The following is a 56,543-nucleotide window of genomic DNA, read 5'->3' as shown; positions in this document are numbered from 1 at the left end:
TTCGAGGCCCAGACCACTACGCTGATCAGCCAGTTCGCTGCAGCAGTCCTGGGGCTCACCTTGAACCAGGCTGCCTACTCCGCGGAGATCATCCGCGGCGGCATCCTCTCCGTGGACCAGGGCCAGCTGGAAGCGGCCTCCGCGCTGGGCATTCCCGCGTGGCAGCGGAACACCAGGATCGTGCTGCCGCAAGCCATGCGTGCCATCCTGCCCAACGCCTTCAACGAGATCATCGGCCTGGTCAAGGGCACGTCGATCGTTTACGTCCTGGCTTACTCCGAGCTGTTCTACACAGTCCAGGTCATCTACAACCGGACCCAGCAGGTGCTGCCGCTGCTTCTCGTGGCGACGCTCTGGTACGTCGTGATCACCTCGGTACTGAGCGTTTTCCAGTACTACATCGAACGCCACTTCTCCAAGGGTGCCGTCCGGAACCTGCCGCTTACCCCGCTGCAGAAAGCGCGGAAATTCTTCGCTACCCATGTTGCTGCCTCTCCCACGAAGGACGCCCGATGAGCACCGTCGCCGCACGCAAAGAATCCAAGACGACAGCACAGGCCGCGGACGAGGCTCCGGCTGAAACTTCGGCTGCCGCGTCAGCCGGCACGACGGCGGCCCGGCCCGCCTCTGCTGACCGGCAAGCGACCCGAGGACAGGTGGATATCACCAACGTCCGTAAGTCCTTTGGCGCCACCGAGGTCCTCAAAGGCGTGTCACTGTCGGTTCCGCCGGGCGGCGTCGCGGTGATCGTGGGCCCCTCCGGTTCGGGCAAGTCCACCCTGCTCCGGACCATCAACCACCTGGAAAAGGTGGACGGCGGCTACATCACCATCGATGGCGAACTGGTGGGTTATGAGGTCCGCGGCAACAAGCTCCATGAGCTCCGTGAGAAGGACATCCTCAAGCAGCGCACCAACATCGGCATGGTGTTCCAGAGCTTCAACCTCTTCCCGCACCTCACGGCACTGGAGAACGTCATCGAAGCGCCGATCGTGGCCCAGAAGCGTTCCAAGGCCGAGGCCCGGAAGCGTGGTTTGGAGCTCCTGGACCGGGTGGGCTTGAAAGACCGCGCCGACGCCTACCCCCGCCAGCTCTCCGGCGGCCAGCAGCAGCGCGTTGCCATCGCCCGGGCGTTGGCACTCGATCCCAAGATCCTGCTCTTCGACGAGCCGACGTCCGCGTTGGACCCGGAGCTGGTCAACGAGGTCCTCGACGTTATCCGGGAACTCGCCACGTCCGGAACCACGCTCATCATCGTGACTCACGAGATGGGCTTTGCCCGGGACGTCGCGGACACCGTGGTGTTCATGGACGACGGCCTGATCGTCGAGTCCGGCACACCCCAGGACATCTTCGCCAACCCCCGCGAGGAACGCACCCGGAGCTTCTTCTCCAAAGTCATCGAACCAGCTTTCAACATCTAGGACACCCTCCATGCTTCGCACCGCCCACGGCTTCGCCGCTCATGAAACAAAACCGCGCTCAACTAAAAGCCGGCTCCTGGCACTTGCTGTACTTCCCGCCGTCGTGCTTCCTGCGCTGGCGGGGTGCTCCGATCCTGGAGCGTCGGCAGCAAAGCCCGAATCCGAAGCCGCCAGGAACGGAATCGTCTACAACACCTCCGTGGACCAGAACCGGATCCGGGGTGAGAAGGACACGACGGCGGCCGCAGCGGTTCCCGCAGCCATCGCGAAGGACGGCAAGCTGACCGTTGCCACCACAGCCGGCTCCATACCGCTGTCCTTCCACGCCACCGACGACAAAACGCCGATCGGCGTGGAAGTGGATATCGCCCAGCTTGTCGCCGACAAGCTCGGCCTGGACCTGGACCTGCAGGTGACGTCGTGGGAGAACTGGCCGCTCAAGACCCAGTCCGGTGACTTCGAGGCCGTCTTCTCCAACGTGGGCATCAACGCCGCCCGCGTGAAGCTGTTCGACTTCTCCACGTACCGTGCCGCGTTCATGGGCTTCGAAGCGAAGAAGAGCTCCAGCTACGACATTAAGGGCTCGGATGACATCTCCGGCCTGAAGATCTCCGTGGGCTCCGGCACCAACCAGGAGAAGATCCTGCTGGCTTGGAACAAGGAGCTCGAAGCGAAGGGCAAGGCTCCCGCCACCCTTCAGTACTACTCCTCCGACGCCGACACCATCCTGGCGTTGTCATCCGGCCGCACCGACCTGAACCTCGCTCCGTACCCCTCGGTGACCTATCGCGAGAACACCCGCGACGACCTCAAGGTAGTTGGCAAGGTCAACGCCGGATGGCCCTCCGAAACGTTGGTGGCAGCCACCACCCTCAAGGGCAACGGCCTGGCTCCGGCCATCACCGAAGCCCTGAACTCCACCATCAAGGACGGCTCGTACGGCAAGGTCCTGGAACGCTGGGGACTTTCCGAAGAAGCCGTGCCGGAGTCCAAGACCGTCACGGAAGCCACTTTTGGGACGGGAAAGTGAAGTTCCAAGTCCTCGACATCATCCCGCACCTGAAGAATCCGGTGACGGGGGAGATCGTCTCCACTGCTGATCGGCTCAACCAGGTGGTGGAGACGGCTCGCCGCGCGGAGGAACTCGGTTTCGACAGCTTCTCCGTGGGAGAGCGCCACGCCGGCGAGTTCGTCTCGTCATCCCCGACGACGGTCCTCGCCGCGATTGCCGCCGTCACCACCCGGATCCGCCTCCAGACCGGCGTCACCGTACTCTCCGTGCTGGATCCCGTGCGGGTGGCGGAAGACTACGCCACCATCGACCAACTGAGCCGCGGCCGCCTGGAGCTCGTGATCGGCAAGGGCAACGAGGTCCTGCAGTACCCGCTGTTCGGGCTGTCCCTCGATGACCAGTGGGACCTGCTCGCGGAAAAGTACGCGCTGCTGCGTACGCTGTGGCGCAAGGAAAGCGTCACGTGGTCGGGCCGCTTCCGGCCCGCCCTGACCGAGCCAACCACGACGACGCCCCGCCCCTTCGCGGGGTCGCCCCGGATTTGGCACGGCTCGGCTACAACCCTGACGTCCGCTGCGCTCGCCGCCAAATGGGGCGATCCCCTGTTCACGGCCAACGCCATCCAGCCGCGCGGGAACTACAAAGTCCTGATCGACCATTACCGCGAAGAGTACGAGCGCCACGGGCACGATCCCCGGCATCAGTACCTCGGCTCGGGCAGCGGTGCCGGCGGTGTGTTCATCGCGGACACCACCCAGGAAGCCATCCGGCAATACGGCCCGGTTTACGAAGGACTCACTGCCGGGCGCAACGTTCCGGGCAACAACACACCGTTCCGGGATATCCACCACGCCGTGGCGGAGGGACCGGCCCTGGTAGGCAGCCCGGAGCAGGTAATCGACAAGATCCTCAGCTACCACTCGCTGTACAACCACGATCTCCAGTCGATCTCCCTGCCCACCACACTGCCGTTCGAACAGCAGCTGGAGATACTGGAACGCTTCGCCCTGGACGTCATTCCCGCAGTCCGGGCGTCCGCACCGACAACCCTGTGGGAATCCGACGATCCCTTCGGCGGCCGCCCGGAATTCGCCGGCGCCACCGAACCGGACGCCGCAGCAACCGTAACCGCAGACCACGCCTTCAACAGGACGGACAACGCCCATGTCTACGCAAACTGACAGCGCCACGAACACCGCCTCCGGCCTCGAAGCCTTTGACGAGGAATGGCAGGAATGGCACGACGCCCATGAGCGTCACCGTGCCCACCCGCACGGCTTCCTCGCCGTGACCCACCTGCACTGGCTGACCGGCGACGCGACCCGGCTGGAAGGTGCCCCCGGCACCTGGAGTGTGGACGCCGACGTCGTGCGTGTCGTCCTGGAACCGGGCGAAAGCCTGCAGCAGGACGGTGTCGAGCTGAACAACGGGACCGTCCTCGAGCTGGGACCCATTGAGGAACGCGGCGGCATCAACCTGGTATCAGGAGACACAGTGATCGAGGTTGCCAAGCGCGGCGGCGAGTACATCGTGCGTCCCCGAAACCCGGAAAACGCGCTCCTGCGTCAGTACCAGGGCACTCCGGCGTACACGCCCAATGCTGCCTTCGCCGTGGCCGGTACCTTTGTCCCGTTCGAGGTCCCGCGGCCCACCACGGTGGGTGCCGCCGTCGAAGGCATCCAGCACGTGTACGAAGCCCCGGGCGAGATCCGCTTCAAGCTGGCCGGCGAGGAACTCGCGCTGACAGCCTTCAACGGGCATGCCCCGGGTTCCCTGTCCGTGCTGTTCACCGACCAGACCTCCGGCAAGACCACCTACGCGGCCAACCGCTCGCTGTCCGTGGTTCCCGCCGCAGATGGCTCGGTGCGGCTCGATTTCAACCGGGCAGTGAACCTGCCGTGCGCCTACACCGACCTTGCTACCTGCCCGCTGCCTCCCGCCGAAAACCGGCTCCCGGTGGCCATTGAAGCCGGCGAGAAGATTCCCTACGAACGTCAGGACCAGAAGTGAGCATTGCCAAGAAGGCCGGGTTCCTGGCCATTGAACTCGATGGTGCCGGGTACGCAAACCTTGCCCGCGCCGTCCTCGACGCCGAGTCCGCGGGCTTCCACGCGGCAACCTTCAAGGACACCCCGGAAGCCGGTCGCGCGAACGCCCTGCAACGGGCGGCCTTTGCCGGACCAATCACACGGACCATCGCCGTGGTCCCCGAGGTAGACACTGTATATACGGAGCCGTTCCACATTTCCACACAGCTTGCCAGCCTGGACTACGTTTCCGGCGGCAGGGCCGGGTGGATTGCCACGGCGGCGGAGTCGCCCGAGGCCGCTGCCGCCGTCGGACGGTCCTTTGTCACGGGTAACGCTCTTGCACAGGAAGCTGCCGCCTCGATCGAAGCAGGCCGCCGGCTCTGGGATTCCTGGGAAGACGACGCCGTGATCCGCGATGTCGCCACGGGGCGCTACCTGGACGTCGACAAGCTTCACTACGTGGACTTTGAAACCCCGGCTGACTTCAGTGGCACGCCGTATTCCGTGAAGGGACCGTCCATCATCCCCAGGCCCCTGCAAGGCCAGTTGCCCGTGCTGGCAGCTGCGAAGCTGGTGGGCGAAGGCCAGGTTCCGGTTGAGGCCGTGGACGCTGTCCTGGTGTCCGCACCGACGCCCGAGCTGCTGACTGCCGAAATCCGGGATGTCCGCGCACGGTTGGGCGGCTCGGTGGCGATTGTGGCGGAGCTCGACGTCATCCTGGACGCACGCGGGCAAAGCGCGGCCTCACGCCCGGTGGCCTCACCCGAGGCGGCCCTGTCCGACAGCGAACGGGCGCGTTACACCGGCCCCGCCGATGGACTCATCGAGCTCCTTGAGGTGCTGCTCGCCGAGGCCGACGGAGTCCGCCTCCACCCCGCGGCCCTGGAAGTGGAGCTGGAGGAACTGTCACGGCTGGTCCTCCCGGAGCTCCGGCGCCGCGGTTCAGTGCGGCCGCCCGTCCTGGATGGAACGTTCCGCGATGTACTCGGCCTGGAGCGCCCCCAAAGCCGCTATTCGACATCTGCCGCGGCCGTCGCCGCAGGAAAGCAGGGACCAGCATGACACGCGATATCTTCCAGCCGAGCGGCCGGATCCAGTTCGGTATCTTCTTCCAGGGCGTCAACTCCGGCACCATCTGGAAAGCGGCCGAATCCGGTTCGCAGACCGACTTCGAATCGTTCCGCCACATCGTGCAAACGGCTGAGCGTGGCAAGTTCGCCGCGTTCTTCCTGGGGGAAGGGCTGCGGCTCCGCGAACACCTCGGGCGCCCGCATGCCCTGGATGTCGCCGGACGGCCCGATGCCCAGACCATGCTCGCTGCTTTGGCGTCCGTGACGAAGAACATCGGCCTGGTGGCTACTCAGAACACCACCTACAACGACCCCGCAGACCTTGCACACCGTTTGTCCTCGCTGGACCTCATCTCCGGCGGGCGGGCCGCCTGGAACGTGGTGACGACGGACAACGCCTGGACCGGGGCAAACTTCCGCCGCGGCGGCTACCTTGACCACGCCGATCGCTACAAGCACGCCGAGGCTTTCGTCGAAACTGCCAAGCGGATCTGGGACTCCTGGGAAACGCCCACCGGCCCCGCACGCCGGGTGGTGCACCAAGGGCAGCACTACACCGTGGATGTCACCCCGCGCTTGCCCCGCAGTGCCCAGTACCGGCCCGTGCTGTTCCAGGCCGGCGACTCACCCGAGGGCCGCGACTTCGCTGCCCGGCAAGCGGACGTCATCTTCTCCGCGCACCCCAAGTTCGATGACGCCGTCGAGTTCCGGCGCGACATCGTTTCCCGCTCCGTAGCTGCCGGACGGGGTGCGAACGCGGTGCAGATCATGCCTGCCAGCGAATTCATCCTTGCCGCAACGGACCAGGAAGCCCAGGAGAAAAAGGCCTGGGTCCGGAGTCTGCAGATCGGACCCCAGCAGGCGATTGCCTACCTGGAACAGTTCTGGGGCCGCGAGCTTTCCTCCTACGATCCCGATGGTCCCCTCCCGGAGATCGATCCCGTGGTGGAGGAAACGTCCGAAACCCGCGGCAGCGGATTCCACGGTGCCAAGGCACGGCAACTTGCCGATCAGTGGAGGGCAGAGGCCAAGGACAAGGGCTTGAGCATCCGGCAGTTCGTCACCTCAAAGACGGCACGCATCGATGCCACCTTTACCGGTTCCTACACCGCCGTCGCCGACCACCTCGCCGAATACGCCAGGGTTGGTGCCGTGGACGGCTTCAACATTTCGCCATGGCTCATCCCCACCGGCCTGGACGAGATCGTGAACCACCTTGTGCCCGAGCTCCAGGACCGTGGCGTGTACCCCACGGAGTACCGGGGCGCCACGCTCCGCGAAAACCTGGGCCTGGAAACGCCCGTGCGTTCCTGATGAAGCGTGCAGATTCTGCTGGATCATTCCGTTGGCGCCGGCGAAAAACCCCGGAAACGCGGGGCGTGTTCCGCCTGCTCCTGGCAATGATTCAGCAGAATTCCGCATCGGAGGGCGGGGATGATGCCCGCGCGACGGTGAAGCTCCAGCTGACGGTGTGGGGGCAGTCCCTCTAATGGACCGCTAGAGCAGTTCCCGGAACACGTCCCAGCCGTTGCCGACCGGGCCGTACGGACCATAAAGCCCTGTGGTGGCAGCGCCTGTGGAGTACAGGACAAGATCGCCGTTCTGGTTGATGGCAACCAGGTTGTTGTACTTCTGATGAGCGAAGCTGCCCAGGCCCGACACATCCCGGAACGTGTTCCAGCCGCTGCCCATGAACGCGGGAACACCCCAGCCGCCCTGGCCGTCGGTGGGGTACAGCTGGAGGCCGCCGCTGTGGTCGCGGCCGAAGATCTCCACTGTGCCGTCGCCGTTCATGTCGCCGCTGGTGATGATCTTGTTCATGACCTGCCAGCCCCAGCCCACCTTGCCGGGCGCCAGCCACCCGCCCTCGCCATCTCCGGGGTACAGGAACAGATCGCCCGCGGGATTCCGGGCAAGGACATCGTTGTGGCCGTCGCCGTTGAAGTCCCCGGGACCCACGATCGAGTCGAAAATGTTCCAACCGGCGCCCACCTGGCGGGCAGGAAGCCAGCCGCCGTCGCCGTCACCCGGGTAGAGGAACAACTGGCCCGCTGAGTTCCTGGCAAGGAGGTCATTGAATCCGTCGCCGTCAAAGTCGCCGGGCGAGAAGACAATGTTGAACATGTTCCAGCCCGCCCCTACCTGCCGGGGTTCGTCCCATGTTCCCCAGTACGCGGGGCAGGGTCCCTCGCAGGCGCCCTTGTAATACGTGTAGGTCCGCGGGTACAGGATCAGCCGGCCGTCGGCGGTCCGGGCCAGGGGTTCGAAGTTGCCCCTGCCTGTCCAGCCCATTGCCCGGTTGGAAGCTTTGATCGGCGCGGTTTCCGCACTCAACTGCGTGCCTGTGGGGCAGCCGGGCTCACCGGGAGTCAACGGATGGACACGCAACGAGATCCTGGAGCCCTGGTCTTCGGGCAGGACCTTCAGGGTTTCTCCCTGGCGTTCCTGGGGTAGGGTCTCACCGTCGCGCAGCCACTCCAGGGTGATGCCGTCGCTGGAACCGTCGGGGTACCTGCAACCCCAGTAGTCGTAGTTGTACTGGCGGCGCATCTCGGACCCAACGTACGGAACGCCGTCGATGTACGGAGTTGGCTGGTAGTCGGCAAGGGCTGGTCCGGCGCCCACCAGCCCGGATGCCAGAAGGCCCGTTGCCGTTGCAGTAGTGGTTGCACGTCTTAACAGACGCGATCGAATCAACAAGCGCGCTCGAAAGTTCCCCATTTTTCCCCCCGGAAAGTATCGCGTCATGGCCGCGTGGTGTGTGCTGAGGTTACCGCATTCCGGGGAGGCGTGGTCAGCTGTTGCCCGGGGCCACCATGAACACGTCGACGGGGTCCTCGGATTCCAGGACGAAGCCGTGCCGTTCGTAAAGACGCCGGGCCGGGCTTCCCTGGAGCACGTCCAGGCGGAAGGGGCGTTCGTCCACCGATGCGCCCATCACATGCCGGAGAACGGCCCCGCCAAGTCCCTTGCCCTGATGTGCCGGGGCGATGAAGAAATGTTCTATCCACCGGGCGTCCGCTTCGGGCCTGACCGCGATCACTCCGGCGTCGACGCCGTCGCTATGGATGACGTAGGTTTGCTCCGGCTCGAAGGCGGCAAGGAAGCGCTCGCGGACGCGCACGGGGTCGAAGCGTCCGAGGCGTTCCAGGTCCGGCCGCATCACCACGGCGCGAAGCTCGGCAATCCAGGCGGCATCGGTGGCTACGGCGGGGCGGAGGACAAAGTCAGGCATGGATCAAGCCTATGCGGGACGGCCGAACCATAGGATGAAAGCTGACGAAAGGTGCAGCCACAATGGTCACACGCGAAGAAGTAGAAGCAGCATACGCCCGGACATCGGGCTGGGTGCGGCACACGCCCCTTGCTGAAAGCGGGAACCAGGAGCCGTACCACTTGTGGTTCAAGTGCGAGTACATGCAGCACACGGGCTCGTTCAAGGCCCGCGGTGCCTTCAACCGGCTGCTCACCGCCAGGGAGAACGGTGAATTGGATCCCGGCGTCGGCATCGTGGTGGCTTCCGGTGGGAACGCCGGCCTGGCGAACGCATTTGCCGCAGCGAAGCTCGGCGTTCCCGCCACCGTGTTCGTCCCCGAATCGGCTCCGGCGAACAAGGTCCACAAGCTGTACGCCGTTGGGGCCACAGTAGTCCAAGGCGGTGCCGAGTACGCCGAGGCCTACGCCGCCGCCGTGAAGTTCGCGGAGGAAAAAGGCGCTGTCTATTGCCACGCTTACGACCAGCCGGAGATCGTGGCGGGTGCCGGTGGCGTCGGCCTTGAGCTGCTGGATGAACTGCCCGACGTCGATACCATACTGGTTGCCGTAGGTGGAGGCGGGTTGATGGGCGGCATTGCCGCAGCCGTTGAGGGGAGGGCCCATGTGGTGGGCGTCGAACCGGAGACGGTTCCCACGCTGCACACCGCGCTGGCCCAGGGCGAGCCGGTAGATGTGGCTGTCTCCGGCATTGCCGCCGATTCCCTGGGTGCCCGGCGGATCGGCGAGATCGGTTTCGGGGTCGCCCGCCGGACCGGGGTAGAGAGCGTCCTGGTCACGGACCAGGACATCGTCGACGCCCGGCGCGCCTTGTGGGAGAAGCACAGGATCGTGGTGGAACACGGCGCTGCCGCGGCGTACTCGGCCCTGCTTTCAGGGGCGTACACACCGAACGACGGCGAGACCGTGGCGGTCGTTCTCTGCGGCGCCAACACGGATCCCGCCCACTTCTAGGCGCACCAAAGCAGGGGACAGCAAACGCTCCATCGAGCGGTCATCGCGACATATGCTGTCCCCTGCTTGGGTGGGGTACTACTTCTTGGGCAGGCCTGCCGGGTTCAGCTCGGACGCCGGGATGGCCTCGGAGGACAGTCCCCAGCGGTCCAGGATCTTGCCGTAGTTGCCGTCCTTGATGAGGGTATTGAGGGCTGCCTGCGCGGCGACGGCCAAGCCGTTGCCCTTCTGGGTGGTGAAAGCAATTTCGGCCTTCAGGGGCCAGCCTCCCTCAAGGGTGCCCACCTCCTTGGTTTTGCCGTCCTTGGCAGCCTTGTATGCGGCGGAGGCGTTGGGTCCGAACGTCAGGTCCGCACGTCCGGACTGGAGGGCGAGCTGGGAGGCGGAGTCGTCGTCGTAATACTGGAACTCAACCGGCTTCAGCCCGTTCTTCTTGTTCTCCTCGTCCCAGCGCACCAGGATTGCTTCCTGGTTGGTGCCCGAGCCGACGATGATGCGCTTGCCTGCGACGTCCTTGGGTTCCTTCACTGTTGAGATGTCGGAGTCGGCCTTGGCGTAGAAGCCCAGGAGGTCGTTGCGGTAGGTGGCGAAGTCGAACTTTTCCTTACGGGCCTCGGTGACCGTGACGTTGGAGAGGACGGCCTCGTACTTTCCGGATTCGACACCCAGCGGCCAGTCGGCCCACGCAACCGGCAGCACCTCGACCTGCAATCCCAGGGTCTCGCCCACTGCGTAGGCGATATCCACTTCGCTGCCGATCAGCGTCTTGTTGTCAGTGGCGAACGTGCTCAATGGGGGAGTGCCGCCTGTGGTCACCACGGTCAGTTTGCCGTCGGCTTTGATGGCGTCGGGGACCAAGGCTGCCGCAGCGGAATCCACGGCCACTTTGATGCGGTCCTGCTGCGGGGTCAGGTTGAATTGTTTGGTTGCGCTGGATGAAGCGTTCGACGCCGGCGCTGACGCGGCTGCCGTGGCTCCTGGATCCGAGCATGCCGTCAACCCCAGCAGTGCGGTGGCGGCCAGCGCCGCGGTGATGCCGGATGCGGCGGTAAAACGTGCCATGGGTTCTCCTCGAAGGGCTCTGATGCGTAGTCGTGGCTGCAACTATCCGGCAGGCCCGCGAGGGTGGTCAAAGCGCTCCGAAACCCTGGGATACAGGGGTTCACGGCAGTTAATCAGGCGTCGAACAGGGTCACAAAGGCCGGGCCCGAACAGCACGCGACGCAACTCACAGAAATAAGCCGGGTGCCGCCGTCGTTGTCGCTAGAGTGCCCGGAAAGCAGAAGCGGGCGCCGCGAAACGTACCGAAAGGCTTCACCGTGACTGTTCCTCTTTCCATCCTCGACCTGGCAACCATCGGGAAGGGCCAGACGGTGGCGGAGAGCCTTGCGGGCAGTGTCGCCATGGCGCAGAAGGCCGAAGAGCTTGGCTACCGTCGGGTCTGGTACGCCGAGCACCACAACATGTCCGCCATCGCGTCGTCGGCCACGAGCGTGCTGATCGCCCACGTCGCCGCGCACACCAACACCATCCGCCTGGGCGCCGGCGGTGTGATGCTGCCCAACCACTCGCCGTTGACCATCGCCGAACAATTCGGCACCTTGGAGACGCTCCACCCGGGACGCATCGACCTCGGTTTGGGACGTGCCCCCGGCAGCGACCAGAACACCATGCGTGCGCTGCGCCGTGACCACACATCCTCCGACAGGTTCCCGCAGGACGTCCTGGAACTGCAGGGCTACCTCACAGGCCCCACCCGCATCCAGGGTGTCGAAGCGACGCCAGGCAAGGGCACCAACGTGCCGCTGTACATTCTGGGTTCCTCGCTCTTCGGCGCGCAGCTGGCCGCCCAGCTGGGTTTGCCGTACGCCTTCGCTTCACACTTCGCCCCGGCCGCGCTGCAGGACGCCGTGGCTGTTTACCGGCGTGAGTTCAAGCCCTCGGAACAGTTGTCCGAGCCGTACGTGATCGCGGGAGTGAACGTCACCGCGGCGGACACCAATGCCGAGGCGCAGGCCATCAACCTGGCAGTGAAGCGTGCACGGGTCTCCCTGTTCTTCGGTGGCGGACGCGAGTTCACGGATGACGAAGCGGATATGGTCCTCGACTCCCCGCAGGGCCAGCACATCGCCCAGATGATGAAGTTCTCGGCCGTCGGCACCAAGGACGTTGTCCGCGAGTACCTGGATGAGTTCGCCCGGTTCGCAGACGCAGACGAATTGATCGTGGCCCACCAGAGCATCGGCACTGCGGAGCGTTTGCGGTCCGTGGAGCTGCTTGCCGAGGTAGCTGGCCTGGTACCGGCGTAAACACCCGCATAAATCCAAGGAAAAGCTTTACTCGTTTGCAATCTACTAGGTAGTCAAGCGAAACCGTCCGGGCGGAGACTGTAGTTATCCGCTTCGGAAGGATCCGCCATGCCCACGCACTTGAATCAATCAGTCGCCGACTCCGCGCTGCTGATGAAATCGCTCCCGCTTGGCCTCCTCCGGACGGTCCTTCAATCCGACGCGCACAACGGCATCACTCCTGAGCTGTTCGCGGAGCTTAAGGTCCTGGCCAGGGTTCCCGGCCTCCTGGTGGCCTGCAACTACGGCGGGACGCTCTGCTCGGCGGAGGGAGTATCCACCGAGACGCTGCCCTTGGACAGCGCGGCGGTGGCGCTCCGGGCTCTCGCAGCCCTCCCGAACACCCACGCAGCCATCATTTCCGGCAGGTCTTTGCGGGACCTGGCAGCAGTGTCCCGGCTTCCGGCCGAGGTCCATTTGGTGGGTTCCCACGGGGTGGAGTTCGACATGGGCTACGCCTACACGCTTTCCCTCGCCACGGAGCAGTTGCTCCAACAGGTAGCTACGGCGTTGACCGAAGCCGTGGGATTCGAGAAGGGCATCAGCGTTGTCCGAAAGCCCGTAGGCGTTGCTGTCCACACCCGGCCGGCCACGCCCGAGGTTGTGGACCGGGCGGTGTACGCCTCGCAGAGGATCGCGATCGAATTCGGCCTCTACTTCATCATCGACGGAACGGTGCTGGACCTCACGGTGGAGGAGCCGGCGAAGGGCCAAGCCCTGGAGCAGCTCCGCGCCCGGTTGGGCGTCAGCGCGGCACTGTATGCGGGCGATGCCGAGAGCGACGAAAAAGCGCTGGCCACTTTGCGGGGGCCGGACCTCGGTTTGCATGTGGGGCCCGGAAGCACGACGGCGGCACACACCCTTCCGGATCCGGAAGCCTTTGCGCACGTGCTGGCCTTGCTGTTCGAGCTGCGGCGGGCATGGCTCTTCGGCGAAGACGCAGTGGGCCTGGAACGACACTCGATGATCGGCAACGGAAGCTCCACGGCCTTGCTTACGCCGGATGCCAAGGTCTGCTGGATGAGCCACCCGTTGCCCGATTCGGGCTCTCTGTTCGCCCATATCCTCGGCGGCGACCCTGCCGGCCACTTTAGTATCGAACCGGCGAAACCGTCACAGGTGCTGGCCCAGCGCTACGTGGACAACACCATGATCGTGGAAACCCGTTGGGCAGACGTTACCGTGACGGACTACCTGGAACCCGCCCCGGAGGGGATCACCAGCCTGGTCCGGGTGTTGTCCGGAACGGGGTCGGCCCGCGTGGTCTTCGCTCCGCGGCCCGACTACGCCAACGCACCGTTCAGCATGGAAATCCGCGGCGACGAGGTCCATATCCTGGGCACCTCGGATCCGATCATCCTGTCCGCTCCCGGGGTCGCCTTCTCCATCACCAGCGACGGCCGCTACGCCACTGCTACAGCTGAAGTCGCCCTCAGCGACGGGCCTGTGGTCCTCAATATGCGCTGTGGGGATACCGAGCCGCCGCCCCCGGACCCGGCCGGCGAGCCCCACCGTCGTGCCGCCGTCGGGCAGGTTGCGCGTGAGTGGGTCAAAGCACTGCAGCTGCCCACCATCAAAACTTCGCTGGTGCGGCGCTCCGCGCTGGTCCTCAAGTCGCTGGTCCACGAGCCCACCGGTGCCGTCCTGGCTGCGCCCACCACGTCCCTGCCGGAAGGAATCGGCGGAACCCGGAACTGGGATTACCGGTACTGCTGGCTGCGCGACGGGTCCATGACCGTGAACTCGCTGGTGTCCTTGGGATCCACGGAGGAAGCGGACGGGTTCCTGCGGTGGCTGGGCCGCATCCTGGACAACGCCCCCGGCCCGGAATGGCTGCACCCCCTTTACTCGGTGACTGGCTCACCGTTGTCTACGGAGGCCATCGTGGAGAGCCTGCCGGGGTACGCGGGGTCCAGGCCTGTACGGATCGGGAACGCAGCGGACCACCAGGTGCAACTGGACGTGTTCGGCCCCATCGCCGAGCTGATCCATGATCTGTCGGAGCGGCGCGGATTCCTGCCGGACGGGCACTGGTTCCTGATGGAGCAAATGGCGCATGCGGTGCTGGCCCGCTGGCATGAGCCCGACCACGGGATCTGGGAAGCGCGCCGCCCGCCTCGCCACCACGTCTATACCAAGGTCATGTGCTGGGTCACGCTGGACCGGGCGCTGCGTGCTGCTGCCCTGCACGGCCGGACGCCGCACGCGGACTGGGCGCCCACGGCCGCGACGATCCGTGAAGAAGTCCTTCGCGAGGGCTGGGATTCGTCGGCGCGGTCCTACACCGTGGCCTACGACAGCCCGGACCTCGACGCCGCAGTTCTCCACGTCGGACTGTCCGGCCTCCTGGACGTCCAGGACCAGCGGTTCCTGGATACCGTGACTGCGGTGGAGCGGGAGCTGCGCGTCGGTCCTACGGTCTTCCGGTACAGGTACGACGACGGCCTGCCGGGTCTGGAGGGCGGCTTCCACATTTGCACCACCTGGCTGATTGAGGCGTACCTCGCGGTGGGGCGACTGGACGATGCGCTGGAACTGTTCAACCAGTTGGTGGCCCTGTTCGGTCCCACCGGGCTGCTGCCCGAGGAGTATGATCCGGGCACGGAAACGCACCTCGGCAACCATCCCCAGGCCTACTCACACCTCGGCTTCATCCGCTGCGCGCAGCTCCTGGACCACTACCTGGCCAGCGCCGACGTGGAGTAACGCTGGTTGGGTCAGGTAAGCAGCAGTGCGACGGCGATCATCGCCGGCACTGCCACGATCGTGGTGATGAGCACGGTGTCCTTGGCGACGGTAATTCCCGCCTGGTAACGGTTGGCGGCCACGAACACGTTCTGGGCTGTGGGCAGCGCCGCGGTCACCACCACCGCGAACAGCGCATGGCCGTCCATCCCGAGGGCGAAGCGGGCGAAAAGATATGCCACCAACGGGTGCACGACGAGTTTGAAGCCGCTGGCCAACAGGGTGTCGAGCCGGCGTCCTGCGGACTTCTGCAGGGGCCTGGAACCGTTCAGGCTCATCCCGAACGCCATCAGCATCGCAGGAATCGCGGCCCCGCCAATGAGGTGGATCGGCTCGAGAATAAGCGTTGGCACCTGGAAACCGGTGCCCGCCACCAGAAGGCCCAACGCTGAGCCCACGATCATGGGGTTCCGCACGATCATCAGGACGAAGCGCAGGGGAGTGGTCCGATGTGAACTGGTACTGGCATCGAGGGCCATCAGGTACATGGGGGTGAAAAACGCCAACTGGAAGATCAACAGCGGTGCCACATAGCTCGCATCGCCCAGGACGAACACGGCGATGGGGATCCCCAGGTTGGCTGAATTGGCCAGCGACGCACTCATGGAAGACATGAGCGCTTCGGGCATGCTGCGCTTCAACCAGAGCTTCACGATCAGGAAGAACAGCAGGCCGGTGATGACGGCGCCGACGGCCGTGACCAACAACGGAGCGGCGAAAACATCATGCAGTTTCGCCTTGCTCAAGGTCTCGAAGAGGAGCGCGGGGCTAGCCACGAAGAACGTCAGGGAACTTAACACGGAGCGGGCGTTGTCACCGAGGATGCCGCGACGGCCAACGAACATGCCCACCAGGATGATGGCCCAGACAACGAAAAACCCGGACAGGACGCCGATCATGACGGCGTGCCGGCGGGGATTTGTTGGATCACGAACTACAGCCTAGCCAGAACAGCCGCGTGAGTAAGCGTTTTCAGGCGACCGTCCCGATATTTGGACCCTGAACGCGCCCGACGCCGGCACCCTGGTGAGTGCCGGCGTCGGGCGTTGCTGTGGGAACCTAGCTGAGGTGGGCTGCGTTGCTGAGCGCGTGCGGCGGGCGCATGAGCCCGGGGGTGTGGCCCTCGGCGGGGTCGTTGCCAAGCTGCAGGATTTTGTTGTCCTTGCCGACATGAACCACCCTGGGTTCGTAGGCCCGGGCCTCTTCCGTGGTCATTTCCGCATAGGTGATGAGGATGACGGTATCGCCGACGTGGACCATGTGCGCGGCCGCGCCGTTGATGCCGATCACGCCGGACCCGCGCTCGCCGGCGATGGTGTAAGTCTCCAGCCGGGCGCCGTTGGTGACGTCAACAATGGACACGAGTTCGCCGGGAAGGATGTCGGCCGCATCCAGCAGGTCCAAGTCGACAGTGACCGAACCGACGTAGTGGAGGTCGGCATGGGTCACCGTTGCACGGTGGATCTTGGACTTGAACATTGTGCGGATCATAGTGGGACCAGTTTAGCGCGGGACCCTCACCCGGCGCTGTGACGTACCAGACTCGGAGCCTGCCGTGGAGCGGGAGATTCACAACCACGAGACTGGGGCCTGTTGCTTCCTGACCTTGTTCAAATGCACGATGGCCGCGGATCAACCTCACTTGGTTGATCCGCGGCCGCATCCGATTCAAAGAGGGTCAGGACCGGCTGGACTGCAAGGCGCCGGCCGGCTCGTATCGCAGCAGTTCCGTCCCTGCGGCCACGAGTACGCGCAGCTCAGCCAACCCACCCTTGACCAAGCCTGAGGCCCTCGCCTGCACCAGCACATTGCCCAGCGCTGTAGCTTCGACCGGCCCCGCGACCACCTGTTTGCCCGTTTCGTCGGCAGTGAGCCGGCACAGGAGCCGGTTCTGCGAGCCGCCGCCCACAATATGCACCACGCTGGTGCTTCGCCCCGTGAGCCGCTCTGCGTCGGCCAGCGTGCGGGCGTAACCGGCAGCGAGGCTGTCCATGATGCAACGCACGACGGCGGCAGGCCGGTCCGGGAGTACCGCACCGGTGTTGCGCACGGCTGCGCGGATCCGGTCCGGCATGTTGTCCGGTGCTGTGAAGCGGGGGTCGTCGGCGTTGATCCGGGGCCCACCGGCAGGCAGTGCCGCCGCGGAATCCAGCAAGGCGGTGAGCGCTTGCGTGTGGCCCTCGGCGGCCCACGCCCTTTGGCATTCGCTGAGCAGCCACAGGCCACCGACGTTGCGGAGATACCGGATGGTGCCGTCCACGCCGCGTTCGTTGGTGAAGTTGGCTTTCCGGCTGGTTTCGCTGAGGACCGGCCGGGGAAGCTCGACGCCTACCAAGGACCACGTGCCCGAGGAGATGTAGGCGAAATCCTGGTCCGCAGCGGGAACTGCGGCGACGGCGGATGCGGTGTCGTGCGAACCGACGGCCACCACTTTCGTGTCCGCCGGAAGGCCCGTCCGGTCAAGGATCTCCGGCAAGAGCGTTCCCACCGTTTCGCCGGGTTGGATCAGCGGAGGGAAGACGTTACGGGGCAGGCGGAGGGCGTCCAGGAATTCCGTGGCCCACTCTCCGGCGACGGCGTCGAAGAGCCCGGTGGTGGAGGCATTGGTGGCTTCCGTCCGGCGCTCACCCGTCAGCAGGAAAGCAATCAGATCGGGGATCAGGAGAGCTTGCAGCCCTTCAAGGTTCGGCTCCGCGGCCAGTTGATACAGGGTGTTGAACTGCAAGTACTGCAATCCCGTGGCGGCATAGAGCTTTTCCGGGGAAACGGCCGCATGGACGCGCTCCACAGCGGCCCGGCTGCGTTCGTCGCGGTAGCTGTAGGGCTGCGCGGTCAGTTCGCCGGCTTTGTTCACCAAGCCGTAGTCAACGGCCCAGGTGTCGATGCCGATGCTCACGATGCGCTCGCCGTGCCCCCGCGCCATGGTCGCCGCGGCTGCCAGCCCATTGAGCACCTCAGCGAAGAGGGCGTCGAAATCCCAGCGGAGGCCGCCGTCGAGCTCTATGACTCCGTTGGGGAAGCGGTGGATCGTCTCAAGGGAGACTCCTGTGGCGGGGGAGACGCGGCCCAGCATGACGCGGCCGGAGGAAGCGCCGATGTCGATGGCTGCGAAAACCTGGTCTGTCTGCGGTGAGGACACCGCCCCGGCGTGTGCCGGGGCGGTGTCCGTGGTGGTTCCGGTGGTCACTGGTGGTCCTAGCGGAGGAAGGCTGCTGCCACGCCGGCGTCCACGGGAATGTGCAGGCCGGTGGTGTGGGAGAGCTCGTTGCTGGTGAGCACGGACGCGGCGTTGGCGACGTGTTCGGGCAGGACTTCGCGCTTGAGGAGCGTGCGTTGGGCGTAGTACTTGCCCAGTTCCTGCTCGTCCACGCCGTACACGGCTGCTCGCTTTGCGCCCCAGCCGCCGGCGAAGATGCCGGAGCCGCGGACCACGCCGTCGGGGTTGATGCCGTTGACGCGGATACCGTGATCGCCCAGTTCGGCGGCGAGCAGGCGGACCTGGTGGGCTTGGTCTGCCTTGGTGGCGGAGTACGCGATGTTGTTCGGGCCGGCGAACACGGAGTTCTTGGAGGAGATGTAGATGATGTCCCCGCCCATGCCTTGGTCGATCATGACCTTTGCCGCGGCCTTGGACACCAGGAACGAGCCCTTGGCCATGACGTTGTGCTGGAGGTCCCAGTCCTTCTCGGTGGTTTCCAGCAGCGGCTTGGAAATGGAAAGGCCGGCGTTGTTGACCACCAGGTCCAGGCCGCCGAACGCGAGCACGGCTTCCTGGATCGCAGCAGCGATCTGGGCTTCGTCGGTGACGTCGGCCTGGACGCCGATGGCGACGTCCGGACCGCCCAGTTCCTCGGCGACCTTTTGCGCGTTTTCAAGGTTCAGGTCGGCAATCACCACGCACGCGCCGTCGGACGCCAGACGGGTGGCGATCGCCTTGCCGATACCCGACGCCGCACCGGTCACCAGCGCGATGCGGGTGGCGTGGGACTTGGGCTTGGGCATCCTGGCGAGCTTGGCTTCCTCCAGGGCCCAGTACTCGATGCGGAATTTCTCGGATTCCTCGATCGGGGCGTAGGTGGAGATGGCCTCGGCGCCGCGCATCACGTTGATGGCGTTGAGGTAGAACTCGCCGGCGACGCGTGCGGTCTGCTTGTCCTTGCCGAAGGAGAACATGCCCACGCCCGGGACCAACACGATCGCCGGGTCCGCGCCACGGAGCGCCGGTGAATCAGCGTCAGCGTGCCGGTCGTAGTAAGCCTGGTAGTCCTCGCGGTAGGCGGCGTGCAGTTCCTTGAGGCGCGCCACGGAGTTTTCGATCGAGGCGTCGGCCGGGAGGTCCAGCACCAGCGGCTTGACCTTGGTGCGGAGGAAGTGGTCCGGGCAGGAGGTGCCCAGCGCGCCCAGGCGCGGGTGCTCTTCCGCGGCAAGGAATTCAAGCACGACGGCGTCATCGCTGAAGTGCCCCAGCTGCGGTTTGTCAGTGGAGGCCAGGCCGCGGATCACCGGAGCGAGGGCCGCAGCCTTGGCCCTGCGCTCAGCTTCGGGGAGGGCGCCGTAACCGGGGAGCGGGGCACCGAAGGGCTCGGCCTTGCCGTTGTCCTTGATGTAGTTCTCTGCCTGGTCGATGATCCACAACGAGTTGGCCTCGGCCTCTTCGCTGGTGGCACCCCAGGCGGTGATGCCGTGGCCGCCCAGGATGGTGCCGATGGCCTGCGGGTTGGCTTCCTTGATCGCGGCGATGTCCAGGCCCAGCTGGAAACCGGGACGACGCCACGGCACCCACACCACCTTGTCGCCAAAGACCTTGGAGGTCAGGGCTTCGCCGTCAACGGCGGTTGCGATCGCGATGCCCGAGTCCGGGTGAAGGTGGTCAACGTGGGCGGCGTCCACCAGGCCGTGCATGGCGGTATCGATCGACGGCGCGGCGCCGCCCTTGCCGTGGAGGCAGTAATCGAAGGCGGCCACCATTTCGTCTTCGCGCTCGACGCCGGGGTAAACGGACTTCAGTGCCTGCAGCCGGTCCAGCCGGAGTACTGCGAGGTTCTCCGCCTTCAGGGTGCCGAGGTCGCCGCCGGAGCCCTTGACCCAAAGAAGCTCTACGTCCTGACCCGTGACGGGGTCCTTCTCTGTGCCCTTGGCGGAGGTGTTGCCGCCGGCGAAGTTGGTGTTCCGCTTGTCCGCGCCGAGGCGGTTGGAACGGGAAATCAGTTCTTCAACAGTGGTGTTGGTAGTCATGCTTAGGCGCCCCATCCGGCTTGCTGGCCGCCTGCGCGGTCCTCGTTGATCTTCTTCTGGTATCCGCTGGCCTTGTAAGCGGCCATCGGGTCGGCGGGCAGGCCGCGGGATTCGCGCCACTCGGCCAGGACCGGGCGGACATCGGTGTAGAAGGCATCGTTGAAGATGCCGTTTGCCGCCAGGACGTCCCCGGCGCGCTGGGCTTCGCTGAGTGCGGCGGCGTCCACCAGCAGGGCGCGGGCCGTCATTTCCTGGACGTTCAGCACCGAGCGGATCTGGCCCGGGATCTTCTCTTCCAGGTTGTGGCACTGGTCCAACATCAGGGCGACGCCGGATTCTTTTCCGAAACCGCCGCCACGAATGACCTCGTGCATGATGCGGAACAGCTGGAACGGATCCGCCGCGCCCACAATCAGGTCGTCATCGGCGTAGAAGCGGGAGTTGAAGTCGAAGGAACCCAGCTTGCCCAGGCGAAGGAGCTGCATCACGATGAACTCGATGTTGGTGCCCGGGGCGTGGTGGCCGGTGTCCAGGCAGACAAAGGCCTTCTCGCCCAGGGCAAGGGTCTGCGCGTAGGACGTGCCCCAGTCCGGAACATCGGTGTGATAGAAAGCCGGCTCGAAGAACTTGTACTCAAGGACCAGGCGCTGCTCATCGCCCAGGCCCGCGTAGATTTCCTGGAGGGACTCAGCCAGGCGGTCCTGGCGGCCGCGGATATCGTCCTGGCCCGGGTAGTTGGTGCCATCGGCAAGCCAGATCTTCAGATCGCGCGAACCCGTGGCGTGCATGATCTCGATGCACTCCAGGTGGTGGTCAATCGCGCGGCGGCGGACGGACCCGTTGGACGAGGTCAGCGAGCCGAACTTGTATTCGTCATCCTGGAACGTGTTGGAGTTGATGGTGCCCAGCCCCACCCCGAGGCCCTCGGCGTACCCGCGCAGGGCAGCGTAGTCGTCAACCTTGTCCCACGGAATGTGCAGCGCCACGGTGGGAGCCAGGCCGGTGAGCTCGTGGACCTTCGCGGCGTCGGCGATCTTTTCCTGCACGGTGCGCGGCGTGCCCGGGGTGCCGAAGACCTTGAACCGGGTCCCCGAATTGCCGTAGGCCCAGGACGGCACTTCAATGGCCAGTTCTCCCAGGCGGCCCAGGGCCGATTCTGTGGTGTTCATGATTGTTCCTTCTGGTGTCCGATGGTGGTGTCTGTATGTACTGGCGTGGCCTCGTTTGTGACGTTGCCGGCGTCGGCCAGTTGGTCTTCAAGGTTGAAAACTTCTTCGATGACTTCGAAACCCTGGTCCGGAGGGAGGTTGCTGTTCGCGAACAGGGTGGCCATTTCCGCTTGCCAGCGGTTATTGACGTCCGTGAGGGCCATACGGGCCTGTGCTGCCGCGTAGTCTTCGCATTCCAGGTAACCGATCAATTGACCGTCGGGTGCCAGGAACAGCGAGTAGTTGTTCCACCCTGCGTCCTTCAAGGCCGTCAACATCTCAGGCCAGACGGCGGCGTGGCGGCGCTTGTATTCGTCCATCAGTTCCGCTTGGACGGAAGAGCGGAAACATACCCTCATGCGGTTCTCCGGGTTACTCGTCTTTGAATCGTTTCATTTGTTACGATTCAAATTACCCTCGGCAAGCAGAGGGTGTCAAGGCGTTTCCAGCGTCCTTGATTTTCGACCAGCGAGAACGGAAAGCATGTCCCAAACAGCGAGCATCAAGGACGTCGCCAACCACGCACACGTTGCCGTGGGAACTGTCTCCAATGTGCTGAATTATCCGGACAGGGTTTCCCAAAAGACCAAAGAACGCGTCCTCAAATCCATCGCCGAACTTGGCTTCGTGCGCAATGACGCCGCCCGCCAACTCCGCGCCGGTCAAAGCCGGACCATCGGGCTCATCGTCCTCGATGTCGGAAACCCCTTCTTCTCTTCCGTGGCCCGTGCCGCCGAAGATGCCGCAACCGCCCTGGGCAGCGTGGTGCTGGTGGGCGACAGCGGCCAGGACGCTACCCGCGAAGCGCATTACATGGATCTCTTCCAGGAGCAGCGTGTACAGGGCCTGCTCCTGTCACCTGTCGGGGACGTCGAAGCGCGGATCGATACCCTCAGGGAGCGCGGAGTCCCCACGGTCCTGGTGGATCAGCTCGCCGACACGGAACGCTGCAGCTCAGTCTCCGTGGACGACCAGGAAGGCGGCTATCTCGCGGCCCGGCACTTGCTGGACCTGGGTCGCCGTCGTCTGGCCTTCGTTGGAAGCCCCTCCATCCGCCAGGTATCCAGCAGGCTTGAGGGCGCGCAGCGTGCTGTGGCGGAAGTCCCGGAGGCGACCATGGAGGTACTCGACTCTGCGGGGCAAACTGTCCTGGCCGGCCGGCAAGTGGGAAACGCGCTGGTGGAGCGCGATCCCGCTGACAGGCCCGAGGCCGTCTTCTGCTCCAACGATCTCCTGGCCCTCGGCGTCATGCAGTCGTTGACCATGCTCCGCACCGTCCGCATCCCGGAGGACATTGCCCTGATCGGGTACGACGACATCGATTTCGCCATTTCCGCCGTCGTTCCTTTGTCCTCCATCCGACAGCCCACCGAAGCCCTGGGGCGGACAGCGATCGAGCTCCTCGCCGAAGAGCAGGAAAACGGCGGAACCAAGCATCGCGCCGTCGTGTTCACCCCTGAGCTCGTAGTGCGCCAGAGTACGGCCGGCTCGCCCAACTAGGGTTCAGCTGGCAGGATTACGACGCGCGGAGCCCGGCAAGGTAGCCCATCGGCGCCACCGCGTCGGGCTGCTTCGTCTGACGGACGATGCCGCTATGGGACGCGGCCAGCTTGTCCGCAGCACGGCCCAGGCACTGCAGGAAACTCGTGATGGAAACGCCGGCCTGCGACTTCTGCCTGAGTGCTGAGATGTGGCGCCGGGCCGTACAGCCGGAGATGCCCGTCGCCACGATCCGGTCCGTGGGTACGTGGTCCATGGCCGGGACCAGCGCTATGCCCAGCCCGGAGCGGACCATGCCGCGGAGGGCGTCGTAGTTGTTGCTGCGCACCGGAATGCGGGGTGCGAATCCGCCGCTTGCGCACAGGTGCCTGAGGCAGGCGTCGCCGGATGAGTCCTCTTTTGTCGAGACCCAAAGTTCCTGCGCAAGGTCCTGCAGGGTGATGTTCTCCGCGCCGGCCAGGCGATGGGACTCAGGGAGCAGGAGCAGCAGTTCCTCCGCAAGGAGTGGTGTTGCCGCCACGTTCGACGGCCATTGCTGGGGGACGAGGTCGTAATGGAACACCACGGCGACATCGAGCGTGGAGTCCCGGACCATGCCCGCGAGCTCGGCGGGGCCGCCCTCTTCCAGGTCCACGCTGGAGTTGGGATGCCTGCGCAGGTACGAGGCCAGGCCGTCGGGGAGGAGCCGTTGGCTTGCTGTGCTGAAGCTGCCCAGGCGCATGAGGCCGTAGTCGCCCTTGCTGAAACCCTTCATGTCGTCTTCCAGGTTGCCCAGGGCGTTGATGATGTCATGTGCCCGGGCTGCCAGGAACTTTGCCGCCTCGGTGGGTCGGATGCTTTGGGCGTCACGCTCCACCAAGGGTGCCTGCACTGCGCGTTCCAAAGCCGCCACCTGCTGCGAAACGGCTGACCCGGTGTAGCCGATCTCGCGCGCGGCGTCAGCGAAGGAGCCTGTTCTGAGCACCACGGTGAGGGTGCGCAAATGGACGGGATTCAGCATGGCCGTGCTACTTCCCTGCAGGCGGTGTGAGCAGCCGCTCCACGTCCACGGCGCCGCCGGCCGCTTCGAAGTCCAGGCGGACCTGCTCCCGGAGCCGCGCGTCGGCCAGATAGTCGGCCGCAGTCAGCGCCAGCCCCACTGCGCCGTCCACGACGGCCGCATCACCGGCGGGGCTGATGGAGTGCTGGCCGAACTCCACCGTGTGCATGACCGCAGTTTCGCGGGAAATGCTCACCGTGGGATGGATCGAGGGGATCCGCAGGCTCAGGTTTCCCAGGTCGGTGGACCAGCCGCCGCCCACCAGTTCGGTCTCAAGGGTGATGGCCCGGCCGCGCGCAGCCATGTGCCCGTGGTAGCGCGCGGCCAAGGCGTCATTGCTGCGGACGGGGAGGTAGGCCGGGAACGGGTCCCAGGTGGTCTCCAGCCGCGTGCCGGTCATCTGTGCTGCGCCCTCCAGGATGTCCTGCACTTTCTGCGAAATGTCCACAAGCCCGGCCGGGTCCAGGGAGCGGATTTCGACGACGGCGCCCGCCAGGTGGGGGACGACGTTCACCGCTGATCCGCCCTCCGTGATGATGCAGTGGAGGCGGTCCGTGGCGGGGATGTGCTGCCTGAGTGCTGCGATGCCTTGGTAGGCGGCCACGACGGCATCGAGGGCATTGCGGCCCATGTGCGGGGCCGACGAAGCGTGGGCCGCAACGCCATGGAAGGTGACCTCCACGTCGCGGACCGCCAGGGAGGCAAACGAGGCGACCTCGTACTCGCCGGTGAACGGGTGCAGCATCACCGCCGCGTCGATGTCATCGAAGGCGCCCGCCCGGGCCATGAGTTCCTTGCCGTTTCCGTTTTCTTCGGCAGGCGTGCCGAGGAGCACCACTGAGCCGCCGAGCTTTTCCACCTGGGCGGCAACTCCGAGGAACGCTCCGACAGCGGCAGCGCAGATGACGTTGTGTCCGCAGCCATGGCCAACGCCGGGAAGGGCATCGTATTCGGCCAGGACAGCCACTTTCGGGGATCCGGATCCCGCCTCGGCCCGAAGTGAGGTGCGGAGGCCGTATCGGCCCACCTGCACGGGATAGCCCCGATACCTGAGGAATTCGGCGGCGAAAGCGACCGAGAGGCGTTCTTCGAAGCCAACCTCTGCGATGCCGTGGATTCCGTGGCTGAGCTCGCGAAGGTCCGTGCCAAGGTCCTCGATGGTGTTGGTGATGCTTCGTGCAACGGATTCGGGGGCGCCGAGTATGCCGGTAAGCGTGAGTTTGGACGGGTGCGTCTCCATGATGTCCACGTGGCGTCCTTTCAGGGGATGGGGGCCTGCTGCGGACGTCGTCGTCCACTCGGCGGCTCGTGGTTTAACTTAAGATACATCCAGATCTGCCTTAAGAATAGCTAATCGTGCAAGAATGTTTCATGACCGAAAAACCTCTTCCGGACGTGCCCCGGCTGCGCCTTCTCAACGAGGTGGCCCGGCAAGGGTCCCTGGCCGGTGCGGCACGTGTCCTGGGCATTACGTCTTCGGCCGTTTCGCAGCAGATCAGCATTCTCGAACGGGAAACCGGGGTCCAGCTCCTCGACCGTTCATCGCGGGGCGTCGGGCTGACCGGTGCCGGCGAAATCCTGGTGGAGCATGCCCGGGCCGTGGTTCGCCTTCTGGAGGCAACCCGCGCCGAAATGGACCAGCTCAGTGGCGATCTTTCGGGCAGGGTCCGCATCGGTTCCATTCCCTCCCTCGCCCGGACAGTGCTCCTTCCGGTCGCCGAGAAACTCGAGGTGACCGTTCCCGACGTCGAACTGACCGTCAACGTGGTTGAACCGGTCGACAGCATCGAGCAGTTGCTGAACGGCGCCCTGGACATCGCGATTGTCGACCTCTACGACAACGTGCCCATGGCATTTCCGGACTATCTGGTCACCAGGGAAGTGCTCAGCGAGCCGCTGGTGCTGGTCACGCCGCCGGACTACGAGGTCCCGCCCAGGCTCAAGTTGTCGGACCTCAGGAATGAGGCCTGGGTGCTGACCCCGGACGCGGGAGCATGCGGCCAGGCAGTCCGCTACGCCTGCCGGAATGAGGGCTTCGAGCCCAACATCCGCTGGGTAGTGGACGATCTGCTGCTGCTGGTGGAGTCCATTTCCCGGGGCCGGGGCATCTCCCTGCTCCCTCCGCTCTCCGTGGACAGCACTGTGGCGCCCGTGGGAATCCATGCGTTCGACAAGCCGCACATCCAAAGGCGCGTCCTGACAGTGACGCGCAGCAGTGATGCCAGGCGGCCCATCGTCAAGGCTGTCCTGGACGAAATCCACAGCCTCCTGGGTGCCGCAGCCGCCTGAGCCGCGTACCGCCGTCGGGCCCTGGACGGCAGTCCAAGAATCTCTTGGGCCAGCGCCAGCAAACGTCGTTCTGCGGGCCGTCCCGACCCCTGTTTTTCGTTCCATGCTTGAAGTGATCAGTGACGATCACCACAAAGGAGAACGAAAAAATGACCACCCTCGAACGACGCTTCGCAGAGGTTCCCGGACACTGGCAGGTGCCGGGCCACTTCAAGATCAACCACAGCCACGGCATCCGCGTGGGCGACATGATTTACGTGGGCGGCCAGGAAGACCTCGACGCGGACGGAAACGTCAACAACCCCGGCGACATCGTTGCCCAGTGCAAGAACGTCATGGAGTCCCTGAAGCGGGTCATCGAAAGCCTCGGCGGCACCATGGGCGACGTCGTCCAGTTCAATACCTTCTACGCCGGCGAGCTCAGCTACGAAGAATGGCAGCGGACCTACGACATCCGTTTCAGCTACTTCCCGGCCCCCGGCCCCACGGCAACGGGCATCCTCATCGGCGAGGAACTGAACCTGCCCGGCATCCGCGTGGAGGTCAACGCCGTCGCCATTGTCGGCAGTGCCGCCACCCGCATGGAAGCGTTCGACGACGGCACCCAAGCAACGCTCGACGTTCCGGTTGCGGGGGAGTCACCCAATGCCTGACATCAAGCCCCAACTTGGCGTCATCCTGTGCGACCTCGATTCCTACCCCGTGGACTACATCGAATGCCTCACCCCGGATGCGCCAGGCATCAGCAACAACCCCGTGGGTTTCTTCGAGAATCCCACCAGCTGGCAGGGCCTCCCCGTGGCCTACGCCGTGGCGCGCGGAGCCCGGGTTGAGCCCTTGGTTGCCGGAGAGCCGGAAGCCATCGACGCTTTTTGGGCCGCCAGCGAAAAGCTGGCCCACTGTCCGCTGGTCATCACCGACTGCGGTTTCTTCTTCTACGCCCGCAAGGACGAGCGCCGGACGGCCAACGTGATCACCAGCGGCCTGGACCTGCTGCCCATCGCCTCGGTGCTCAGCAACAAAGACATCGGTGTGCTGACTGTCTCGGAAACTCTGGCCGCCAAGTTGCTGGGCGACCACGCGTTGTCCCCGCGGATTGTCATTGCCGGCATGGAAAGCGAACCGGGCTGGGCAACCATGCTGACCAACGACCACGCACTGGGCAATGGCTGGGACCAGGAGATGCTCAAGGAAGGCGTTGCGTCCGTAGTGAAGCGTGAGTTCGGGCCGGGAGGGCGCTTGGAGAACATCGGCGTGCTGGTCCTTGAATGCACCCTGCTGCCCGAATTCCGCCAGGAAATCCGCAAATACACCAGTGTGCCCATCCTCGACATTGCCTCCTTCGCGCTGAACGCCCTTGGCAAGGGTTTCGACGTCGGCGAGGCTCCGGCGCCTGTCGGCCCGGCTTTGAGCCGATGACACAAGTCAGGAACGAGTCAGTCATGCAAGAAGCCACCCGGCAGGACCCGATCGCCATATCGCTTGAGTCCGTCACCAAACGGTATGGGGACCATACGGTGATCAACGACGTGTCATTGTCCGTGCGGGAGGGCGAGGTGATCGCCATCATCGGACCCAGCGGAGCCGGCAAGAGCACGCTGCTGCGATGCATCAACCTGCTGGAGGTTCCGGACAGCGGCAGGATCACGGTGGAAGGAAACCACGTGGACGCCGGACACCAGATCAGCCACAAGGACCTGGTCCGCCTGCGCCGCAATGTGGGCATGGTGTTCCAGTCGTTCAACCTGTTCCCGCACATGACCGTGCTGCGGAACATCTCGCTTCCACAGGAACGCGTCCTCGGCCGCAACACCAAGGACGCCGACGCGCGCTCGCTGGCACTGCTTGAGCGGGTGGGGCTCGCGGACAAAGCCCGGCAGTATCCCAGCCGGTGCTCGGGCGGACAGCAGCAGCGGATCGCCATTGCACGGGCATTGGCCCTGGACCCCCGGGTGATGCTCTTCGACGAGCCCACGTCGGCACTGGACCCCGAGGTGGGGCTCGAAGTCCTTGCCGTCATGCGTGAGCTTGCTGCCGAAGGGATGACCATGGTGGTGGTCACCCACGAGATGCAGTTCGCCAAGGATGTCTCCGACAGGGTGGTGGTCATGGCCGAAGGCGCCATCCTCGAGGAAGGCGATCCCGCCGTCGTCTTCACGGCCCCCACCATGGACCGAACGCGGAAGTTCCTCCGCGCCGTCCTGGAGCGCTGAGGTGGAGGCCTTGGCCGTGGTTTCGCAGGGCGTCACCATGACCCTCCTGCTGACCCTCTCATCATTCCTGCTGGGAGCCATCGGAGGAATTCCCTTGGCGCTTGCCCGCCGGTCCCGGATACCAGCGGTCCGGTTCATTTCCCGCGCCGTCATCGAGTTGCTGAGGGGCATCCCTCCGCTGGCGTGGTTGTTCATCATCTACTTCGGCATCGGAACCGGCGTGATCGAACTGAGCTCCTTCGCCGCTGCCGTCATCGGGTTCGGGCTGGTGGCTTCGGCCTACATGGCGGAGATCTACCGCGGCGGCCTGACCGCCATCCATGAAGGCCAGTGGGAAGCCAGTGACGCATTGGGACTCTCCCGGGGCGCGACATTGGCCACCGTTATCGGGCCGCAGGTCCTTCGCGTTTCGATCCCGGCGGCTGCCACCTTCGCCATTGGTTTGTTGAAGGACTCCTCCGTGGCATCAGTCATCGGGGTGCAGGACACCATCTACTGGGCCAGCCATGAGTCCACGGTCAGTGGTGACGCCATTGTTCCGTTCCTCTACGCCGCCGGACTGTATGTCGCCATGACCATTCCCTGCGCCTGGGCCACCCGACAGCTGGACAGCAGGCTCCGGAAGCGGGTTGCGCGATGACATTCTTCAACGATTGGGCGGACTATTTCCCGGACCTGCTTGGCGGGCTGGGCGTCAGCCTCCAACTCACACTCGTCACTTTGCTGATCGGCCTGCCCGCCGGATTGCTCCTGGCCCTGGGTGCCGGTTCCCGGAACAAAGTCCTACGGATGATCACCATCACTGTGATCGAAATAGGCCGTGGAACACCCGCCCTGGTGGTGCTGCAGTTGTTCTACTTCGGCCTTCCCAGTGCCGGCATGACGCTGACGTCCTTCGTGGCTGCATCGTTGGCGCTGGCATTCACTACGGCCGCTTACACCAGCGAGATCCTTCGCGGGGGCCTGCAGGCTGTTCCCGGGGGCGAGGTGGAAGCCGCGCATGCGCTGGGAATGGCCCGACGCGACATCCTGCGTTTTGTTGTGATTCCACAAGGAGTCAGAATCGCCATCCCGCCGCTCATGGGATTCGCGATCATGGTGTTCCAGGCAACCTCCCTGGCCTACACCATTGCCATGCCGGAATTGATGAGCCAGGCCTACTCCATCGGTTCCATCACTTTCCGCTACCTGAGCATCCTTACCCTCGCGGGCCTGATGTACGCCTTGATTACCATTCCCGCGAGTTCCCTGAGCAACTTCGTTGAGCATCGTTTGGCGCGTCACCGTTGACGCGCCGATTAGGCAAAGGAACCACCATGAAACCACGAATGATCGCGTCGGCCGTGGCCGCCGTGACGCTGGCCGCTGCTCTCAGCGGCTGTGGCGGCAGCACCGAAGCCGCAGGGTCCAAGACCGCAGCCGACTGCAAGCCGGCCTCCCAGTTCAACACCATGAAGAAGGGAACCCTGACGGTGGCCGTGTATGAGGCGCCGCCGTATGTGACTTTCAAGGGCAATGAACTCGGCGGGGTAGACGGCGATATCCTCATGGGCTTCGCCAAGAAGGAGTGCCTGGACATCGCCACGGTTTCAGCTGCCGCTGCAGCCGTCATTCCGACGGTCCAGGGCGGACGCGCCGACATCGCAACCGGTGGTTGGTGGCGTTCGGCGGCACGCGCGGAAATCCTGGCTCTGACCGACCCCATCTACACCGACCAGATGGTCCTGATTTCCAAGGATGGCCTGACAAAGGCCTCTGACCTGAAGGGCAAGAAGGTCGGCACGGTCAATGGCAATGTCTGGGTGGACGATGCCAAGAACTACCTGGGTGGCGACCTCCAGCTCTACAAGGCCCCTGTGGACCTGTTCCAGGACCTGAAGTCCGGCCGGATCGATGTTGGGATTGATGGATTCGGTGAGGCCCACAACAACAGCAATGGCTTGAAGGTCGAGGTCATGGAGCCGGACAGTACCATCAAGGCCTCCCTCGAACCTCCCCAGACCTGCCTCCCGGTCACCAAGGACAACGCAGGACTACTGGCAGCCCTGAACGCTTATGTTGACGGGCTGCGGAAGGACGGCAGCCTGGAGAAGATCGTGGTCAACAACGGCTTCCCCGCATCTTCCATCAACACCGGGGCGGCACGGCTGATCGCCTGACCACCCAGGCAGGTCGCAGCAGATGCCGTTTTGAACGTTCAGGGCGGCATCTGCTGCCAGCCGGTTGTGCCGGGCGGAGCTTGCCGTTCGTGTGACAGGCTAGCGTCATGGTCAACCACGTACGTGGCTCCGGGGCGCCGGGGCTTGAATCCGCCAGTTCGCTCGTCAGCGGTGACGTGCGCCGACATAACCTCGAACTGGTGGCTGGACACCTCGTGGAGCACGGTCCCAGTTCCCGCAGCCAGATTGCCGACGGCACGGGGTTGACGCGCGGCGCAGTGACAGCGTTGACCAGGTTGCTGGTGGAGGCCGGGACTATCCGGGAAGTTGAACCGGTCTCTGCGGGCGGAAAAGGCCGGCCGCAGACACTCCTGGAATTGGCCGCCGATGACGTAGCCCTGGTGGCCCTTCAACTGGACGCCGATGAGGTCACCGCAGTGCTTGCCTCCTTGGCCGGAGACGTCTTGTTCCGCCATTCGGAACATCACGGACGGCCCATGGGGGACCCGGAGCCTGTGTTGGACGTCTTGGCGGCAGTGCTGGAGCGTGCTGTGGCAGCGGCCGGGGGAATGGGCCGCCGCGTGGTGGATGTGACAGTGGTGGTCTTTGCACCGGTGCTTGGTAATCCGCCCATGGTCTTCGGCGATTCGGACATGGGCTGGGGCGAAGTGGATGTCCTTGATGGGCTTCGAAAGCGGGTCCCTGGATTACCGGAGAGCCTCTCCCTGCATTCGGACGCCGGATTCGCGGCCATGGCTGAATTCGATCTGCTCCCCGGCGTCAAGGACATGGTCTATCTGAAGAGCAATTCAGGAATCGGAGGGGCGGTCATTCTCGACGGCCGGCTCCTCACGGGAGCCCATAGCCTGGCGGGCGGCTTCGGACACCTTCCCATGGACCATCAAGGGGAACGCTGTGTCTGCGGGCAACGCGGTTGCCTGGTCCTGGTCGCCGGACCTGACGTTGTCCTGAAATCTGCCGGGCTGGGTGAAGAACTGGAATCCTTGGGCCTGGGCAGTGCCTTGGGGGAGCTGACCGAACGGATTGCACGCGGCGACGCGCGCGCAGTCGAGGCTTTCGACGCCGCGGCGGACTGGGTTGCCCGGGCCCTTCACGTCATCAGCCGTACCCTCGACCCCCAGACGGTGGTGCTGGGCGGATACTGGTCCGTGCTGGCTGACCGGATAGCCCGCTCCTTCGCCGAGCACGCACCGATCTCTCCTTCGCCGGACAGCTACCTGCCCACTATCCGGGCCGGGCAACTGGAGAACGACGCGACGCTCCTCGGAGCGATCCGGGAATCGAGAAAACGGTTGCTCCGGGAGCCGCTCGAGGTGCGTTTAATTTAACCCTTGAATTATTTATGGATGCGGCGCATACTCAATCCCAAGTGATCATCGGTTTTCGATGATCCCGCCGTAACTTTCTCAATGAGGAGAGCCGTGTCCACACCCCTGCCTGAGATCAATTCCATGCCCCCGTCTGCGCAGGTTGCAGAGCCTGCGCAAGTCACCGGGTCTGCGCAGGTCACCGGCTCCGTGCAGCCCTCCCCGTTCGCTCCGATCAGCGATGAACCTTCGCCCGCAACAGCAACAAGCCGGCCGGCCGGCAGGGGCCTGTTGCCGTCGCTGGCCATCACCTCCATGGTCCTGTTCGCCACCTACTCCGGACTCATCGCAGTGCTTCTGCCAAACCAGGTGGCCGCCATCGACGAGGCCAACAAGGTAGCCAACTTCGCCACCATTTCCACGGTCTCGTTCTTCTTCACGCTGTTCGCCCAACCCGTTGTGGGGGCGCTCAGTGACCGGACACGGAGCAGGCTCGGCAGGCGGGCGCCCTGGATGCTTATCGGAGCCGCGATTGGCGCGGTGTTCCTCATGGGACTCGGCGGCCTCGAATCGATCTTCTGGATAGTGTGCTTTTGGGTGATCATCCAGGTGTCGCTGAATGCTTTGCAGGGCCCGTTCTCTGCGATTGTCCCGGACAGGTTTCCCCGGGAACGCCGGGGGATCGCCTCGTCCATGGTCGGTGTGGGCACGATGGCCGGCTCCACTGCCGGTGTGATCCTGGCAGGCAACCTCGCCGGCAATGTAGGCCTGGGCTATACGGTGTTCGGCATTGCAGTCCTGGTGGCCGCGCTGCTGTTTGTCCTGCTGCACCGCGACTTCCCCAGCAGGAACGTGACGCATCCCCCGTTCCAGTGGAAGCAGTTCCTCGCAGGATTCGTCATCAGCCCCCGGCAGCACCCCGACTTCGCGTGGGCCTTCGCGGCCCGCTTCCTCTTCACCCTTGGCTACTTCGTGGTCTTCACTTTCCAGCTGTACATCCTGACGGACTACGTCGGCCTGGCGCTCGCAGAAGCCAACGCCAGCATTGGCCTGCTGAGCCTGGCCGGCCTCGGCAGCACCCTGATCTCCGTTTCGCTGGGTGGCTGGTGGAGTGACCGCATCGGCAAGCGCAAGGTGTTCGTCTACGTAGCGTCCGCATTGATGGTGCTGGGGCTGTTGATGCCGGTGATCATGCCGGACATCACCGGCATGATCGCCATGGGCGTCGTCAACGGATTCGGCTTCGGACTCTACATGGCCTGCGACACGGCCCTGATGACCGAAGTCCTCCCCGGTGGCGGTACCGCCGCCGCAAAGGACCTCGGAATTCTCAACATCGCCACCAACATCCCGCAGGCAATGAGTCCGGTCGTTGCCAGCGTGCTGATCAGTTCTTTTGGCGGATACCCCGCCCTCTTCATTTTCGGCATGGCAGCGGTGGCGATCGCCGCCGTCGTGCTTGTCCCCATCAAAAGCGTCCGATAGGAGCCCCACCGCATGACCCCGTCACTTTCCCAGGAGTTCGCAGAAGTCCCGACGACGGCAGGAGCCGTACGTGGGCGCTGGCGGGAAGGCTCCGCAGCCTTCCTCGGAATACCGTATGCCGAACCACCCATCGGCGACCTTCGTTTCGCTGAGCCCGTGCCGCACCGGCCATGGGAGGGCGTCAGGGATGCCCTCGACTATGGAGCCACGCCGCAGCGGAAACTTCCGGACTCGGAGCTGATCATCACTCCGGAGCCCTCCATTCCCGGCGACTCCATCCTCAACCTGAACGTGTTCACCCCAAGCCCTTCCAGGAACCCGGACGATGGCCTCCCTGTGCTGGTCTGGATCCATGGTGGCGGCTTCATCGCCGGCTCGCCGGCGAGCCCCTGGTACGACGGTGTTTCGTTCAACCGGGACGGTGTGGTGACCGTCAGCATCTCCTATCGCCTGGGGTTCGACGGATTTGGCTGGATTCCGGACGCACCCAACAACAGGGGCGTTCTGGACTGGATCCTCGCCCTTGAATGGGTCCGCGACAACATTGAAGCTTTCGGTGGGGATCCCTCCCGCGTGACGATTGCGGGTCAGTCCGCTGGAGGGGGAGCAGTGATGACCTTGCTCACGGTGTCTCGTGCCCGGGCACTGTTCGAGAGGGTCATTTCGCTCTCCGGAGTCCCCACCGAGAGGACGCTGGGCCAGGCGGAGGCCGCCGGCCGCCGCCTGGCCCAGTTGGGGGGAGTCGAAGCGACGCGCGCCGGCTTGTCGGCACTTTCCGAGGAACGCGTCCTTGAACTGCAGGCTGAAGTAGCGGGGATGGGTGGGACGCCCCAAAATGCAGACCCCATCGGGTCGCTCGCTGACCTCATGCGGGACGGCCTGGTATTTGGGCCGGTGGTTGACGGCGTTCTGATCCCGGGGCCAACGGTTGAGGCCATGCGCCTGGGGAACGGTTCGGACAAGGCTCTGTTGGTGGGCTGCACTGACCATGAGTTCAACATGTCGACGGCGGGTGCCGGCCCGTTGTTGCCCAAGGAGCCGGACGCGGCCCTGCTGGAAAGGTTGGGTGCCTCGCCGGAGATAGCCGAAGCCTACTTGGCAAGCCACGGGGGGCTTCCGAGCGAGGTCCTGGCGGGCCAATATGTTTCCGACAGGATTTTCCGCACGCCTACCCTGAACGTTGCCGAGGCCCGTGCCGGCTCGGCGGCACCCACGTGGGTTTACCGCTTTGCTTGGCGGTCACCGGTCACCGGGGATGCCGGCCATTGCTTCGACATCCCGTTCTTCTTTGATGTGACCTCGGCCGAACGTGTGGCCGCGATAGCCGGCGACGAACCGCCCGCGGCTTTGGCTGCGGACGTGCACGGAGCGGCGGTGGCCTTCATCCGGGATGGCCAGCCGGGGTGGACACCCTGGGACGCTGGTGACCACCAGGTGCGGGTCTTCGACGAGCCAAGCATCGACGTCGAGGACGGTTACGCGGACGTGCGGCTCCTGCAACACGTCCCCTCGGTCCGGTAGCGAAGCCGGAGTCCTTCCCGGTTGGTCGACGAAAGAGCCCGGCCCGGCACGGAGTGTTTCCGTGCGGGGCCGGGCTCGTTGCAGCTATAGCGCGTAGATGCTCCAGGACGCCGTATGTTCTGCGCCGGGTTCAAGCCGGACCAGGTCCGTGCCGCTGTTGAAGGCATCGGGTGGACACGTCATGGGCTCCGCCGCCAGGCCCAGCCGGTTGGGCAGGGGGTCGGGCTTGTCGGCGGTATGGATCTGCAGCCACTTGCAGCTTCCGTCCCATGACATACCAACACCGGGCATACCGACTCCGGTGCCCGCCGGGTCGCGCAGTGACAGCCGCGCCAGCCCGCCGTCGAACGAGAGGTCCGTGAAGGCATGATCGATCTCTGTGCTGCCGATGGTCCGGGCGGTGCGGAAATCGAAAGCGTGGCCCTCCGTGGGGGCAAGACCCACCGGCAGGAGCCTGTCAGGTGTCACCTCGAGGAACGAGTCTGCGGCGAACTCAAGCACCCATTCATCCAGTGGCGACGGACCTGCCACCAGGTACGGGTGGGGGCAGACGCCGTAGGGTGCAGCGACGTCGGCCACGTTGCGTGCGTTCACGGTGGTGCGCAGGCCCTTCCCGTCCAGCTCATATCGTGCCGAGAGCTCCAGTACGAACGGGTAGCCCTCGCTTGGTCCCACGGTGCAGGTGAGGGTGAGCGAAGCGGCGTCGGACTCCAACAGGGCCCAATCGAGCACAAAGGCGAGGCCATGCAGCGCTGTTTCCCGCTCAGGTTCGTTAACCGGCACCTGATGCTCGACGCCGTCGAAACTGTACTTGCCATCAGCGATCCTGTTGGGCCACGGCGCGGCGATGATGCCACGGTAGTCCGGGATCGGGCCGCCTTCCGGGAAGGGAACCACCAGGTCCCGGCCCTCGAACTGCAGGACACGCAACGCTGCGGCGCGGGCGGCCACAACAGCCGTGTAACCGCCGGCGGTCAGCGTGTATTCAGCGCTCACAGGCCGCCGGCCAGTTTGTAGTAGGCGGCGTTCCAGGCGAGTTCCTTCTTGAACTGCTTGATGGTGGTGTCCTCGTCAATGGTGAGAAGTTCGGTCTTTGCGATTTCGGCGAAGTCCTCGAACACGTCCAGGCCCACCTGCGTGGACAATACCGTGTGGTGCGCAGCGCCGGCAGTCAGCCACGCGGCGGCCGAGGTAGCGAAGTCGGGCTTCGGCTCCCAGAGCGCGCGGGCCACCGGAAGGTTGGGCAGCGGCTGGTCAAGGTCGACGACGTCCACCACGTTCGCGACCAAGCGGAACCGGTCGCGCATATCGGACAGCGCTACCACCACGCCGGGTCCGGCGTCGGTGTCGAAGACCATGCGGACGGGATCTTCCTTGCCGCCGATGCCCAGCGGGTGGATCTCGACGCGGGGCTTCCTGGCGGTCAGTGAAGGGCAAACCTCCAGCATGTGGGCGCCCAGGATCTTCTCCGAGCCGGGTTCCAGGTGGTAGGTGTAGTCCTCCATGAGCGAGGCGCCGCCGGGCAGCCCGCCGCCCATGACTTTGGCAGCCCGCACCAGGATGGCGGTTTTCCAGTCGCCCTCTGCGCCGAAGCCGTAGCCGTCAGCCATGAGGCGCTGGACAGCCATGCCGGGGAGCTGGCGCAGCTCGCCGAGGTCCTCGAACGAGGTGGTGAACGCTGCGGAACCGTTGGCTTCGAGGAAGCTGCGCAACCCCAGTTCGATGCGGGCGCTGTACCGCAGCGACTCGTGGCGGGCGCCGCCTGCCTTCAGCTCGTCAACCACCTCATAAAGGCGCTCATACTCCGCAACCAGGGCGTCGACGTCGGACTCTTCAGCGCCGTGGACGGCATCGGCGAGCTCGTTGACGGACCAGGTGTTGACCGAGACGCCGAAGCGCAGCTCGGCTTCGGTCTTGTCGCCTTCGGTGACGGCGACATTGCGCATGTTGTCGCCAAAGCGGGTCAGCTTCAGCGTGCGGACGGCGGCCCAGCCCGCCGAGGCGCGCTGCCAGGCGCCCACCTGGCGGGCGACCTCGGGATTGCTGACATGCCCGACGACGGTCTTCCGCGGCACGCCGAGGCGCGACTGGATGTACCCGAACTCGCGGTCGCCGTGGGCTGCCTGGTTGAGGTTCATGAAGTCGAAGTCGATGTCCGCCCAGGGGAGGTCGCGGTTGGCCTGGGTGTGCAGGTGCAGCAACGGCTTGCGGAGTGCGTCCAGGCCCTGGATCCACATCTTGGCAGGGCTGAAGGTGTGCATCCAGGCGGTCACGCCGATCACGGAGTCATTCGAGTTTGCTTCCAGTGCGATGCGGCGAATGGCATCGCTGTCCGTGAGGACCGGCTTCCAGACAAGCTTCACGGGGACATCGCCGGCAGCGTTCAGGACGTTGGCAATCTCCTGCGACTGCGCGGCGACCTGCTTGAGGACGTCCTCACCGTAGAGGTGCTGGCTGCCGGTGAGGAACCAGACCTCGTACCGGTCAAGCGATGTGGAGTTGGCGGAGGCGTTGTTGGCGGTGGGCATTTTCGTGGGCTCCTGGGTGGCTTTGACGTAAGCGGTGGGCTTGTTGGCTGGGCCGCCTCAGCGGCCGTAAACGTTCTGGTAGCGGTCGTACAGGGACTCGATCTTGGCCTGGTCAATGGGCAGGGGCTCCCCGAGCTGGCGCGAAATGTGGACGGTCCTGGCCACTTCCTCGCACATCACAGCGGCTTTGACGGCCTCGCGGGCGGATTTGCCGATGGTGAACGGGCCATGGTTCTGCATCAGCACTGCCGGTGAGTTGGAGTTCTTCAGCGTCTCAACGATGCCCTGGCCGATGGAGTCGTCGCCGATCAGCGCGAACGGTCCGACAGGGATCGGTCCGCCGAATTCATCGCCCATCATGGTGAGCACACAAGGGATTTCCTCACCCCTGGCGGCCCAGGCCGTGGCATAGGTGGAGTGGGTGTGCACCACGCCGCCGACCTCGGGCATGTGCCGGTAAACGTAGGCGTGCGCAGCGGTATCCGAGGACGGTGAAAGGTCCGGGTTGCCCCAGTCAACTGTCCCGCCGCTGCCGGTGTTCATGCCCCGGACGGGCGTGCCGAAAAGATCGGTGACCACCATGAGCTCCGGCCTGAGGTCATCGTAGGAAACGCCCGACGGCTTGATGACCATCAGGTCGTGCCCGGGGATGCGGCCGGAGACGTTGCCGGCGGTCCAGACCACCAGTTCGTAGCGGGTCAGTTCGGCATGGAGCCCGCAGACTTCCTCGCGGACTTTGGCGATGGTGTCAAGGAGGTTGCTCATGCGGACACCCGCTCTGCAGCGTCGGAGGAGGAGTTCGACGCCGGTTCGGCCACCTCACCGGTGCCCTGCGCCTGGCGTTGGATCGCCTTGAGACGGTGCATGACGTTGTTGCTTCCCCGGCCGAAGTAGTCGTGGAGGGTCTTGTACTCCTGGAAGAGCACCTCGTACGCGGCGACGTTCTCCGGGATGGGCGTGTAGACAGCGCCGGGAGCGGCGGCCATGTAAGCGGCTGCTTCGCGGATGTCCTTGTACTTGCCGGCTGCCACTGCCGCGTGGATTGCTGAGCCAAGCGCTGGACCCTGTTCGGATCCGATGGTGGAGAGCTGCAGGCCAGTGATGTCGGCGTAGACCTGCATCAGGAATTTGTTCTTCAAGAGGCCGCCGGCCACGATGAACTCCTTGACCGGCACACCGGAATCGCGGAAGGCGTCCACGATGGTCCTTGTGCCGAAAGCGGTGGCCTCCAGCAAGGCCCGGTAGCTGTCCTCCGGCTTGGTGGCCAGGGTCTGGCCCACCACCACGCCGGAAAGCTCATGGTCCACCAGCACGGAGCGGTTTCCCGAGTGCCAGTCCAGGGCGATCAGGCCGTGCTCGCCGATGGCCTGCTTCTCTGCCAACTCAGTGAGGTACTCGTGGATCCCCAGGCCTTTCTCTGCTGCGGCCTGGTGGTACTCGGGGGGAACACCGTTCTTGGTGAACCAGCCAAAGATGTCGCCGACTCCGGATTGGCCTGCCTCGTATCCCCACAGTCCGTCCACGATGCCGCCGTCAACCACGCCACACATGCCGGGGACCTCGCGCAGCACGTCGCCGTTCATCACGTGGCAGGTCGAGGTGCCCATGATGGCGACGAGCTGGCCGGGTTCAACGGCGTTGGCAGCCGGGGCGCTGACGTGGGCGTCCACATTGCCCACGGCCACCGCGATTCCTGCCGGCAGCCCGGTCCATCCCGCGGCTTCTTCGGTGAGGTAGCCCGCGGCATCTCCCAAGCGACCGATGGTGTGCTCCAGTTTGCTGCTGACAAAGTCCTTGAAGTCGGGGTTCAGCGCTGCCAGGAAATCTTCGGAGGGGTACTTGCCGTCCTGGAAGATGCCCTTGTATCCGGCGGTGCAGGCGTTACGGACGTAGTTGCCGCAGAGCTGCCAGACGATCCAGTCGGCCGCCTCCACCCAGTGGTCCATGGCGCCGTAGACATCGGGGTCTTCCTCAAGGAGCTGCAGGCCCTTGGCGAATTCCCACTCGGAGGAGATCAGGCCGCCGTAACGCGGAAGCCAGGCCTCGCCACGCTCTTCGGCGAGTTCGTTGATGCGGTCCGCTTGCGGCTGCGCGGCGTGGTGCCGCCACAATTTCACGAACGCGTGGGGGCGGTCCGCGAAGCGTTCCAGTTCGTTCAGCGGGGTGCCGTCCGTCGTCGTCGGAACCATGGTGCAGGCGGTGAAGTCAGTGGCTATGCCCACCACGTTGTCCGGGTTGATGCCGGCATCGGCGACGGCGGCCGGTACGGCGTTGCGCAGGACGTCGCGGTAGTCGTTGGGGACCTGGAGAGCCCAGTCGGCGGGCAGGCGGCGGCCGCTGCCGGGGAGCTTTTCCGTCACGACGGCGTGCGGGTATTCGAACACGCCGTTTCCGAGCTCGGCGCCATCCGATACGCGCACCACAACGGCGCGGCCGGACAGGGTGCCGTAGTCCACACCGATGACGAACTGCTCATCGAGCGGACGGTTTTCAGAGGTATTCATGGGGGTCTCCATCCGGCTGGCCAGGGCCTCATTGCCGGGGGTCGGGGTGGAAAGTGAAGAAGGTCTGATGCAATTGTTAGCGCTCACAACATTGATGTCAAGAGCAAGCCAAAGCGGGGACCGTTAAGTGCGCTTTGGGTCTTCAGGAGAGGGGCCGGCTGGCCCTGTCTGCGCTAGTTGCGGAGTGCAGCCGTGGTGGACCGGACCACGAGGCGGGGAGCTACCGTAGCTGCCATTCCGGTGGATCCGCCTTCGATGCGATCCAGCAGCAGATCAATGCATCGTTGGCCGAGCTCTTCGAAATCCTGGGCAACGGTGGTCAGCGGCGGGATGAAATAGGCCGACTCCGGTTGGTCATCAAAGCCCACCACGCTGATGTCATCCGGTACCCGTACGCCGGTTTCGTTGAAGGCGCGGAGCACGCCGAGCGCCATCTGGTCATTGGCTACGAAGAGGGCCGTCATGGAACGGTCGGCGGAGATCTTCAGGCCTTCCCTGTACCCGCATTCGGCGCTCCAATCGCCCTCGATCAGTGCGGCGGGCTCAAGTCCTGCCTGGGCCAGTGCATCCTGCCAGCCCTCGATGCGCGCTGCAGCGTCAATCCAGTCCACCGGCCCGGACAAGTGGCCGATCTCCTGGTGTCCAAGTTCCAGCAGGTGTTGAACGGCCAGCTGTGCCCCTTGGCGCTGGTCAACGGTTGCCCCACTGAGGTGCTCGTCCCCGATCGACCCCACGGCCACCAGTGGGACTTGGGCGGTGATGTCCCGGAGGACGTCGAACGTGCCGGGGTGGGGGACCGTCACCACGATGCCATCCACGCCTTGGTCCATGAAATGCGCAATGGCGTCCTTGATGGTCTCCGGTGTGACTTCCCGCAAACCGGCCACGCTGACGAAATAGCCGGCGTCCCTTGCCGCCTGCTGCACGCCTAGGAGGGTGTGGGACGGCCCGTACTGCGCCAGCTCGCTGCCCAGTACTCCAATGGTTTGGGACCGCCGGGTCACCAGGCTGCGGGCTGCCGTGTTGCGCCGGTAGCCGAGCTCGGTGATGGCTTGCTCCACGCGTTCGCGCGTCTTGGAACTCACATTCGGGTGGTTGTTCAGGACGCGGGAGACGGTCTGGTGGGAAACCCCGGCCACGCGGGCGACGTCCTCCATGACAGGCGGGCGGGCTGATGCAGATTGTTCAGAGCTCACCCTGTCACGATAGAGCACCGGCAACCGTGATCAGCCGATGGCAGCCTTGGTGGCGTAATGGCGGTACCTTTCCAGTAAGGGGGCCACGCCAGCACTATCGCCGCGGTTCACGGTCAGGCCGTCCAAGGGCCATTCGGGCAGCTGGCCCGTGAGGACACCCGCGGCTTGCCGCGCAGCGCCGTCGGCCACGTATTCACCGGGCCGGGGAACGAACACGGGCAGGCCGAAGGCCGAGGCCGCAACCTGTTGGACGGCTTCGGATTGGGCGCCGCCGCCTACAAGGATGATGCGCCGGGCCTCAACGCCCTGGGCCTGAAGTGCGGACAGGCCGTCAGCCAATGAACCGATAACGCCTTCCACCGCAGCCCGGGCAAGGTTGGCGGGCTTGTAATTGGACAGGGTGAGGCCGTGGAGCGAACCGGTAGCGTCAGGAAGGTTTGGAGTCCGTTCGCCCTCGAAATAGGGGATGAGCGTCAATCCGTCGGCGCCCTCCGGGGCGGACAGTGCAAGTTCGCCGAGCTCTGTCAGGCTCACGCCCAGCAGCGCCGCCGTGGCATCGAAGATCCGCGTGGCATTGAGCGTGCAGGCCAGCGGAAGGAAGTTCCCTGTGGCGTCGGCGAAGCCGGCCACCAATCCGCTGGCATCCTGGGACGGGACATCCGAAACCGCGAAGACAGTGCCGGATGTTCCGATCGAAATAACAACATCCCCGACGGCGGCGCTCACGCCGAGTCCCGCCGCCGCGTTGTCGCCGGCTCCCGGACCAATCAGGGCGCCGGACGGGGTCTTGCCGGCCGCCTCCAGCGGGCCGACCACCCCTGGCAGGATTGGCAGATGCCCCAGGGTGCTCTCCAGGACCTCCGGAAGATACCCGCCGTTGGTTGCGGAGTAATACCCGGTGCCCGATGCATCGGAGCGATCGGTGCGCAGGAGTTCCAAGGATTCCGGTCCCGTTCCCGGACCATGACCGGCCAGGCGCCAGGACAGCCAGTCGTGGGGAAGGCACACCGCAGCCGTCCGCCGGGCATTTTCGGGTTCGTTCCGTGCCAGCCAACGCAGCTTGGTGGCGGTCAGGGATGCCACCGGAACTGTCCCCGTGCTGCTCGCCCAGTACGCGGATCCGGCAACGGGATCACCCTGTCCGGCGTCGAGAATCAGCTCCTCGGCATCCCGCGCGGAGCGGGTATCGTTCCACAACAGTGCGGGACGGACCACCTCTCCGGTTTCGTCCAGACACACCATGCCGTGCTGCTGTCCGCCAACGGAGACGGCATCGACGTCGTCCAGGCCGCCCGCCGCCGCGATGGCTTCCTGCAGGGCTGTCCACCAATGATCCGGGTGGACCTCGGTGCCGTCAGGGTGGGAAGCCCGGCCCTGGCGGACCAGGGCGCCGGTGGCTGAGTCCCGGATGACCACTTTGCAGGACTGGGTGGAGCTGTCGATCCCGGCTACGAGAGGCATGCGTTGTTCCTTTGGCGAACCGCGCCGGGCTTGCCCAGGAAATCCTGGAACAAGCCCGGCGGCGGGGTTGCGGTGGGTTGGAGAGGTTTAGCGGGCGCCGAGGAGGTGCTCGATGGCCAGCTGGTTGAGGCGGACGAAAGCGAACGAGCGTTCGGCGGCTTTGTCGGCGTCGAACGTGTCGAATGCGCTGGCGTCAGCAAGCAGGTCCGCAGTGCTTTCGCCGGCGCCCAGCGTGCTTTCGCCGAGTTCGAACACGCCCGAGGTTGTCAGTGCTTCCTGGACTTCGGGATCTGCGCGGAAGGCCAGTGCGCGTTCCTTCAGCAGCAGGTACATGGACATGTTGGACTTGGCCGATTCCCAGACACCGTCGTAGCCGTCGGTGCGGGAAGGCTTGTAGTCGAAGTGGCGGGGGCCGGTGTACTTCGGTCCGCCGTTGGGGAAGCCGTTCTCCAGGAGATCGACGGTGAAGAACGCGCTGGTGAGATCGCCGTGTCCGAAGACGAGGTCCTGGTCGTACTTGATGCCGCGCTGGCCGTTGAGGTCGATGTGGAAGAGCTTGTCAGCCCACAGTGCCTGGGCGATGCCGTGGGTGAAGTTCAGCCCGGCCATCTGCTCGTGGCCCGTTTCCGGGTTGAGGCCCACGATGTCGCCGTGTTCCAGCTGCGCGATGAACGCCAGGCCGTGGCCGACGGTGGGGAGGAAGATGTCACCGCGGGGTTCGTTCGGCTTCGGTTCCAGGGCGATCCGCAGGCCGTAACCCTTCTCCTTGATGTACCCGGCGGCGGTATCCACGCCTTCCTTCATGCGGTCAAGCGCTGCGGAGAGGTCCTTGGAACCGTCATATTCGCTGCCTTCGCGGCCGCCCCACATCACGAAGGTCTCTGCGCCAAGTTCAGCGGCGAGGTCGATGTTGCGGAGGATCTTGCTCAGGGCGAAGCGACGGATGGAGCGGTCGTTGGAGGTGAAGCCGCCGTCCTTGAAGACCGGGTGGCTGAAGAGGTTGGTGGTAACCATGGGCGTCTTCAGGCCGGTCTCGGCCAGGGCTGCCTTGAAGTTCTTAAGGATGAGATCGCGCTCGGAGGCGCTCGCATCGAAAGGAATGAGGTCGTTGTCGTGGAAAGTGATGCCGTAGGCGCCGAGTTCGCTGAGCTTGTGAACGGCTTCCACGGGATCCAGAGCCTGGCGGGTTGCCACGCCGAAGGGATCGGCGCCGGTCCAACCGACGGTCCAGAGGCCGAAGGTGAACTTGTCTGCAGGGGTGGGCTGCGGGGTCATGATTGCTCCTTTGCAAGGCAATGGGAATGAGGTGGAAAAAGACATTCCAATTAGTTTTCAATCTGAACTATATGGGCCATGATGGATCATGGTCAATGGAAGTCCACAAGAATTTTTGAATCTGCGAGGAGGTCCCTGCTGATGAATGAGCCAACCGCGCCCGGACGCGTGGGTGACGTCCGCCGTCGAAACCTCTCATTGGTGCTGGATTCGATCGCCAAAACCGTCGACACCAAGCCCAGCCGCGCGCAGCTCGCCGCCGGCACCGGGCTCACCAAGGCCGCGGTATCCAGCCTGGTGGCCGACCTCGTGGAGTCCGGCTTGGTATCCGAGGTAGGTCTGTACCGCGACGGGGAGCGGGGGCGGCCCGGCCAGGGCCTGGAGCTTAACTCCCGACGCGGCGTTGTGGGCATGGAGATCAACGTTGATTACCTTGCCGTGGGCCTGGTGGACCTTGCCGGAAACCTTCGTTTCCATTCGGCCGTCGAGTCCCGGAACCGCGGGATGCCGCCAGCGCAGGTCATGAAACAGCTTGCAGGCTTGGCTGCCGAAGCGAAGGCCGCGGCGGCGGCAGAGGACATTGCCATCCTGGGCGGTGGCCTGGCCGTGCCCGGGCTGGTGAACGGGAAGGGCGATACAGTGCTGTCCGCCCCCAACCTTCATTGGGAGGACGAGCAGCTGCATCCGCAATCGCTGCTGGAGGGTGCGCCGCTTGGCGTCAGGCTGTCCAACGAGGCCAACAGTGCTGCCCTCGGTGAGCTTTGGTATGGCGGCGGGCGGCCCGACTTCCTCTACGTTTCAGGTGAGGTGGGCGTCGGTGGCGGCATCATCATCGGATCTGAGCTGTATACGGGCCCAGGTGGGTCTGCCGGCGAGCTGGGCCATATCGTGGTGCATCCGGAAGGCCCTCACTGCTCCTGTGGCGGGTGGGGTTGTCTGGAGACGTTCGCGGGCCAGGAGGCTATATTCGAGGCCGCGGGCGTCGCCGAAGGCACACTGGGCGAGCGGACCGGGCTGCTGCTGGCGGCTCTGGCTGCGCAGGAACCCGCGGCCGCAAAGGCGGTTCACGACGCCGGTCGCTCCCTGGGCGTCGCCCTCGCCTCGGCCTCGAGGTTGATGGACATTGAAGCTGTGGTCCTTGGCGGGCATTTCGCCGTACTGGGGGAGTGGATCCGGCCGTCACTGCTGGAAAGCCTGGAGCGCTACGCGCCGGGGTTGCTGGCTCCGGAGAACCTGACAGTCTCCCGTTTGGAGCACTCCGGGACACTCCTTGGGGCCGCGGGCCAAGTTATCCGCTCTGTCATAGAGTCACCTTTCGAGTTCCTGCTGGCGAGCAAACTGGCCTGAATCGCCGCTAAGTCCGGCGGGGTTCTTCCATAGCAATCATCAGTATGCTTACTATTGATGGGTCAGCTGTTCGCGCAAACTACCCACGGACGAGTGCCCCATGACCACACAAGACTCAGCCCACACCAGCACCAGCAAAGCGAGGACCGCGCCCTCTCCGGAAGACTCGCGGAAGCCGGACAGTCCCAACGACCTCGCCAAGCCCACGTGGACCTACATCGCCAAGCGCACTCTGCGGGAGTTCAGCAAGGACCAGTGCCCGGACGCGGCTGCCGGCCTGACCTACTACGCTGTGCTCTCCCTCTTCCCCGCGCTCCTGGCGTTGGTTTCCCTGCTGGGGCTCTTTGGCGATGCCGGCAAGACCACCTCGGCCATTCTTGATATCGTCCAGCAATTCGCGCCGGGTCCGGGTGTCGACGCCATGCGCCAGCCCATTGAGGAGCTCACCCGCTCCAACGCAGCAGGTTTCGCCCTGGTCTTCGGCATCCTGGTGGCCCTCTGGTCCGCCTCCGGATACACCACGGCCTTCAGCCGGGCAATGAACCGCGTCTATGAAGTGGACGAAGGCCGCGGTTTCGTGAAGTTGCGCGGCACCATGCTCGCCGTCACCATCGTGGCTGTGTTGGGCGCTGCGCTGGTGGCTGCCATGCTAGTCCTCAGCGGCCCGGTGGCGGAGGCCATCGGTGGGGCAATCGGCTTGTCCGAGGCTTTCCTGACCGTGTGGAACATTGCCAAGTGGCCCGTACTCATCGTGATCGTGGTGGCCATCATTGCTGTCCTCTACTACTTCACCCCCAACGTCAAGCAACCCAAGTTCCGCTGGATGAGCATGGGTTCGCTCATCGCGCTGGTCATTTTCGCCCTGGCATCGCTGGGCTTCGGTTTCTACGTGGCCAACTTCAGCAACTACAACAAGACCTACGGCGCCTTGGCCGGCGTCATCATCATGCTGCTGTGGCTGTGGATCCTGAACATGTCGTTGCTGTTCGGTGCCGAGTTCGATGCCGAAATGGAACGCGGGCGCCAACTCCAAGGCGGCATTGAAGCAGAGGAAAGCCTCCAGCTGCCTCCGCGTGATACCAAGCGCAGCGACAAGCAGCAGGAAAAGGAAGAGGAAGTGGTGCGACGCGGCGAGGAGCTCCGCGAAACCCACGGCGATGACGCCAGGAAAGACAAATAGTGGGAGCGACCATGACCCCGGGCAAGGACAAGAAGCTCAAGGCCGTCAAGAGCGGCGACCGCTTGCGGATCGGCGGTGAAGTCTTCCAGGTCAGCACAGTGGAACCGCAGGAGGATTCGCCGAACATCAGGCTCGAACTGCAAGGGCACGACGGCGGTTCGGTCACCTTGATCGGGTTGCGGAAGACCCGCGTGGAAACCGGTTGAGGGATCGGGCTTTTTCCGCCGGCCTTCACCACCCTGCCGTGCAAAAAAGCGGGCCCCTGCCGTGACCTTGGCAGGAGCCCGCTCGTTTTTGGAGTGGTCCTCCCGCGGAGCTTAGGGCATCCGCGGGAGGATCACGTGGTTACGCGTAGGGGAGGACGAGCTCCGCGTAGCGCTGCTTCATGGTTTCCAGGGTGATGTCCCCATCGGCATCCCAGATTTCCTGGTTGAAGATCTCAACTTCGATGTCGCCCTTGTAGCCGGCGTCCCTGACCCAGGTGCCGATGGTGGCGAAGTCGATGACGCCGTCGCCCATCATGCCGCGGGACAACAGCGCATCCGCAGCGATCGGCAGGTTGAAGTCGCACACCTGGTAAGAGGCGATGCGGCTTTCGCGCCCGGCGCGGTCGATCTGCGCCTTCAGTTCCGGATCCCACCAGACGTGGAAGGTGTCGACGGCGACGCCGACCGCTTTCGCGTCGTACGGCGCGGCGAGGTCCAGTGCCTGGCCAAGGGTGGAGATGAGTGCGCGGTCAGCGGCGTACATCGGGTGCAGGGGTTCCAGTACCAACCGGACACCGTTTTCGGAGGCGAAAGGAACCAGTTCCTCAAGGCGGTCGGCGACGCGCTGGCGGGCAGCGACGACGTCTTTCTCGCCGGGAGCGAGTCCGCCAACCACCAGGAACAACTCCTGGGTGTCCAGGGCAACGGCCTCCCGGACGGCCTCGAAGTTGTCAGCGAGTGCGGCTGCCTGGCCCTCTGGGTCGGCGGCGGTCAGGAAGCCACCCCGGCACAACGAGGACACCCGGAGGCCGGCGTCCTTGATGAGCTTGGCAGCCTTGTCCAAGCCAGCCTCGGCCACGCGGTCACGCCACGGACCGATCGCGGGGATGCCGGCGCGGGCGCAACCATCCACAGCTTCGGCCAGGGTCCACTTCTTGGTGGTTGCACTGTTCAGGGATAGTCGTGAGAAGTCGCTCATGCGCCCACCCCGTTGATCCGCAGGAAGTCGGACATCCGGAATGCCGCCAGCGAGGGGTCCTTCAACAGCCCCGCCTGGTCGGCCAGTTCGAAGGTCTTGGCCAGATGCAGGACGGAACGGCCCGAGTGCAGGCCGCCGACCATCTGGAAGCCGGGCTGCTTGCCGTTGAGCCACGACATGAAGGCGATGCCTGTCTTGTAGTAGAACGTCGGTGCGCTGAAGATGTGCTTCCCGAGCTCACGGGTGGAGTCCAGGATCGCGCGCCCTTCAGCACCTTGGCCGGCGTCGTACTTCTGCAAGGCGACTGAAGCGGCAGGGTAGATGGCCGCGAAGATGCCCAGCAGGGCGTCCGAATGGTGCGTCTGGTCGCCGTCGATCAGTTCCGGGTAGTTGAAGTCGTCGCCGGTGTACAAGCGCACACCGGAAGGCAGGGCGGCGCGGAGGGCGACTTCGTGGGAAGCGTCCAGCAGCGAAACCTTGACGCCGTCAACCTTGTCCGAGTGCTCGCGGATCAGGCTGAGGAACGTCTCGGTGGCAACAGAGACGTCGTCGGAACCCCAGTAACCGGCCAATGCGGGATCGAACATGGTGCCGAGCCAGTGCAGGATGACCGGCTGATCGACTTCCTGGAGCAGCGTCGAGTAGACGTGCAGGTAGTCGTCGGCGCCGTTGGCGACCTTGGCCAGCGCGCGGGACGCCATGAGGATGACCTTGGGGCCGGCTTCACTGACGACGGCGATCTGCTCGCGGTAGGCGTCGATGACGGCCTGGATTCCTGCTGCGCCTTCGGGGAGTGCAGCGATGTCCAGCTGGTCGGTGCCCGCACCGCAGGAGACGAGGTCGCGGACGGACTTGCCGGCGATGGCTGCGTCACCGGCTGCCACCACGGAAGCGGCCTCGGCGCCCGTGCGCTTGATGAGCTGCTGGGTTGCGGCCCAGTCGAGGCCCATGCCGCGCTGCGCGGTGTCCATGGCATCGGCGACGCCCAAGCCGTAGCTCCACAGCTCGTGGCGGTAAGCCAGTGTGGCATCCCAGTCGAGCTGCGCCGGAGCGCCGGGGGTGTTGTCTGCAGCTACCTCGGGGATGACGTGCGCTGCGGCGTAGGCGCGGCGGGCAGCCAACGGTGCGGTCGGCTTGACCCACGCCGTGGCGGGCTGGAGGCGGTACTCGCGGGTTCCGCCGTCGTCAGTGGGAAGAATCAGTGACGTCATTAGAGGGTGATCTCCGGGATGTCGATGGTGCGGCGCTCAGCCGAGGACTGCAGGCCGAGCTCGGCAAGCTGCACGCCGCGGGCGGCGGAGAGCAATCCGAAACGGTGCTCGCGGCCCGCGACGACGTCGCGCAGGAATTCTTCCCACTGCAGCTTGAAGCCGTTGTCCAGCTCAGCGTTGGCGGGGACTTCCTGCCATTGGCTGCGGAACGATTCGGTGACGGGAAGGTCCGGGTTCCAGACGGGCTTGGGGGTGTGGGCGCGCTGCTGCGCAACGCACTTGTTCAAACCGGCGACGGCGGAACCGTGCGTACCGTCGATCTGGAACTCCACCAGTTCGTCGCGGTAGACGCGGACGGCCCAGGACGAGTTGATCTGTCCGATGACGTCGTCGCCACCCGGGGTTTCGAGCTCGAAGATGCCGTAGGAAGCGTCGTCAGCGGTTGCCTTGTATTCCTTGCCGGCTTCGTCCCAGCGGGCGGGGATGTGCGTGGCGGTCTTGGCGTTGACGCTCTTGACCTTGCCGATGATGCCTTCAAGGACGTAGTTCCAGTGGCAGAACATGTCCGTGGTCATTCCACCGCCGTCCTCCTTGCGGTAGTTCCAGGACGGACGCTGGGCAGCCTGCACGTCGCCTTCGAAGACCCAGTAGCCGAATTCGCCCCGGATGGAGAGGATACGGCCGAAGAAGCCTTCATCGACCAAGCGGCGGAGCTTCACCAGGCCGGGGAGGTACAGCTTGTCGTGAACGACGCCGGCGGTGACTCCGGCTTCCTTGCCGATCTGTGCAAGTTCGATGGCTTCCTGGAGGGTTTCGGCCGTGGGCTTCTCGGTGAAGATGTGCTTGCCGGCGCGCATGGCCTTCTTCAGGGTGGCGGCGCGGAGGCTGGTCATTGAGGCGTCGAAAACGATGTCAACGGTGGGATCGGCGATCACGGCGTCAAGGTCGGTGGACCACTCGGAAACCTTGTGGAGTTCGGCCAGCTCGCGGATCTTGGCCTCGTTGCGGCCTACCAGGATGGGCTCGACCTGGACTTTGGTGCCGTCCTCCAGGGTGAAGCCGCCTGCGTCACGGATGGGGAGGATGGAGCGCAGCAGGTGCTGGCGGTAGCCCATGCGTCCAGTGATGCCGTTCATGGCGATGCGGATCGTCTTTGTTTCGAAACCCATGTTTTCTCCAGTGCCTTGTGTGCCGGTCGCTGTGTGGAAGCCGGTGCTTGCTCGATATGATGGGAAAGCGCATTCCCGTTGCCATCGATCATGCACCAATGCACGGAGGTTTGGCAAGCGCTTTCCCGCTTTCTGTGAAGAACTGCCATAATTTCCTTAGCGCCAGTCCGGCGCTTGACGAAGAGGAGTCTCCCCGTGGCCGCCAGCACACTCAGCGAAGTCGCCCGATTGGCCGGGGTTTCCCTGGCAACGGCCTCCCGGGTCCTCAACGGGTCCTCGCGCAAGCCCGCCGAGGATATTGCGGAGCGTGTGCGGGAAGCCGCCGACAAACTCGGTTATGTTCCCAACGCCCAGGCCCAGGGCCTCGCCAAGTCGAGCTCAGGGCTGATCGGCCTGGTGGTGCACGACATTGCCGACCCCTACTTTTCGGCCATCGCGCGCGGCGTCCAGGAAGCTGCGCGCCGGCAGAACCGTATGGTGTTGCTGGCCAGTACCTCGGGGACTCCCGCGGAGGAAAAGGAAGCGGTGGCCGCATTTGCCGCCCGCCGCGCCGACTCAATCGTGATTGCCGGTTCACGCTCGGAGCGTGCGGAAGACAAGCAGGGCAATGCCGAACTCGCCGCTGAGCTGGACCGGTACTGCCGCAACGGTGGGCACGTTGGGGTAGTGGGCCATCCTGTGGTCGGAGCCAGTGCGGCCGAGGGGTACCAAGTGGTGGAAGTTCCCAACGAGGAACTCGCTGCCGGCCTGGCCGGACAACTGGCCGCCACTCACGACGGCGGTTTCGTGATCATTGCGGGTCCTGCGGGGCTCTACACCTCCGATGACCGTGTGCGCGGATTCCAGCGCGGACTGGCCGACGCCGGACGGCCGGCTGCCGAGGTCATCCGCACCGGCTTCAACCGTGCCGGCGGGTTCGAGGCCGGGCAGGCGCTTGCGGAACGAATCAAAGGGTCCCTGGAGAGGCTCTGCATCTTCGCCGTGAATGACGTCATGGCCATTGGGGTTACCGCGGCCCTGCGGCCTGAAGGGGTATGGATTCCCCGAGATGCCACGGTTGCCGGTTTCGATGACATTGAAACGCTGCGGGACTTCCGGCCGGCCTTGTCCACGGTCCATCTTCCGCTGGAGGATATTGGCCGCCTCGCAGCCGGAGATCCCGATACAGCTCCCATCTCCGGCACGGTGAAACTTCGCCGGAGTACGGAAACCCCGGTGGAATCCCAACCATGACGGTTCCAGCGGAACAGGTGCCCGCCGCGCTGACGGTGACTCCCGCCGTCGGGCGTTCCGGAGTTGCCGGGCATTCCGGCGCGCCTGCGCCTGCCGTTCTGGTGCTGCCGGGAGGCGGCTACGCGAGGCAGGCCGACCATGAAGCCGAACCCGTGGCCGAATGGCTGGCCTCCCTGGGGATCCATGCCTTTGTGCTGCGCTATCCGGTCGCGCCGCACCGGCATCCGGCCCCGCTGTTGGCCGCCAAACAGGCCATGACGTGGATTCGTGAGGGGGCGCATGGGCTGGAGGTGGATCCTGGCCGGGTAGGGGTTCTGGGTTTTTCGGCCGGCGGCCACCTTGCTGCCACTTTGTCGGTGCAGGTGGCTACCGGCGATCCTGCGGTGGACGCTTCCGCTGCTGTACCTGACCTCAGCATTCTCTGCTATCCCGTGATTTCCTTTGTGGACGCGGCGCACCAGGGGTCTGTGGACAACCTCGCCGGAACGGGCGCGGACGTCGATGCCCGGCGTGCGTTGTCAGCGGAACTGAGCGTCGACGCCGCCACTCCGCCCGCTTTCCTTTGGCACACTGCCGACGACGACGTCGTACCGCTCAGTCACAGCATCTCCTACGCGGCTGCGCTTGGACGTGCCGGTGTTCCGGTGGAACTCCATGTATTCCCCAGTGGCGCCCATGGGCTGGGCCTGGCGGATGGGGCGCCCGGCGCCGGGCAATGGACCGGACTCTGTGCTGACTGGCTCCGGCGTCTGGAATGGCTTGCCTAGCGACGGCTAGTCTTCGGCCAAGGTGATGGTGTGCAGGGTCGCGGCGTCGCTGAGCACGTTGTCAGGCAGATCGTCGACGACGAACTCAAGCATGATGTCCAGGTCTTTGCCGTTGCCGCGCAGGATGTCGGCGACCGATCGCCAGAGCAGCGACCGGTTCCGCAACGGAAAGCGTTCGGCCGCCGGGCCCCAGGAGAAGCAATGCACGCCCACGACGTGGGGGAGGACTTCGTGGAGGGACTCCAGCGCCTGCTCGTCGGAAAGTCCGACGGCGGGTTGCCAGTAGGTGCCGACGTTGGCGTGGTCTACACGCTTCAGCAGCTCCAAGGTGGTGGCGGAAGAGTCTGTGAGGGTGTTGCCGTGGTATTCGAAAGCGATGGTGACACCGCGTTTCGCGGCGAGGTCGGCAATGCGCTGCGTGTCGCGGACTACCGAGTCCCAGTGCTCCCGGCCGGCACCAGCAGAGCCGATTTCCCCGGCCCACACCCGCACCCGCGGAGCGCCTGCGGCATCGGCGAGGTCGAGAATGGACCCGAAATCCCCGAAGGCGCCGCATCGATAGTAAGAGCCAAGCGACAGGACCGTCATGCCCGCCGTTTCTGTTGCGGCCTTGGCGTACAGTGCCGACCCGGTGTCGCTGACATGTACGTCAGTGCCCCACTCGATGCCGGCCAAGCCCGCCTTGGCGGAAATCCGGACTATCTCGTCGATCCCGAGGGATCGCAGGGTCACGGAACAGATGCCAGGCGTGAGGTCAGCCAGTATGGGGTGGTTGGTCATGGCTCCACGATACCGGGAATGCGCTTACCCGGTTAGCATTGTCGCGTGGTGAGAGCCGGGCCGTCCCTCACAAATGCAGCCAATAACGCCGGATCGGTTCCGTAACAGCAAGTTCGGGGGCGAAGCTCTCGGGAGGGCGGACACTCTCCAAAACTCCGCCGCATGCCTCAATGGTGCGCGCCGAGGCCACGTTGGGTTGCTTGCAGGTCACCAGCACCCGCTCAAGTCCGAGGGTTCGACCCTCGTCCATGGCTCCGGCAAGGGCAATCCTGGCCAAGCCACGCCCCCTTGCGCTTGGCCTGATGCCATACCCAATGCGCCCGCCGACTTCTGTCAGGTATTCGCTGGCCAGGGAATGCCTCAGGCTGGCAGCGCCCAAATAGTCCGTATTGTCGGTGACCCAAATGGTGGTCTGGTTTGCCAGCCCTTCGGGCGGTGAAAAATCCGCCCTGGGCATTTGATGGAGCAGGTCCACCCACTGCGAGAAATGGCCCTCTTCGCGGAGGTCGAGGTCGTACCGTGCGGCCAGGAATGCTGCAGAACCGTCCTGGTCGAGGGTTCCCCACTCGTCGTAACTTTCCAGCCAGGAGGCGTGGAAGCTTGATGACGGCTGAGTGAGCTTGGCGTGGGTCATTGGGTGAGCGTACTACGGCCGGGGTTCAGGCCTCGGAGGTCGTGGCCCCTTTCGGCGTCCTGGTCGAAGGGCGGGCAGGGTTCCGTTTCCGGACCTCCCGCAGCACGATCTGCTCAGGGCAGACCGTGGAAAGGAAGTCCCCCACTGACAGTGCGAGGCGTTCGCCCACGAGCGAGTAGAGAATGCGGTTGGCATCCCGCCGTTCCGTGACCAGTCCGGCCTGGCGCAGCACGCTCAAGTGCCGGGAGATGGTGGGTCCTGTGGCGTTGAACCGCGCAGCGATCTCGCCGGCGGCCAACTCGCCGTCCTTGAGGTCTTGAAGGATCTGCCGCCTGGTGGGGTGTGCCAAGGCTGCGAAGATATCCGATGCTGCATCTGCCATGTTTGCAATATAGCACAATAGCTATATACAATTTAGCTTCATTGCTAATAAGCGAAGGAGCAAGAATATGCGTGTGGCCATTACCGGCGGTACCGGCTTTGTGGGGCGTCACCTCGCGGAGCGGCTCGACAGGCCGGACACCGTCATCATTTCGCGGCGGACGGGGACCGCAATTACTGACGTCGATGCCTTGGCAGAGGCCTTCGCGGGGTGCGACGTCGTAGCCCACTGCGCGGGGATCAACCGGGAAATAGATGGCCAGACCTTTCAGCGTGTCCACATTGAAGGAACCAAGGCAGTCATTGAAGCCGCCCGGAGGACGGGCGTCCAAAGAATCGTCATGCTGAGCTTCCTCCGGGCCCGTCCGGATTGTGGGTCGGCCTACCACGAGACCAAATGGGCTGCCGAGGAGCTCCTGCGGCAGTCGGGCATCGAGTACACGATCATCAAGGCAGGGATGATCTACGGCAACGGCGACCACATGGTTGACCACGTAACGCGTGCTGTACGCAGCTTTCCTGTCTTCGCAACGGTCGGCTTCCGGGAGCGGACTGTCCGGCCCCTCCCTGTGGAAGAGGCTGTCGATACCCTGATCGCGGCGCTTGAAGGTCGCGTGCCCACCCCGACCGTCGCCGTCGTCGGAGCCGAAGAGCTTGAGCTTGGCGCAGCTGTCCGCAGTATCGCCCGGGTGGCCGGTGGCTACCCCGTCTACGTCCGCGCCCCGATCTGGTCGATCCGCGCCCTGGCGCAACTGACCGAGTGGATCATGGTGGTACCACTCGTGGCAAAAGCCCAGGCGCAGATGCTCGCCGAGGGGGTCAGCGAGCCCTCACCGTACGCACCGTGGCTTCCCGTGGAGCTGCGTCCCAGGCTTCCCTTCGACGACGAACGCATCCGGGCTGCCGTGCCGGAAGGCCGCTTCGGACTGGACGACCTGAGGGTAGTGGGGTGGTGGAACGGGCGCCGGGGCCGGAGCCGGGCGAACCGGTCCGGCCACTAGTTCGATTTGCTTAACGTCCGCCCCATGATCGCCTGGGTGAGGGCGTCGATGACCTCCGCGTTGGCGAGCGGGTTGCGGATCAGAGTGAAGTCGACGTCGCCAACCTGTGGCAGGCCGAAGCGTTGGGTGATGACTTTCAAGTCTTCCGGAACCAGCGACGCCGGCATCACGGCAACGCCGATGCCTGCCCTGACTGCCGCCAGTACGCCACTGATCTGCTTGGTGCTGCACGTGATCCGCCAGGTACGGCCTTCGGCCTCCAGGGCGTCGATGGCAAGTTTCCGGCTGAGGCTCGGTGCCGGATAGGCGATGAGGGGGACCGGTGCGCCCGGTTCAAGGACAGTCTGCTCCACGCCGACCCAGGCGAAGTTGTCATGCCGGACGACGGTGCCTTCCTTCGCCCCGGCCACCCATTTGACGAACACCAGGTCCAGTTGCCCGGCGTTGAGGCGTTTATAGAGCTGATCGCTTTGGCTGACAGTGAGTTCGAGGTTGATCTGCGGGTACAGCTGCCGGAATTCGCGAAGGATCCGGGGCAGGCCGGTGATGGCGAGGTCGTCGGCAGTGCCGAAGCGGAGACGCCCACGCATGGCCGAGCCGGAAAAGTAGCGCGCAGCGGAATCGTGGGCCGCAAGGATGCTGCGGGCAAACCCGGCCATCGCATCACCGTTGTCAGTGAGTCTCACTTCGCGGGTGTCGCGGGCTACGAGGACACGCTTGGCGGCGGCTTCCAGCTTGCGGACGTGCTGGCTCACCGTCGGTTGGGCAAGCCCAAGCCGTTCTGCGGCCTTGGTGAAACTCAGGGTCTCTGCGACAGCCAAAAAGGAGCGGAGCTGGACGGGATCGAACACGGAACTCCTCTAAGCGCAGGTCAGCGCCGGGCCGGAGTATCGCGCCGTTTTCGCTGGCACTGCAAGCAGCTCATTGCGTTCCGCAATGCTAGTTATAGGCGCAATACGCTTCCATAATTGCTGCTGGCAACCATAGCGTTAAACGCATCCCACCGAAACTCCCATCCGAGGACTACTTTTGGCACCCCCACCGCCTTCAGCGGCAAATGTCAGCCAGCCCGTCATCGATTCCCTGTCCGCTCGTCCCTCGCCGGACGCAAACCAGCCGGACACCGTCACCCAGCCACTCGCCGTCGTGAGTGAGAAGCTGCCCTGGCGGCATACCTTCATCTCCTTGAAGGTCCCCAACTTCAGGATCTTCGCGATCGGCCACTTCATCGCGGTGATCGCCATCTGGATGCAACGTATCGCGCAGGACTGGATGGTGCTCCAGCTTTCCGGGTCCGTCACCGCCGTCGGTATCACTGTGGCCCTGCAGTTCATGCCTTCACTTTTCCTTGGCCCGTGGGGCGGCATGATTGCCGACCGCTTCGCCAAACGGAAGATCCTCATCATCTGCCAGTCGGCAGCAGCGGTCCTGGCGGCCCTGCTGGCCGTACTTTCCCTGAGCCAGCGCGTCGAGGTCTGGCACGTCTACGTCATCGCACTGGCGCTTGGCTTCGTCACGGTCCTTGACCAGCCGGCCCGGCAGGTGTTCGTCAACGAACTCGTCGGACCCAAGTACCTGCGGAACGCCATCAGCGTGAACTCCACGACCTTCCAGCTCGGCGGCTTGATCGGCCCGGCGCTGGCGGGAGTGCTGCTCACTGCCGTGGGCGCCGGTTGGGCCTTCGCTGCCAATGCTGTGGCCTGCTGCTCCACCGTGACCATGTTGCTGCTCCTGCGCAAGGACCAGCTGCATCTGAGCCGGCCCACGCCGCGCAAGAAGGGCATGCTGCGCGAAGGCCTCAACTATGCGCTCAGCAAGCCCACCATCTACTGGCCCTGGTTGATGGCCGGGTTCGTTG

General features: G+C 64.8%; 53 protein-coding genes (2 of these 53 cut by a window edge). 28 read left to right on the top strand and 25 right to left on the bottom strand.

From position 1 onward, the window contains the following. The 7 genes in view from JMY29_RS18055 to JMY29_RS18025 are tightly spaced (at most 10 nt apart) and all read left to right on the top strand, a layout consistent with a single transcriptional unit that may run on beyond the window. A protein-coding gene (locus tag JMY29_RS18055) for an amino acid ABC transporter permease (protein WP_018778116.1) crosses the window boundary here: on the top strand, positions 1–516 show its 3' portion. It extends 450 nt beyond the left edge of the window; only the last 516 of its 966 coding nucleotides appear in the window; its start codon lies beyond the left edge, outside the window; its stop codon occupies positions 514–516. Then, complete coding sequence (locus JMY29_RS18050; RefSeq protein WP_229778642.1) at positions 513–1,424, top strand: amino acid ABC transporter ATP-binding protein; 912 nt, start codon at positions 513–515, stop codon at positions 1,422–1,424. Before JMY29_RS18055 ends, JMY29_RS18050 begins: the two co-directional genes overlap by 4 nt. Positions 1,425–1,434: 10 nt before the next feature. After that, positions 1,435–2,454 (top strand): ABC transporter substrate-binding protein, encoded by a 1,020-nt coding sequence (locus JMY29_RS18045; protein WP_189076334.1) that lies wholly within the window; start codon positions 1,435–1,437, stop codon positions 2,452–2,454. Next, a complete protein-coding gene (locus tag JMY29_RS18040) occupies positions 2,451–3,617 on the top strand; it encodes an LLM class flavin-dependent oxidoreductase (RefSeq protein WP_018778119.1) in 1,167 nt (388 codons plus the stop codon). The genes JMY29_RS18045 and JMY29_RS18040 overlap by 4 nt, the downstream gene beginning before the upstream one ends. Beyond that, on the top strand, positions 3,601–4,446 hold the full coding sequence (locus JMY29_RS18035; protein ID WP_018778120.1) for a DUF1684 domain-containing protein: 846 nt from the start codon (positions 3,601–3,603) through the stop codon (positions 4,444–4,446). The genes JMY29_RS18040 and JMY29_RS18035 overlap by 17 nt, the downstream gene beginning before the upstream one ends. Further along, entirely contained in the window at positions 4,443–5,528 is a 1,086-nt protein-coding gene (locus JMY29_RS18030) for an LLM class flavin-dependent oxidoreductase (protein WP_189076333.1), read from the top strand. The genes JMY29_RS18035 and JMY29_RS18030 overlap by 4 nt, the downstream gene beginning before the upstream one ends. Next, positions 5,525–6,850: an NtaA/DmoA family FMN-dependent monooxygenase gene (locus JMY29_RS18025; RefSeq protein WP_079581857.1), complete on the top strand. Its 1,326-nt coding sequence runs from the start codon at positions 5,525–5,527 to the stop codon at positions 6,848–6,850. Before JMY29_RS18030 ends, JMY29_RS18025 begins: the two co-directional genes overlap by 4 nt. Before the next feature lie 183 nt (positions 6,851–7,033). Here the strand turns inward: JMY29_RS18025 and JMY29_RS18020 are convergent, their stop codons facing one another. Then, entirely contained in the window at positions 7,034–8,257 is a 1,224-nt protein-coding gene (locus JMY29_RS18020) for an FG-GAP repeat domain-containing protein (protein WP_189076332.1), read from the bottom strand. Between the two features lie 73 nt (positions 8,258–8,330). Then, positions 8,331–8,771, bottom strand: coding sequence for a GNAT family N-acetyltransferase (locus JMY29_RS18015; protein WP_064722454.1), 441 nt, complete (start codon positions 8,769–8,771; stop codon positions 8,331–8,333). A gap of 62 nt (positions 8,772–8,833) precedes the next feature. Here JMY29_RS18015 and JMY29_RS18010 point away from each other — a divergent pair, with 62 nt between their 5' ends. Beyond that, positions 8,834–9,763 (top strand): threonine/serine dehydratase, encoded by a 930-nt coding sequence (locus JMY29_RS18010; RefSeq protein WP_189076331.1) that lies wholly within the window; start codon positions 8,834–8,836, stop codon positions 9,761–9,763. A gap of 78 nt (positions 9,764–9,841) precedes the next feature. Here JMY29_RS18010 and JMY29_RS18005 read toward each other — a convergent pair whose 3' ends face one another. Then, positions 9,842–10,825 carry an ABC transporter substrate-binding protein gene (locus tag JMY29_RS18005; RefSeq protein ID WP_018778127.1) on the bottom strand — a complete coding sequence of 328 codons (984 nt, stop codon included), beginning with the start codon at positions 10,823–10,825 and terminating at the stop codon, positions 9,842–9,844. Positions 10,826–11,082: 257 nt separating this feature from the next. Here JMY29_RS18005 and JMY29_RS18000 point away from each other — a divergent pair, with 257 nt between their 5' ends. Then, positions 11,083–12,072 (top strand): LLM class flavin-dependent oxidoreductase, encoded by a 990-nt coding sequence (locus JMY29_RS18000; protein ID WP_026267225.1) that lies wholly within the window; start codon positions 11,083–11,085, stop codon positions 12,070–12,072. 108 nt (positions 12,073–12,180) lie between these two features. Next, entirely contained in the window at positions 12,181–14,817 is a 2,637-nt protein-coding gene (locus JMY29_RS17995; RefSeq protein ID WP_189076330.1) for a trehalase-like domain-containing protein, read from the top strand. A gap of 11 nt (positions 14,818–14,828) precedes the next feature. Here the strand turns inward: JMY29_RS17995 and JMY29_RS17990 are convergent, their stop codons facing one another. The 6 genes from JMY29_RS17990 to JMY29_RS17965 all read right to left on the bottom strand — a co-directional run bounded on the left by JMY29_RS17990 (position 14,829) and on the right by JMY29_RS17965 (position 21,658). Next, positions 14,829–15,755 carry an AEC family transporter gene (locus tag JMY29_RS17990; protein ID WP_018778130.1) on the bottom strand — a complete coding sequence of 309 codons (927 nt, stop codon included), beginning with the start codon at positions 15,753–15,755 and terminating at the stop codon, positions 14,829–14,831. Positions 15,756–15,915: 160 nt separating this feature from the next. Next, positions 15,916–16,347 carry an aspartate 1-decarboxylase gene (gene panD, locus JMY29_RS17985; RefSeq protein WP_026267226.1) on the bottom strand — a complete coding sequence of 144 codons (432 nt, stop codon included), beginning with the start codon at positions 16,345–16,347 and terminating at the stop codon, positions 15,916–15,918. Between the two features lie 187 nt (positions 16,348–16,534). Next, on the bottom strand, positions 16,535–18,043 hold the full coding sequence (locus JMY29_RS17980) for a rhamnulokinase (protein WP_189076329.1): 1,509 nt from the start codon (positions 18,041–18,043) through the stop codon (positions 16,535–16,537). An 8-nt stretch (positions 18,044–18,051) separates the two neighbouring features. After that, positions 18,052–20,091, bottom strand: coding sequence for a bifunctional aldolase/short-chain dehydrogenase (locus JMY29_RS17975; protein WP_189076328.1), 2,040 nt, complete (start codon positions 20,089–20,091; stop codon positions 18,052–18,054). A gap of 2 nt (positions 20,092–20,093) precedes the next feature. Then, positions 20,094–21,260 (bottom strand): L-rhamnose isomerase, encoded by a 1,167-nt coding sequence (rhaI, locus tag JMY29_RS17970; protein ID WP_189076327.1) that lies wholly within the window; start codon positions 21,258–21,260, stop codon positions 20,094–20,096. After that, positions 21,257–21,658, bottom strand: coding sequence for an L-rhamnose mutarotase (locus JMY29_RS17965; protein ID WP_039243139.1), 402 nt, complete (start codon positions 21,656–21,658; stop codon positions 21,257–21,259). Before JMY29_RS17965 ends, rhaI begins: the two co-directional genes overlap by 4 nt. Before the next feature lie 124 nt (positions 21,659–21,782). On the opposite strand from JMY29_RS17965, the gene JMY29_RS17960 reads away from it, so the two are divergent. Continuing rightward, on the top strand, positions 21,783–22,799 hold the full coding sequence (locus tag JMY29_RS17960) for a LacI family DNA-binding transcriptional regulator (protein WP_189076326.1): 1,017 nt from the start codon (positions 21,783–21,785) through the stop codon (positions 22,797–22,799). Positions 22,800–22,815: 16 nt separating this feature from the next. Here JMY29_RS17960 and JMY29_RS17955 read toward each other — a convergent pair whose 3' ends face one another. Together JMY29_RS17955 and JMY29_RS17950 are read right to left on the bottom strand one after the other, a co-directional pair. Next, entirely contained in the window at positions 22,816–23,799 is a 984-nt protein-coding gene (locus JMY29_RS17955) for a LysR family transcriptional regulator (RefSeq protein WP_189076325.1), read from the bottom strand. 7 nt (positions 23,800–23,806) lie between these two features. After that, complete coding sequence (locus JMY29_RS17950; RefSeq protein ID WP_189076343.1) at positions 23,807–25,078, bottom strand: amidohydrolase; 1,272 nt, start codon at positions 25,076–25,078, stop codon at positions 23,807–23,809. Between the two features lie 131 nt (positions 25,079–25,209). Between JMY29_RS17950 and JMY29_RS17945 the strand changes: the two genes are divergently transcribed. From JMY29_RS17945 to JMY29_RS17900, 10 genes are all read left to right on the top strand, one after another. Continuing rightward, the gene (locus JMY29_RS17945) at positions 25,210–26,127 is read left to right on the top strand and encodes a LysR family transcriptional regulator (protein WP_039243135.1); all 918 of its coding nucleotides are present in this window, start codon (positions 25,210–25,212) and stop codon (positions 26,125–26,127) included. Positions 26,128–26,276: 149 nt separating this feature from the next. Next, a complete protein-coding gene (locus JMY29_RS17940; RefSeq protein WP_146230299.1) occupies positions 26,277–26,780 on the top strand; it encodes a RidA family protein in 504 nt (167 codons plus the stop codon). Further along, positions 26,773–27,546 (top strand): aspartate/glutamate racemase family protein, encoded by a 774-nt coding sequence (locus tag JMY29_RS17935; protein ID WP_189076324.1) that lies wholly within the window; start codon positions 26,773–26,775, stop codon positions 27,544–27,546. Before JMY29_RS17940 ends, JMY29_RS17935 begins: the two co-directional genes overlap by 8 nt. A gap of 23 nt (positions 27,547–27,569) precedes the next feature. After that, positions 27,570–28,340 carry an amino acid ABC transporter ATP-binding protein gene (locus tag JMY29_RS17930; protein ID WP_018778142.1) on the top strand — a complete coding sequence of 257 codons (771 nt, stop codon included), beginning with the start codon at positions 27,570–27,572 and terminating at the stop codon, positions 28,338–28,340. 1 nt (position 28,341) lies between these two features. Beyond that, positions 28,342–28,980, top strand: a complete 639-nt coding sequence (locus JMY29_RS17925) for an amino acid ABC transporter permease (RefSeq protein WP_018778143.1) — start codon at positions 28,342–28,344, stop codon at positions 28,978–28,980. Further along, positions 28,977–29,630 carry an amino acid ABC transporter permease gene (locus JMY29_RS17920; RefSeq protein WP_189076322.1) on the top strand — a complete coding sequence of 218 codons (654 nt, stop codon included), beginning with the start codon at positions 28,977–28,979 and terminating at the stop codon, positions 29,628–29,630. Before JMY29_RS17925 ends, JMY29_RS17920 begins: the two co-directional genes overlap by 4 nt. A gap of 26 nt (positions 29,631–29,656) precedes the next feature. Further along, positions 29,657–30,499, top strand: coding sequence for a substrate-binding periplasmic protein (locus JMY29_RS17915; protein ID WP_189076321.1), 843 nt, complete (start codon positions 29,657–29,659; stop codon positions 30,497–30,499). A 107-nt stretch (positions 30,500–30,606) separates the two neighbouring features. Further along, a complete protein-coding gene (locus JMY29_RS17910; RefSeq protein ID WP_189076320.1) occupies positions 30,607–31,848 on the top strand; it encodes an ROK family protein in 1,242 nt (413 codons plus the stop codon). A 93-nt stretch (positions 31,849–31,941) separates the two neighbouring features. After that, on the top strand, positions 31,942–33,312 hold the full coding sequence (locus JMY29_RS17905; RefSeq protein WP_079581868.1) for an MFS transporter: 1,371 nt from the start codon (positions 31,942–31,944) through the stop codon (positions 33,310–33,312). Positions 33,313–33,324: 12 nt separating this feature from the next. Next, positions 33,325–34,833, top strand: a complete 1,509-nt coding sequence (locus tag JMY29_RS17900) for a carboxylesterase/lipase family protein (RefSeq protein WP_189076319.1) — start codon at positions 33,325–33,327, stop codon at positions 34,831–34,833. A gap of 84 nt (positions 34,834–34,917) precedes the next feature. Here JMY29_RS17900 and JMY29_RS17895 read toward each other — a convergent pair whose 3' ends face one another. The 7 genes from JMY29_RS17895 to xylA all read right to left on the bottom strand — a co-directional run bounded on the left by JMY29_RS17895 (position 34,918) and on the right by xylA (position 43,797). Next, positions 34,918–35,829: an aldose 1-epimerase family protein gene (locus tag JMY29_RS17895; RefSeq protein WP_189076318.1), complete on the bottom strand. Its 912-nt coding sequence runs from the start codon at positions 35,827–35,829 to the stop codon at positions 34,918–34,920. Further along, a complete protein-coding gene (gene araA, locus JMY29_RS17890) occupies positions 35,826–37,361 on the bottom strand; it encodes an L-arabinose isomerase (RefSeq protein ID WP_189076317.1) in 1,536 nt (511 codons plus the stop codon). The genes JMY29_RS17895 and araA overlap by 4 nt, the downstream gene beginning before the upstream one ends. Before the next feature lie 57 nt (positions 37,362–37,418). Next, complete coding sequence (locus JMY29_RS17885; protein ID WP_018778151.1) at positions 37,419–38,126, bottom strand: L-ribulose-5-phosphate 4-epimerase; 708 nt, start codon at positions 38,124–38,126, stop codon at positions 37,419–37,421. Beyond that, positions 38,123–39,865, bottom strand: a complete 1,743-nt coding sequence (gene araB / locus JMY29_RS17880; protein WP_189076316.1) for a ribulokinase — start codon at positions 39,863–39,865, stop codon at positions 38,123–38,125. The genes JMY29_RS17885 and araB overlap by 4 nt, the downstream gene beginning before the upstream one ends. 173 nt (positions 39,866–40,038) lie before the next feature. Then, the gene (locus JMY29_RS17875; protein ID WP_189076342.1) at positions 40,039–41,022 is read right to left on the bottom strand and encodes a LacI family DNA-binding transcriptional regulator; all 984 of its coding nucleotides are present in this window, start codon (positions 41,020–41,022) and stop codon (positions 40,039–40,041) included. Positions 41,023–41,091: 69 nt separating this feature from the next. Then, positions 41,092–42,522 (bottom strand): xylulokinase, encoded by a 1,431-nt coding sequence (locus JMY29_RS17870; protein ID WP_189076315.1) that lies wholly within the window; start codon positions 42,520–42,522, stop codon positions 41,092–41,094. A gap of 87 nt (positions 42,523–42,609) precedes the next feature. After that, on the bottom strand, positions 42,610–43,797 hold the full coding sequence (gene xylA, locus JMY29_RS17865) for a xylose isomerase (RefSeq protein WP_018778155.1): 1,188 nt from the start codon (positions 43,795–43,797) through the stop codon (positions 42,610–42,612). Positions 43,798–43,938: 141 nt separating this feature from the next. Between xylA and JMY29_RS17860 the strand changes: the two genes are divergently transcribed. The 3 genes from JMY29_RS17860 to JMY29_RS17850 all read left to right on the top strand — a co-directional run bounded on the left by JMY29_RS17860 (position 43,939) and on the right by JMY29_RS17850 (position 46,530). Then, on the top strand, positions 43,939–45,144 hold the full coding sequence (locus tag JMY29_RS17860) for an ROK family transcriptional regulator (protein WP_189076314.1): 1,206 nt from the start codon (positions 43,939–43,941) through the stop codon (positions 45,142–45,144). Positions 45,145–45,244: 100 nt separating this feature from the next. Continuing rightward, positions 45,245–46,324, top strand: a complete 1,080-nt coding sequence (locus JMY29_RS17855) for a YihY/virulence factor BrkB family protein (RefSeq protein WP_018778157.1) — start codon at positions 45,245–45,247, stop codon at positions 46,322–46,324. An 11-nt stretch (positions 46,325–46,335) separates the two neighbouring features. Next, complete coding sequence (locus JMY29_RS17850; RefSeq protein WP_035733800.1) at positions 46,336–46,530, top strand: hypothetical protein; 195 nt, start codon at positions 46,336–46,338, stop codon at positions 46,528–46,530. A gap of 139 nt (positions 46,531–46,669) precedes the next feature. Here the strand turns inward: JMY29_RS17850 and JMY29_RS17845 are convergent, their stop codons facing one another. From JMY29_RS17845 to JMY29_RS17835, 3 genes are read right to left on the bottom strand one after another with little or no spacing between them, the layout of a single operon-like run. Further along, positions 46,670–47,509, bottom strand: a complete 840-nt coding sequence (locus tag JMY29_RS17845; protein ID WP_064722472.1) for a sugar phosphate isomerase/epimerase family protein — start codon at positions 47,507–47,509, stop codon at positions 46,670–46,672. Beyond that, the gene (locus tag JMY29_RS17840) at positions 47,506–48,720 is read right to left on the bottom strand and encodes a dihydrodipicolinate synthase family protein (RefSeq protein WP_018778160.1); all 1,215 of its coding nucleotides are present in this window, start codon (positions 48,718–48,720) and stop codon (positions 47,506–47,508) included. The genes JMY29_RS17845 and JMY29_RS17840 overlap by 4 nt, the downstream gene beginning before the upstream one ends. Beyond that, the gene (locus tag JMY29_RS17835) at positions 48,720–49,889 is read right to left on the bottom strand and encodes a Gfo/Idh/MocA family protein (RefSeq protein ID WP_189076313.1); all 1,170 of its coding nucleotides are present in this window, start codon (positions 49,887–49,889) and stop codon (positions 48,720–48,722) included. The genes JMY29_RS17840 and JMY29_RS17835 overlap by 1 nt, the downstream gene beginning before the upstream one ends. A 195-nt stretch (positions 49,890–50,084) precedes the next feature. Here JMY29_RS17835 and JMY29_RS17830 point away from each other — a divergent pair, with 195 nt between their 5' ends. Both JMY29_RS17830 and JMY29_RS17825 read left to right on the top strand, forming a co-directional pair. Continuing rightward, positions 50,085–51,122, top strand: coding sequence for a LacI family DNA-binding transcriptional regulator (locus JMY29_RS17830; RefSeq protein ID WP_189076312.1), 1,038 nt, complete (start codon positions 50,085–50,087; stop codon positions 51,120–51,122). Next, a complete protein-coding gene (locus JMY29_RS17825; RefSeq protein ID WP_189076311.1) occupies positions 51,119–51,889 on the top strand; it encodes an alpha/beta hydrolase in 771 nt (256 codons plus the stop codon). The genes JMY29_RS17830 and JMY29_RS17825 overlap by 4 nt, the downstream gene beginning before the upstream one ends. 6 nt (positions 51,890–51,895) lie before the next feature. Here the strand turns inward: JMY29_RS17825 and JMY29_RS17820 are convergent, their stop codons facing one another. From JMY29_RS17820 to JMY29_RS17810, 3 genes are all read right to left on the bottom strand, one after another. Further along, a complete protein-coding gene (locus JMY29_RS17820) occupies positions 51,896–52,669 on the bottom strand; it encodes a sugar phosphate isomerase/epimerase family protein (protein WP_189076310.1) in 774 nt (257 codons plus the stop codon). A gap of 67 nt (positions 52,670–52,736) precedes the next feature. Next, positions 52,737–53,303 carry a GNAT family N-acetyltransferase gene (locus JMY29_RS17815; RefSeq protein ID WP_189076309.1) on the bottom strand — a complete coding sequence of 189 codons (567 nt, stop codon included), beginning with the start codon at positions 53,301–53,303 and terminating at the stop codon, positions 52,737–52,739. Positions 53,304–53,328: 25 nt separating this feature from the next. Then, positions 53,329–53,685, bottom strand: coding sequence for a metalloregulator ArsR/SmtB family transcription factor (locus JMY29_RS17810; protein WP_018778166.1), 357 nt, complete (start codon positions 53,683–53,685; stop codon positions 53,329–53,331). 67 nt (positions 53,686–53,752) lie between these two features. Here JMY29_RS17810 and JMY29_RS17805 point away from each other — a divergent pair, with 67 nt between their 5' ends. Continuing rightward, entirely contained in the window at positions 53,753–54,685 is a 933-nt protein-coding gene (locus JMY29_RS17805; RefSeq protein ID WP_189076308.1) for an SDR family oxidoreductase, read from the top strand. Here the strand turns inward: JMY29_RS17805 and JMY29_RS17800 are convergent. After that, positions 54,682–55,536 carry a LysR substrate-binding domain-containing protein gene (locus JMY29_RS17800; RefSeq protein WP_018778168.1) on the bottom strand — a complete coding sequence of 285 codons (855 nt, stop codon included), beginning with the start codon at positions 55,534–55,536 and terminating at the stop codon, positions 54,682–54,684. The two genes, JMY29_RS17805 and JMY29_RS17800, sit on opposite strands and share 4 nt — an antisense overlap. Before the next feature lie 178 nt (positions 55,537–55,714). Between JMY29_RS17800 and JMY29_RS17795 the strand changes: the two genes are divergently transcribed. Then, positions 55,715–56,543, top strand: partial view of an MFS transporter gene (locus tag JMY29_RS17795; RefSeq protein WP_039243106.1) — the 5' portion only. It continues 572 nt past the right edge of the window; only the first 829 of its 1,401 coding nucleotides appear in the window; the start codon lies at positions 55,715–55,717; its stop codon lies off the right edge, out of view.

Origin of the sequence: Paenarthrobacter nicotinovorans (genome assembly GCF_021919345.1) — a bacterium.
Classification (GTDB): Bacteria; Actinomycetota; Actinomycetes; order Actinomycetales; family Micrococcaceae; genus Arthrobacter; species Arthrobacter nicotinovorans.
This window is presented reverse-complemented; position numbering and strand designations above follow the sequence as displayed.

Coding starts and splice junctions, on each gene's coding strand:
- JMY29_RS18050 (WP_229778642.1), top strand. CDS start 513: ATGAGCACCGTCGCCGCACGCAAAGAATCCAAGACGACAGCACAGGCC.
- JMY29_RS18045 (WP_189076334.1), top strand. CDS start 1,435: ATGCTTCGCACCGCCCACGGCTTCGCCGCTCATGAAACAAAACCGCGC.
- JMY29_RS18035 (WP_018778120.1), top strand. CDS start 3,601: ATGTCTACGCAAACTGACAGCGCCACGAACACCGCCTCCGGCCTCGAA.
- JMY29_RS18025 (WP_079581857.1), top strand. CDS start 5,525: ATGACACGCGATATCTTCCAGCCGAGCGGCCGGATCCAGTTCGGTATC.
- JMY29_RS18020 (WP_189076332.1), bottom strand. CDS start 8,257: ATGGGGAACTTTCGAGCGCGCTTGTTGATTCGATCGCGTCTGTTAAGA.
- JMY29_RS18015 (WP_064722454.1), bottom strand. CDS start 8,771: ATGCCTGACTTTGTCCTCCGCCCCGCCGTAGCCACCGATGCCGCCTGG.
- JMY29_RS18010 (WP_189076331.1), top strand. CDS start 8,834: ATGGTCACACGCGAAGAAGTAGAAGCAGCATACGCCCGGACATCGGGC.
- JMY29_RS18005 (WP_018778127.1), bottom strand. CDS start 10,825: ATGGCACGTTTTACCGCCGCATCCGGCATCACCGCGGCGCTGGCCGCC.
- JMY29_RS17995 (WP_189076330.1), top strand. CDS start 12,181: ATGCCCACGCACTTGAATCAATCAGTCGCCGACTCCGCGCTGCTGATG.
- JMY29_RS17990 (WP_018778130.1), bottom strand. CDS start 15,755: ATGATCGGCGTCCTGTCCGGGTTTTTCGTTGTCTGGGCCATCATCCTG.
- panD (WP_026267226.1), bottom strand. CDS start 16,347: ATGATCCGCACAATGTTCAAGTCCAAGATCCACCGTGCAACGGTGACC.
- JMY29_RS17975 (WP_189076328.1), bottom strand. CDS start 20,091: ATGACTACCAACACCACTGTTGAAGAACTGATTTCCCGTTCCAACCGC.
- rhaI (WP_189076327.1), bottom strand. CDS start 21,260: ATGAACACCACAGAATCGGCCCTGGGCCGCCTGGGAGAACTGGCCATT.
- JMY29_RS17965 (WP_039243139.1), bottom strand. CDS start 21,658: ATGAGGGTATGTTTCCGCTCTTCCGTCCAAGCGGAACTGATGGACGAA.
- JMY29_RS17960 (WP_189076326.1), top strand. CDS start 21,783: ATGTCCCAAACAGCGAGCATCAAGGACGTCGCCAACCACGCACACGTT.
- JMY29_RS17955 (WP_189076325.1), bottom strand. CDS start 23,799: ATGCTGAATCCCGTCCATTTGCGCACCCTCACCGTGGTGCTCAGAACA.
- JMY29_RS17950 (WP_189076343.1), bottom strand. CDS start 25,078: ATGGAGACGCACCCGTCCAAACTCACGCTTACCGGCATACTCGGCGCC.
- JMY29_RS17945 (WP_039243135.1), top strand. CDS start 25,210: ATGACCGAAAAACCTCTTCCGGACGTGCCCCGGCTGCGCCTTCTCAAC.
- JMY29_RS17940 (WP_146230299.1), top strand. CDS start 26,277: ATGACCACCCTCGAACGACGCTTCGCAGAGGTTCCCGGACACTGGCAG.
- JMY29_RS17935 (WP_189076324.1), top strand. CDS start 26,773: ATGCCTGACATCAAGCCCCAACTTGGCGTCATCCTGTGCGACCTCGAT.
- JMY29_RS17930 (WP_018778142.1), top strand. CDS start 27,570: ATGCAAGAAGCCACCCGGCAGGACCCGATCGCCATATCGCTTGAGTCC.
- JMY29_RS17920 (WP_189076322.1), top strand. CDS start 28,977: ATGACATTCTTCAACGATTGGGCGGACTATTTCCCGGACCTGCTTGGC.
- JMY29_RS17915 (WP_189076321.1), top strand. CDS start 29,657: ATGAAACCACGAATGATCGCGTCGGCCGTGGCCGCCGTGACGCTGGCC.
- JMY29_RS17910 (WP_189076320.1), top strand. CDS start 30,607: ATGGTCAACCACGTACGTGGCTCCGGGGCGCCGGGGCTTGAATCCGCC.
- JMY29_RS17900 (WP_189076319.1), top strand. CDS start 33,325: ATGACCCCGTCACTTTCCCAGGAGTTCGCAGAAGTCCCGACGACGGCA.
- araA (WP_189076317.1), bottom strand. CDS start 37,361: ATGCCCACCGCCAACAACGCCTCCGCCAACTCCACATCGCTTGACCGG.
- JMY29_RS17885 (WP_018778151.1), bottom strand. CDS start 38,126: ATGAGCAACCTCCTTGACACCATCGCCAAAGTCCGCGAGGAAGTCTGC.
- araB (WP_189076316.1), bottom strand. CDS start 39,865: ATGAATACCTCTGAAAACCGTCCGCTCGATGAGCAGTTCGTCATCGGT.
- JMY29_RS17875 (WP_189076342.1), bottom strand. CDS start 41,022: ATGGAGGACGTCGCCCGCGTGGCCGGGGTTTCCCACCAGACCGTCTCC.
- JMY29_RS17870 (WP_189076315.1), bottom strand. CDS start 42,522: ATGCCTCTCGTAGCCGGGATCGACAGCTCCACCCAGTCCTGCAAAGTG.
- xylA (WP_018778155.1), bottom strand. CDS start 43,797: ATGACCCCGCAGCCCACCCCTGCAGACAAGTTCACCTTCGGCCTCTGG.
- JMY29_RS17860 (WP_189076314.1), top strand. CDS start 43,939: ATGAATGAGCCAACCGCGCCCGGACGCGTGGGTGACGTCCGCCGTCGA.
- JMY29_RS17855 (WP_018778157.1), top strand. CDS start 45,245: ATGACCACACAAGACTCAGCCCACACCAGCACCAGCAAAGCGAGGACC.
- JMY29_RS17850 (WP_035733800.1), top strand. CDS start 46,336: ATGACCCCGGGCAAGGACAAGAAGCTCAAGGCCGTCAAGAGCGGCGAC.
- JMY29_RS17845 (WP_064722472.1), bottom strand. CDS start 47,509: ATGAGCGACTTCTCACGACTATCCCTGAACAGTGCAACCACCAAGAAG.
- JMY29_RS17840 (WP_018778160.1), bottom strand. CDS start 48,720: ATGACGTCACTGATTCTTCCCACTGACGACGGCGGAACCCGCGAGTAC.
- JMY29_RS17835 (WP_189076313.1), bottom strand. CDS start 49,889: ATGGGTTTCGAAACAAAGACGATCCGCATCGCCATGAACGGCATCACT.
- JMY29_RS17825 (WP_189076311.1), top strand. CDS start 51,119: ATGACGGTTCCAGCGGAACAGGTGCCCGCCGCGCTGACGGTGACTCCC.
- JMY29_RS17820 (WP_189076310.1), bottom strand. CDS start 52,669: ATGACCAACCACCCCATACTGGCTGACCTCACGCCTGGCATCTGTTCC.
- JMY29_RS17815 (WP_189076309.1), bottom strand. CDS start 53,303: ATGACCCACGCCAAGCTCACTCAGCCGTCATCAAGCTTCCACGCCTCC.
- JMY29_RS17810 (WP_018778166.1), bottom strand. CDS start 53,685: ATGGCAGATGCAGCATCGGATATCTTCGCAGCCTTGGCACACCCCACC.
- JMY29_RS17805 (WP_189076308.1), top strand. CDS start 53,753: ATGCGTGTGGCCATTACCGGCGGTACCGGCTTTGTGGGGCGTCACCTC.